Source organism: Pseudoalteromonas sp. 10-33 (assembly GCF_001469195.1).
GTDB lineage: Bacteria > Pseudomonadota > Gammaproteobacteria > Enterobacterales > Alteromonadaceae > Pseudoalteromonas.
Window position 1 is genome coordinate 1 of sequence record NZ_LOFI01000023.1, and the last position, 57,671, is coordinate 57,671.

Genomic DNA, 57,671 nt, shown 5'->3' on the forward strand with positions numbered 1-57,671 from the left:
CAGCCATCGCTCGTGACGCTAACTCCCACTTGTAACTTTCTTTTTCTTCATAAGAAGTCGTCGCGTGCTTTTCCCTTTTTCCAATCGTGTTGATATTACGGCTCCAGCGAGACTGTTCAATTAATCCCACAACGTGCTTTGTATCTGGCGCAAACAGCAATACGCTATGAGCTAACAAGCCTCGTTGTTTTGCTCCTCGTCCGACATGACCCAAATCATCTCGAATGGAGGAATGTTTATAAATTAGTGTGGTCGTGTCTTCTAATGCGAGCAATAAGTTATGACTTTTGGCCTGTTCAACCGTGGCTTTAAAGCCTGACTTTGCAATAGCCGTTGCGTCAATATTCTCGTTGCGAATAAAGCGGTAGGCACCTTCCATATCGGCGGGGGATTGAGTGATGTTCACAAGCGGTTTTCCTGGTTCATTTGCAAGCGTTGATGCTAACTTTACCAGACGCGCTGTTCTTCTTGGATCACCTAAGTCCGATTTACCGAATTGTTGTTTTGCCCAATGAGTATGTTCGTTAATCATAATGTGCCCTCAAACAAGATTTGAAGATCTGATCATGACATTGGGATTTAGTTCAAAAAAATCCCCGCTAATTTCTTAGCAGGGATTTGTGTATAAGAGACAGCTAATAGCGGCTTTTTTATTGAACAACATTCATTCAATTAATTTATGCCCAACCTTCGTAACGCTTACGGCGCGACAAAACAATGGTTAAAATAATTCCCAAAAATAACCCTAAAAATGCAATCGCACCGCCGTAGGTAAGTAGTTGTCGTTTTTCTTTTGAACTAGCGGCTTCTTTTTGCGTGCGCTCTTGCGCGAGTGTTGTTTGCAGGCTTGTAATTTGCGCTGATAATTGCAGGTTTTGATCGGTTAAGGTTTGATTTTGCTTTTGTAGCTGCGGTAGTTCTATTTGAGCAAGGCGTAAATTTTCCTGCATGGTGCTCATTTCGCTGCTTAAGGTTTGGTATTGTTGATGTAACCCAGGCGTAGTAGAAATAAATTTAGTTTCAATCCAACCTTCGCGGTCTTTGTCGTCCTTTATTTTAATAAAGCCGTTTTCTTCGCCAGACAGTACGGTTATTTTTGTTCCCGCGTCTACAGAGCCTAGTAGTCGATAGTTCTTACTCGCCCCTGAACGCATAAATGTATATAAATTGTCGATGATATAAGCGGTATTTGCATCTGATGAACTCGCTGTTGTTGCTTCATCTTGTGCGTAGCTTATAAACGTAGTGGCTGTTAAAAGTAGCCCGAATAAACAATGTTTTAGCATTTATCTACCTTGTTGTTCTTACTGAGTCCGTTATGAACATGGTTTTTTAATTCACATATGAAGCAAGATAGTAGGGATTTAGCCTTTTAAAAGCAAGGCTGATATTGTAACCCTGTCATAATTAAACCACTCAAAAAAGCTAAAAAATTTGCATTGTTAGAGCGCTTTGTTTATTTTGACCACTTATTTATTTTAAAGGTAATCCGCAAACCGAATGGATACTGAGATAGAACTAAAATTTTTGGTATCAGATGCCGTTGTCCCACTGATCCCCTCACTAATTACTCAATTTGCTAAAACGGTTATTAATAAGCCTTCACGTAGTTTGCAAAATGCTTATTACGATACGCCTAGTCGAGAACTTCGAGCACTTGATATTGGCTTTAGAACCCGTTGTTCTGACAATCAGTGCGAACAAACTATTAAGCTTGCTGGCGAAGTGGTAGGTGGCCTCCATCAGCGCCCAGAATATAACTTACCTATTGATTCCAGCCGCCCTAATTTAATGGCGTTTAGTGCTGACATTTGGCCTCATGGCATGCAGGTAGATGCGATTTCACAAAATTTATTTCCTATTTTTAGCACTAATTTTATTCGTCGTACGTGGTTAATTGAAACGCAAGGCGGTGCAAAAATAGAGGTCGTGCTTGATAAGGGCGAGATTGCTGCTTCTGGGCAAGTTGAGATGATCAGCGAGCTAGAAATAGAATTAATCGAAGGCAGCCGCAATGAACTGTTTGCTTTGGCCGATATTTTAGTTAGCCAAAACTGTATTCGACTCGGTTTGTATTCAAAAGCAGCGCGTGGCTATCGTTTAGCCGACGATAACCCACTTAAGCCTAGTAAGTCGATTGGATTTGTTAAGCTTCCTCGCTCTGCAACCCAAGAAAGCGCTTTAAAAGAAGCAATGAACTTTGGTATTCGGTTTGTGCAAAAGCATGAGCAGTGTTACTTCGATAAACCGAGTTTAAAAACCTTAAAAAGGGTGACTGATGGTATTAGTTTAATTCGTCATACCTTTTGGTTGTTTGACGATATAGTCTCTAAAGACAGCACCGAACAATTACGCACCGAGCTTAAGTGGCTTTTGAGCGAGTTAGCATGGGTAGAAAATGCAATTCAGTTAAAAACTTATACGTCAAAACGTCATGCCTTTTATAAAAAAATAAATGCGGCGCCCGCTTTGGCGCAAGTTATTAACGACTTAAAAGAGCTGCAGCCAAGTATTGATGACATTAATGCGCTGTTTCATAGTGCCCGTTACAATCGTTTATTGCTCTCGTTAACAACGTGGTTGATTGACAAGCAATGGCGAAAAGATTGGGGGCAGGTAGAGCTCCAAGCTGCAGAAAATCCAGTGTCTTCTATTGCTGAAAGATTGTTTAATAAAGACTGGAAAAACTTGCACCAGTTATTGCCAAAAGAGCAAACGCTAGGCGTAGCTGACTACCTTAATTTACGAATGCAGCTTGAAAACAGTTTGCTAAGCGGTAATTGCTTAGGATCGATGTTCGATAAAGAAGAGCGTCTTGAGTTTAGATTGCCGTGGTTAGATATTTCGCATGGTGTTTATGAACTCAGTACCCTTGAGTATTTAAAGCAATTATGCGCAGGCCAAGAAGATGAGCAACTAGCCAAAATTCAATCTTGGTTAGAGCAAAAGTCGGAATACTTAGTCAGTGCAATGGAGCAAAGTAGACTTGCTTCGTTTGACATAGCGCCTTATTGGCAAAAATGATGATAAAGCACTTTTGCAATTTAATCCCAATGCAAAAGTGCATTTGCTTCCTAATTATTTTGTTAAGCTTTGACGCTTACTCTGAGCCCCTTTGGTTATTATACAAAAACGAGCAAGGGGTCAGCATTGAGTATCAGCAATTTTCTGATGATACGTTTGTTGTAAAAGGTCAGCTTAATATTGAAGATGTAACAGCAAATGACTTTTTAGATTTATTAAGTGATACGCGTATTGCGTCAAGTTGGCTTGAAAACACGTCTAAAGTACGTTTAATTAAAGCACTTAGCCCTTCAGAAAACCTCGTTTATAGCTCTATCGACTCTCCTTGGCCTGTTGCAAACCGAGATGCTGTTACCTATTCGTGTTATACAAGATTATCTCCGCAGCAAACTAAGCTTTCTATTGAATCGCGTCCAGAAGAATTGCCATTAACTAAGCGTGTAGTAAGAATTAAAACGCTTAACGCACATTGGTTACTGACACAAAAAAGCGAAGATTTAAATATTGAATATCAGGTTTACGCCTTACCTGGAGGAAATATTCCAACCTGGCTATACAATAAGGTGGGACTTAAAAGTACCTTTAAAACGCTGGTGAATTTACGGACAATGCTAGAAACTAAAAGCTACACCGCACGCGAACCGGTTATTAAAGCTGGCGCTTGTAATTTACGCGAAATAACAGCTAAATAAGTCATTACAAAACAGCAAGGGATTACACCTATAAATGACTCAGTTAAGCCATTTATAGGTGATTGCTCAGTATTTTAATATTTGGCTGATTTAGACTCTTTAGGTAGTGAGTTTTTAATAAACTCTCTTAAGTCGTTATTTGAACTTTCTAAGTCAGCATGGCGAAGGTACATCATGTGCCCACTTCTGTAGCCTTTAAAACTCAAACGATCTTTCATTTTTCCACTTGGATCTAATTGCCACATTGTGTACTTGGCATCAAAGTAATTGGTTGCACCATCGAAATAACCCGCCTGTACCATTACATTTAAGTAAGGGTTTTGAGCCATCGCTAAGCGAAGGTTTTCACCGGTATTATTGCCACTTCTATCCCAAGGATGAACGTTACCAAATAAGTTATATTTTATGTCGGTTTTATAGTTTAACTCTTCGCGCAGGTAGTAATTGATTGCAGGTGTAAACGAGTGTAACCATGAAGTCAGCTCTGCCCAGTAGTCAGGTGAATCTCCTGCATCGCGTTTGTCTATGCCTAGGTAGCGAGAGTCTAAACGGCCGACTGTTTGGCCTCTATCACGTAACAGTTCTTTCCAGAAGTATTGCGTAGGGATATCAAGGTTGTTTTGATCGACAAACGTGTCTGAAAGGCCAGCATACGCAGCCATTTTTTTAATGATACGACGCTTTTCGTCTTGCGCTAAAAAGCCACCTTTTGCTAATGCTGGTATTAATTCGTTTAAAGTAAACTGCTCAACTTCAGGAAGGAGTTCGTCTAAATCTTTTGCTTGTAAATCGGCGTTTAGTGCTTTGTGATACCACGCGGTGGCTGCAAAGTATGGCAAACGATTTGCCGCTTTAACTGGGCCTTCGCGTTTAATTCCAATGTCTGTTGGTGACACTAATACAACACCGTTAATATACATCCATTGGCTATTTTGTAACTCATGTGCAAGGCCCGATACGCGTGTTGTGCCATAGCTTTCGCCAATTAAAAATTTTGGAGAGCGCCAACGCTCTGTTCTATTTACAAAGGTATTTAGCCACTCGCCAAGGTATTTAATGTCGGCGTTAACGCCAAAAAACATCTCTTTTTGTTGCGCTTTAGAAAGCATTTCGCCTTTTTCGTTTTCAATAACTCGCGAATAGCCTGTATTCACAGGGTTTACATAAACAATGTCGGCAACATCAAGTACAGAGTATGGGTTGTCTTTAACACCATAGGGTTGAATAGGGTAGCCTTCATCATCAATTTTTAATACACGTGGGCCGGTGTAGGCTAAGTGCATCCAAACTGAGGCTGAGCCAGGGCCACCATTAAAAGAAATGAGCAATGGACGTTTGGTTCTATCATCAACTTTATCGCGTGTGTAATAGGTGTATTGCAGTGTAGCAACGGCATCGCCTTTGTCGTCCCATACGGGTTGAGTGCCTGTTGCAACCGTATAATTAAAGCGTTGACCATTAATTTTAGCTTTGTGTTGGGTGATAACTTTACTATCTACATCAATACGGCGTTGATTATCAGCATTAGCATGGGTACTGAGCATTAATGCAAAAACCGTGATTGGTAAAATACGACTAAGCTTCATGAGGTATCCTTATTATATTTAATAACTCATTAAAGATAAAAATGAGTGAAATAACAAAGGTAATGAGACTAGCTGCCGATATAAGTGGTTAAGTTAATTAAAATTAGCTGGTAAGTAGGTAAAACGATTATTAATGGCTTAAATATTTGTTTAATTATTTAGCTAATAATTAAAATCAGGTATATTTGCTTGTAGGTTTGTTTTTTTATTATATCTGTCGATTTACAAGCTACTTAATGGAATGTGCTTTAATATTTAAAGCGTTAAATAACAATGACTCTGGATGTTTTTTTACTTATTTTTGCTGCGTAAAGCGTAGTACCGGTAAGTTTTATTATTTTGTATTTGCAGCAAATGTTGCAAAAATAATGAGAACAAAGAGAAGGTCTATGCAAAGAGTACTAGTGGTTGAAGACAGCAAAGTTGTGCAGCAGGTTTTACGCCACTTAACCGCCCAATATTTAGATGTTGCCGTTGATTTTGCTTGGTCTTTAGCTGAGTGCAAGGCTCACGTAGAAAAGTATGACTATTCCCTAGCACTTGTTGACTTAACTCTCCCCGATGCCCCAAATGGCGAAGTTGCCAAATATACACTTTCTAAAGCAATTCCTACGGTTGTGCTTACATCGAAAATAGACGAGTACAAACGTCAGCAAATGCTAGAAGATGGTGTGGTAGATTACGTTATAAAAGATAACCGTGATTCTTATCATTATGCGGTTAAATTGGTTTCTCAACTTTTAAGAAACCAAGGTTGTAAGGCATTAATTGCGGACGATTCTATGTTGAGTCGTTCGTTAATGAAGCAAATGCTCGAAAAGCAATTGTTTGATGTAAGCACCGCGAATGACGGGCAGCAAGCGCTTGAAATATTAAAAGCTGATCCAGATATAAAGCTGCTAATGACCGATTACGCCATGCCCACAATGGATGGCTTTGAGCTAGTTAAAGCAGTTCGTAATTTTAGAGGCCGAGACGATTTAGCTGTAATTGGTTTATCTGGAGCGGGCAAGCACGGTTTATCAGCACGCTTTATAAAATATGGCGCAAACGACTTTTTGACTAAACCCTTTATGAATGAAGAATTTCACTGCAGGGTGTTGCAAACAATGGAACAGTTATCACTGATTGCAGATATCAAAGAAAGTGCTTTTAGAGATCATTTAACCGGTTTATACAATCGACGTTATTTTTATCAATATGCTGAAAAGTTATTAAAAAACCAAAATCAAAATAATACGCTAGCGCTACTCGACGTGGACTTTTTTAAAAATATAAACGATACATTTGGTCACGAAGGCGGCGACCAGGCGCTTAAGCAGGTTGGCTCACTTATTCGCTCAACCTTTGCAAAATTTACTGTAGCAAGGGTGGGTGGTGAAGAATTTGCCATTGTTCTACCTGATATCGATTTAGCCAGAGCACGCGAATATTTAGAAGCGTTTAGAAAAAAAATGGCGAGTTACGATTTTTCTATTAGTGACAAGTCTTGCACGATAACAGCGAGTATTGGGCTTGCAGAGTTTCAAAATACCAATTTAAAAGATGCGATGCGTGTTGCCGACAAGGCGTTATACGAAGCAAAAAGCAAAGGCAGAAACTGTATCGGGTAACTGTTTATATTATAGCGCAATTTTGGGGTCGTTTTTATATGTGCACCAATGTAGCGGAGTTGTTAAAAAAACGCACCTAAATGGTGCGTTTTTTTTGTGGCAAGTTCAGCTTTAACGGTTAAGTTATTGTTTTTAAATTAAATTAAATAGTGGCACAAAGGTTGGATTATGTTACCCAACAGGATAACAATAAAGAGTCCGAGGGGGCCACTATGAAAATGATTAGTGCAATCATAAAACCATTTAAATTAGACGATGTGCGTGAAGCGCTCGCTGATTTAGGAATTGAGGGGATGACTGTAGTTGATGTTAAAGGTTTTGGACGTCAACGAGGTCATACAGAGCTATATCGTGGTGCAGAGTACCAAGTCGATTTTATTCCAAAGATCAAACTTGAAATTGCAACTCGTACAGAAAATTGCCAACGCGTAGTTGAAGCTATCACTAAAATTGCATCAACAGGAAAAATTGGTGACGGCAAAATTTTTGTGTACGACTTAGATCAAATTGTTCGTATCCGTACTGGCGAACTTGACGAAGAAGCAATTTAAGAGGGGCTTATGGAAAATACAATTGTAGAACTTAAATTTTCACTCGATACATTTTACTTTTTGATATCGGGTATATTGGTAATGTGGATGGCAGCAGGTTTTGCCATGTTGGAAGCAGGCTTAGTTCGCTCTAAAAACACCACTGAAATTTTAACTAAAAACATCGCGCTTTATTCAATCGCATGTACCATGTTTTTGTTAGTTGGCTACAACATCATGTATGTAGACAACGCTGAGGGCGGAATCATGCCATCACTGGGTGCGTTAATTGGTACGCAAGCTGCTGATGCCGATCACTCTTTAGAGTCTGACTTTTTCTTCCAAGTGGTTTTCGTTGCAACAGCTATGTCAATTGTATCGGGTGCGGTTGCTGAGCGAATGAAGCTATGGGCTTTCTTAGCATTTACTGTTGTTTTAACTGGCTTTATCTACCCAATGGAAGGTTACTGGACATGGGGCGGTGGTTTCTTGTCTGAAATGGGGTTTGTTGATTTTGCAGGTTCTGCCATTGTTCATGGTGCAGGTGCAGCAGCAGCACTAGCAGGTGTTATTTTGTTAGGCGCTCGTAAAGGTAAATACGGTAAAAACGGTGAAGTTTACCCAATTCCAGGTTCTAACTTGCCACTTGCAACTTTAGGCACATTTATTTTGTGGATGGGTTGGTTTGGTTTTAACGGTGGTTCGCAGTTATTACTATCAGATAAAGAAAACGCAACGGCTGTAGGTCAAATCTTACTTAACACTAACGCGGCAGCGGCAATGGGTGCAATTGCAGCACTATTTGTATGTAAAGTATTATGGGGCAAAGCAGATTTAACAATGGTACTTAACGGTGCGTTAGCGGGCTTGGTTGTTATTACTGCAGACCCTCTTTCACCATCTCCATTAATGGCTTGTTTACTTGGTTTATTAGGTGGTTCGTTAGTTGTATTTAGCATTATAGCTCTAGACAAAATTAAGATTGATGATCCAGTAGGTGCTATTTCTGTACACGGTGTGTGTGGTGCATTAGGTATAATGCTAGTTCCGCTTTCAAACGGTGATGCGAGCATTGTTAATCAGTTAATCGGTTTAGTAACTATATTGGCATTTGTTTTTGTAGCATCGTTAATTGTGTGGGCTATATTAAAATACACAATGGGTATACGTGTTACAGAAGAAGAAGAGCTAAACGGTATGGATCAACACGACTGTGGTGTAGAAGCTTACCCTGAGTTTGTATCTGTTCGTAATAACTAAATTTATATAGTGTGTTCATCAAAGCTCTACTTTAGGTAGAGCTTTTTTTGTTTCAGGGAAGGTTAATTTTTCAGGTGTTAGGGTTATGGCCAATATGCTAAGCTCTCCTTTGTAAATAAACCGTTGGAACACATTACACTTACATGGCTGATAATAAAAAAACACCCAGTAGTAAAACCCCTTCTAAGCGTGCAACGAAAGCAAGCAGTTCGCCACGTAAAACTAAACCCAAATCAACAAAAAAAGCGGCAAAAACTGTGGTTAAACGCTCATTTATGAGAAAAACATGGTCAGTTTTTTGGAAGCTGAGCTTGGCGGTTTTTATTGCTATGACCATGTACCTTATTTATTTAGACTCAAAAACAACACGTGTATTTGAGGGCAATAAATGGCAACTACCAGCACAAGTGTATGCGCGTGCAATGCAGTTTTACCCAGGGCAATTTTTATCAAGTCAAGAGGTGGAATTTGAACTTGAACGTCTAAATTATTCATCGGTTAATCGACTTAGCCGCACTGGCCAATACGTAAAAACGGCCGATAGCATTAAAATTTACCGACGAGAGTTTGAATTTTATGATGGGCTGGAGGAGTCTAAGGTTGTTGAACTGCGTTTTGCGGGACAAAAAGTAGCCTCTGTAAAAGATAAATTTGGTAGGCGCTTGAACAATGCTCGATTAGAACCTGTTCAAATAGCCCGCATTGGTAACGATTCGAAGCAAGATAGAGAATTTGTTCCCCTTGATAAGTTTCCTGCTATGTTAAAAGACACTTTGCTAGTGGTGGAAGACCGTAATTTTTATGAGCACCACGGTGTATCTGTTTTTTCTATTTTACGCGCTCTATATACCAATATTAGAGCAGGGCGAACAGTCCAAGGCGGTAGCACGTTAACGCAGCAACTCGCTAAAAATATATATTTAACCCGTGAACGTTCGCTGCTGCGAAAAATCAATGAGGCGTTTATTGCGCTTATTCTTGATTATCGTTACTCAAAAGACCAAATATTAGAGGCCTACTTAAACGAGGTTTATTTAGGTCAATCTTATAACCAAGGCGTGCATGGCATGGGCTTGGCGTCTGAGTTTTATTTTTCAAAACCAGTAGATGAGCTTGAATACGATCAAATAGCGTTGCTAGTAGCGATGGTGAAAGGGCCGTCTTATTACAATCCTCGCCGCTACAAAGAGCGCACTATGGAGCGTCGCGATTTAGTACTTCGCCTCATGGTTGAAAATAAATTAATAAGCACAAAAGAATACCGAGCATCCCTTAAGCGCTCAATAGATATTGCGCCAATGAAAGAAAGTTTACAAAAATCATACCCAGGGTATTTAGAACTGGTGAACCGTGAATTAAATAAATTACTACCCGACCAGCAAATACTAGATGCTGGTGTTAGGGTGTTTACTTACTTTGATTTACAAAAACAAACAGCAATGGAAAACTCGGTTGAGAAAAGCTTACCTTATTTAGAGAAACGCCCTAAAACAGATAAGCTTGAGGTTGCTATGATCTCTGTAAATTCAGATAAAGGTGGCGTATCGGCCCTTGTAGCAGGGCGCGACGTTCGATATTCAGGCTTTAATAGAGTGCTAGATACAAAAAGAAATATAGGGTCTTTAGTTAAGCCTGCAGTTTATTTAACAGCACTACAATCACCAAATTATAATTTAGCCACATTACTTGATGATTCGCCGTTACAGGTAACCAATGAGGAAGGTAATGTATGGCAGCCTGAAAACTTTGATCGTCAGTACCGTGGTGCAATACCGCTTTATCAAGCATTTAGTAATAGTATTAATATACCAGCTGTTAATTTAGGCTTAGATATAGGGGTGGATAAAGTTGCAAATACACTTAAATTACTCGGTGTGGATGATCAAATAGATGAATACCCATCTTTACTCTTAGGAGCTTTAGAGTTATCGAGTTTTGATGTAGCTCAGCTTTACACCACTATTGCAAATGACGGTGAGTATAAGAAGTTGACGTCTATTTCAGCACTAACCGACTCTGTAGGTAACGTGCTATATAAACATCAGGTGAGTGCAGAGCCTCGTGTTGATAAAGCGTCTGTATACATGACTAAGTATGCAATGAAACGCGTAACAAAAGACGGCACAGCCAAGCGTTTAAATTTACACTTTCCGTCTATTCAATTAGCTGGCAAAACAGGCACCAGCAACGATTTGCGCGACAGCTGGTTTGCTGGATTTGATCAAAATACGGTAACTGTTGCATGGCTTGGCCGCGATGATAATAAAAGCACAGGTTTAACTGGCAGCGTAGGGGCGCTTGAGGCTTATATTCGTTATTTAAAACCACTTAACCCACAAGCTATTGCTGATACTCGTCCCCCTTCAATCCGTTGGGCTTTTGTAAACGAACACACAGGTAAACAAGCTCCGCCAGGATGTGGCAAAGTGATCCAACTTCCATTAAGAGTTAGTGAATTTGAGCCAAGGCCTCGCTGTATAAAATGATAACTCAAATAACAAAGCCGCTATTTAGCGGCTTTGTTATTTATAGATATTAAAGCTATAGATATTAAAAGTTAAGACTTAAAAAAGCGCATTGACGTTGTTAAATCATTCGATAAGCGTGAAAGCTGCTCGGCGTCTTGCAGCGTTGATTGTGCTGAGACGAGTGTATGGTCAGCTAAGTTATTTACTTCTTGCGAGTCATTTAGAGCCTGAGTTGTCGCATTGGCTTGTTGTTTAACTCGTTCAGCGATTACCTCGCCTTGATGTTTTATATCACCCATACTACTTTCCGCACTTTGCAGTACCGTATTTGTTTGGTTTGCGGCTTCAACAGATAACTCCATTTTTTCAACGCTTGAACGCATTTTCACTTGTGTATCGTCAGATGCTTTTTGCAAAGAGCTGATAATTTGGTGAATTTCTTGTGTTTGTGTTTGAGTACGTAACGCAAGTGTTCTTACCTCATCTGCGACTACCGCAAAACCTCGTCCGTGTTCACCGGCTCTGGCCGCTTCAATTGCTGCATTTAGCGCTAATAAGTTTGTTTGGTCGGCAATTTCACTGATCCCTTTACTGACTTTGCTTATTTCTTGACTATCTTGGGCTAGTCGGTCGAGTGCTTGTTGGCTTTCGGTAAACTCCATTTTTAAGTCTTGCATATATTGAGCAAGCTCCATGGTATTACTCGACCCTTGTTTTACATGCTCTGCGGCGTTTTGAGCGGTGAGGGTTGCTTGATGAGCCGATTCTTCAATTGTATGTGCAGTTTGCGCCATATCGCTTAATGCATAGCTAATTGCATTTACCCGCGTTTGCTGTTTTATTACGTCGTCGCTGGTTTGGCTACTGGCATGCGAAAGAGACTTAGTGGCATCGCAAAGTGCTTTTGTGCTGGTTTTAACATCTGAAAGTAAATGTGAAAATGCACTAAGTAGGGCGTTGTACTGCTCAGCAATAACACTCATTTCGTCATTACCATGTGAGTTAAGAGTTGCATTTAGATCACCGTTAGCGGCCTTAGTGGCTGCTTTAGAGAATCGACTGATGGTATCAACGACTGCAAAATAAAATCCAACCATTAAATAAAGTGCAAATAATAAACTCATTATAGAGGCAACTAATACGGTGTTTCGGGTCCACTGCTGACCTTTTATTTTATTGCTAATTAACGACTCTAAAGTTGGAATACTTGTGTTGATTAAAGCGCTAATATTTTTTTGAACATTGTCAGTGAGTGCTGAAAATTCACGCTGAGTTAACTCTATGTCGTCGGGTTCAAGTAGTTTTTTATCTATCGCGTTCTTAAATGCTGAGACTGATTTTTGTAGTTCATTTAAAGTGGGAGAAAGCACTTTATTTACCGATTTATCCGCTGACGTTGCAATAGCGAGTGTTTTTAAAAGTTGCTGCTCAAATTGGGGTAACGATTTACTTAGGTTAGAAAGTGCAATAAAGGTATCTGGGGTAAATTGGTTATTGTTCAGTACTGTATTTGCGCTCGCGGCGGTTAGGTTTATTTGAGTGATAAAAGCAGGGACACGGGTTACCAACGCGCGATTTAAATAGGCACTGGCCAGTTCACTATCAAGCGCTAAATTAGATTGAATTGACACAAGCTCAAGAACATCTTCGGCTTCATTGTCATTTATTTTGAAGCCTAGTGCTCTTGCTATATTGATGTTTTTGTCCGTTTCACCCTTTATTTGGTTAGTGAGTATTGCCTGATAGCCTTTTAAGCCTTGCTGTTCCATTTTTGATACATGAATACTTTTGCTCAATAACGACACTAGAAAAAACATGCTCAGTGCAAGTGGGATCAAGAGAATACCAAATGTAATACTTATTTTTGCTTTGTATTTTAGGTTCGCCATTAATCGCGTTGCAGGCGCAGCAAACTGCCGTAATCCAGACATAAGATTCTCTTGTAATTAATAAAGTAGGGTGAAGATAACTAGACCTTGTTATGCTTGATTATCATTCAATTGTATCAATTTACAAATAAAAAAAGCCCTTAAAGGGCTTTTTCAATCTTTAGTATTGATTGCCTGTTTTAAAAAGTAGGTATATAACCCCTGTTTAGGCAACGCTGGTGATTAAAGTTTTGCGAAACAGCGCTCTGCTGCAGCTATAGTTTCTTGGACTTCCTGCTCTGTGTGTGCAGCACATACAAATCCAGCCTCAAATGCTGACGGTGCAAGGTATACACCTTCTTCAAGCATAAGATGGAAAAAGCGTTTAAAACGCTCTAGGTCACACTCAGTCGCTTGTTTGTAAGTGGTTACTTTTTCTTCGTCAGTAAAGAAAAAGCCATACATGCCGCCCGCGTAGTTTGTTGTAAGAGCGATACCCGCTTTTTTAGCGCCTGCTTCAAAGCCTTCGCATATGGCTTTTGAAATCGCTTCCAGCTTATCGTGTAAACCCGGTTCACTTAATAGCTCTAATGATTTTAAACCTGCAGCCATAGCAATTGGATTACCCGACAGTGTGCCTGCTTGATATACTGGGCCAACGGGCGCAATGTAATCCATAATCTCGGTTTTACCGCCAAATGCGCCGACCGGCATGCCGCCGCCAATAACTTTACCTAAACAGGTTAAGTCTGGCTTTATGTTGTAATATGCTTGCGCGCCACCTAATGCTACGCGAAAACCTGTCATTACTTCATCAAAAATAAGTACCGACTTGTATTCATCACATACTGCACGTAGGCCTTCTAAAAAGCCTTCAACAGGTGGAATACAGTTCATGTTACCCGCTACAGGTTCAACGATAATACAGGCAATTTCGTCTGCGTATTTTTCAAAAATTGCTTTTACTTCTTCAATATTATTAAACGATACCGTTAATGTATGTTTAGCAAAATCTTCAGGAATACCTGGTGAATTAGGCACGCCCATAGTTAAAGCACCCGAGCCCGCTTTAACCAAAAGCGAATCGGCATGGCCGTGGTAACAACCTTCAAATTTTAGGATTTTATCGCGGTTTGTAAATCCACGTGCTAGGCGAATTGCGCTCATTGTTGCTTCTGTACCAGAGCTAACCATGCGCACTTTTTCAATTGACGGTACAAGCGCTTTTACTTTCTCAGCCATTAAAATTTCAGCTTCAGTTGGCGCGCCATAGCTTAGGCCGTTTTCAACTGCTTCATGAACCGCTTGTTTTATAGCAGGGTGATTGTGGCCCATGATCATTGGGCCCCACGAACCTACGTAATCAATATAACGATTACCATCGGCATCAAACGTGAATGCACCTTCTGCTTTTGTAATAAATAGTGGTGTGCCACCTACGCCATTAAAAGCGCGCACTGGTGAGTTTACGCCACCAGGAATAGAGGTTTGAGCGCGTTCAAATAAGTCTTGGCTAATTGTCATGAAAAATCCTATAAATTGTCACTTAAAAAAAGGTTAGCTGTCGCGTTTGCGGCTAAACCAAGGCACGTCTACTTCATATTGCTCAACTTTATTTTCTACGCCGAGCGTTAAAGCAAACAATGCCATACGAATTAATACGCCGTTTTGTACTTGGCGAAATATAGCTAAATTGTCGTTGCTGTTTAAGTCGTTATCAAGCTCGTTAGCTTCAGTACGACTATCACGAGGAAGCGGATGCATTAGCACCGAATTAGGCTTACAGTGTGCGTTGTAAATTGACTGGCTAATTCTAAATCCGCCACGGTATTTGTTTGCTTCTTCTTGAGATGGAAAGCGTTCTTCTTGAATACGTGTTTGATACACAATATCGGCCGCTAAGTTGCCTTCCATTTTGTTCACTAGTTCAATTTTATGGCCAGCGTTTTCTACTGCATCTAAAATACTGGTTGGCATTTGCAAGCCATCGGGTGCCACCATTGAAAACTTAACGTTTTTGTAATGACACAATAGTTTTGATAACGAATGAACAGTACGGCCATATTTCAAATCGCCAACCAAAGCGATGTGCATGCCATCAATGTTTTGATCAAAGCGATGTAACTCACGTTCAATCGTTAGTAGGTCGAGCAGTGCTTGAGTAGGGTGTTCATTTGGGCCGTCACCGCCATTGATAACAGGGACGGTACAGCCTTCGGCAAATTCACTAACCGAACCTGCATCTGGGTGGCGCATTGCCACTGCATCTGCATAAGCTGATATAACACGCGCTGTATCGTACAAAGACTCACCTTTAGCAAGGGCTGAACTTTGCATGCCGGTTGTTTCACGCACGCCTCCACCAAGCAGGTTAAACGCAGTACCAAAGCTAACGCGTGTACGTGTGCTAGGTTCAAAAAACAAATTAGCTAAAATAGCGCCTTCAAGTACCGTTGTTTGCTTTTGCTTTTTAGCGTAAGGCTCCATCTTTTTTGCTACTGCAAAAATACGTTCAATGCAGTCTCTGTCTAACTGATTAACAGACAGAATATGTTCACCTTGGAAACTTAACATGGGGTTATTCCTAGTTTTTCAAAAGGGCGCGATAATCCATAAAATGGGGCACGCAATCGCGCATATTAGATTTTAAATAGTATGTAATTAATATGGTATTTGGTTGTACCAAAGCGCTTAAAGGCTCGGTTTAATTACTGCCAGTGCAACTATAATAAGTAGCGCGATAACAGGTAATTCATTAAAAATTCGGTAAAAACGATCTGTTTTAGTATTTCTGTCGTGTTTAAAGTCGGCTAATAATTTAAAACAGTACGCATGATACAAATATAAAATAATGACTAGTACAAGCTTGTAGTGCAGCCACATGCTGTATTTAAACCATTCACGACCATACTCAACAATTGTTAGTACACCAAAAAGGGCCGTTAAAATAGCAAATGGCGTTACAAAATAAAGGAGCCTGCGTTCCATTACTTTTAGCATAGAGTTACATGCACGCTCTTGGCTCATTGCGTGGTAAACAAATAATCGTGGTAAGTAAAAAATGCCTGCAAACCATGCAATCATAAAAAATATATGCAGCGTTTTATAAATCAGTAATGCGCTCATAGTAACCCTTATTATTTATAGTAAGCTGTTACGAATGGTCAAAATATGATGAATTTGATCCCAACGTAATAAGCCCATTATTTGTTGATTATCTAGTAGATTATGCACGTACAGAGCGCCACTTCGCTTGTCTTTTAGCATATCAAAGGCATCAGCTAACGTTGCTTGACTGCTAATACCTTGTAAATTTACATAGTTAAGATTTATTGCTTGATCAGACATTAAGCTTAAATCGTATTCCGCGAGGCGATAACCGTTTTCTTCGTCAAACACAATGAGCGGTGTTTGGCTATCCATAGCGTCGAGCGTATTTTTTATTTGCTCTTTGTCGTTCGAAAAAAGCAATTTAAAGTTTTCATCCATATCATCCATTATCCCCACCTTTTGTAGTGCCTCAGTGGCGGGCGAAACATGATAGGGAAGGCCCTGAAAATCTAGTTGTTGCAAAAATATAGAGCGATTACCAAATACTTGTAATGCGGTTACATACGCCGTTGTTATAACAAGCATGGCCGGTACAATTATTTCAGGCGACGATGTAAGTTCCATCACTGTTGTTAACGCGGCAAGTGGCGCATGTAATGTCGCGGCCATTAATCCTGCCATGCCCAATACACCGTAGGTACCAGCTATATCCGTACCTGGGCTAATAAACTGGGCAAAAAACGCCATCATAGTCCCAACTAAAACACCTAACCCAATAACAGGACCAATTAACCCTCCCGGTATACCTAAACCTATCGCAAATAGCGTGGCTAGTAACTTTGCAATCAAGATAGTGGTAAGTAGCTGAACGTTATCAGGAGACTCCACCGCTATAGCGATTGCACTCATACCTGAGCCCATAGCTTGAGGAACGGCATAAGCAATCAAACTTGCAATACAACCTGCAATGAGTAAACGAGGAAACATACTTAAAGGTTTAAATGTTTTAATAATTAACATTAAGTTTTGATTAAAGCTGTATGCAATAGCGCCCAGTGCCATGCCGCATAAAATTAAATATGGATAGTGCCAGCCGCTCAAAGGAGCAATTGTTATGAGTGCAAGCTCTGACCCTTCGCCAAAGACGAACTGAGTAGCAAGCGCGCCTGTTACTGCAGCAAGCATAATAGGCACAAAAATATGAACTTTATATTCTCTTAACACCACTTCCATAACAAAAATAACGGCGGCAAGAGGTGTATTAAAGGATGCTGCAATACCCGCAGCAACACCACAGCCGCTTAATGTTCGCATGGCATTGTGAGGCAGGTGGAGTTTATCGGCTAAAATACTGGCTCCAGTTGCTCCCATATGAACAGATGGACCTTCACGTCCAACCGAAAAGCCACTGATTAATGCCAGAGCACCCCCAACAAATTGGTTGAGTGTATTGTATAAAGGCATTTGCCCGTAGTGACGTTTAATGCGATGAATTACGAATGGGATACCTAACCGGTAATGTTTGAAACCAGTAAAAGCTGCAAATGAAGCAATTAAAAATGCGGCAATTAAAGGCATTAAAACGCGTTCAAGTGTAGGTAAGGTTGTGAAGTCGTCTGGTGTTTCTAAAAATAAGCTTTGAAAAAAAAGAATTGTTAGGCGGAATAAAATAATAAAAAATGCAGCAATTAACCCAGCAACTACGCCTAATAGGCATAATTGTACAGATGTTTTAGGTTGTGCGAGTCGACGCCTGAGCTGCTCCAGCCACATGCATTATTTCCTCAGTGCATTTTTCAGCTGTATTTTAGCAAAAGCCAACCACTAAGTCCTTGTGATTTTATAAAATTATTAGCTTAAATTAACTATTTAGGGCAAATAGTAAAACTAAGGCTTTTTAGTTAAAATAATTACTCATTTAATATGCCACTCGTTGCATATTAAAGTGCTGCATTTTTTAGTACACATAACTGATATTCAGACATTTTTTAATGTATTTATGGATATAACTTAGAGCAAAGCGTTAATTGACTATACTTGATTAAAACACTCGGGTATTGGATAATCACACCATTACGATATTGAGGGTTTTAAAATGTCAGAAGAATTACCAATTCAGTTTAGCGATGCCGCTGCTGTTCGTGTTAAACAATTAATCGACGAAGAAGAAAACCCGGAACTGAAACTGCGTGTTTACGTAACCGGTGGTGGGTGTTCTGGTTTTCAGTACGGTTTTACTTTTGATGAGAAAGCAAACCCAGGCGATTTAGAAATTGTTAAAAATGGCGTAACTTTAGTGGTTGATCCTATGAGCATTCAATATTTAGTTGATGGTGTGGTTGACTATACTGAGGGCTTAGAAGGCGCGCGCTTTTTTGTATCTAACCCGAACGCAACCACGACGTGTGGGTGTGGCGCAAGCTTCAGTGTGTAAATACAGAACAATATATAAAAAGCCGCATTAGCGGCTTTTTTAATGCCTATAAATTAGTGGGAGCGTACTCTGTTATTTGCATTATTAATACAAAAAACCCTAATACAAATGCCGACAGCGCTAAAATATATAGAAAGCCTTTCTTACCTTGCTTAATAGAAACCCCATTGTGACGCAAGAAAAAGTACCACCCTGCGCATAAAATAATAGGTAATAAAAAAAGAAGCCTGAACATTATGTAACCTTTTCTGCGTTGATTATTGTCTAATATTAAACATAAAACGTTAATATGAAATAAATTTGTTATAAAAATTGTGTGCTAATATTTTAAGAATATTACATTTATTTTTAATGATTTTGATAACTTAGCTGAAATATTCAGTGTTTGTAAATGTTTGCCTAGGTTGATTTTGAGTTGAAAAGACAATTAACTATTTAACCAAAGTGTTAATAGTATATAATGTATCCAAGAATGAGACGGGCAAAATTTCATTCTAATAACAAAAACCTTTTACCACATTTTAAGCGTCATTTTTTAGCTATGTGGGTGGGAGTGAGTAGCAACAAGTGCTTTAAGAAGCGATAGATTGCTATTTAAAACATAAGTTACTGCTTACTTGCCTACAGCTATGATAACGACTGCTGCTTTTGTGGGGTTGTCTAATCGTCTAGTAGGAGATGTAAAATGATGGGGAAAACTGTTTCTTCAGAAGAGAACGCTAAGTTAACAACATGGCTTAAAAGTAAACGCCATGAAAAAGGCCACACAATGAGAAGCCTTGCACAAGTGCTTGGAACACCTCACTCGTTTATCGGCAAAATTGAAAATCAAGAACGCCGTTTAGATGTAGTTGAGTTTGTTCGTTATTGTACTGCGCTAGAAGTTGACCCACATGAAGCACTAAGCCTGCTTAAAGTAGATTAATAGTGTATTGCTTAGTTCATTTAGGGGCATATTAAATGTGCTAAGCAAAATATTAATGCATGGATGCATTAAGCCTAATAATTACTATGGTAGTTTTTCTCAAGCTCATAAAGTTTATGTCTTATCGCATACAAAAATAGTAAAGAGGGAAGCACCATTAAAGCGGTTAATACAAAAAATAACGACCAATTTCCCATTAGCCAATCATCAATTACAACCCCACTGTAACTCGAAAGCAATGTTCTACCTAAGTTCCCCAGCGACGCCAACAACGCATAATGTGTTGCACTAAACGCTCTGTCACATAGCATAGATATAAACGCGACCATAGCAACGAGAGACCATGCTTGTGTGAAGCCATCAATTACTATAGCAAAAGCATATAAACCTAAGTTAGGGCCCACTAGTGCAATAGCAGAAAAGGCTAAATTGGATGCAGCCATGGCTACACCACTAACAAATAATCCTTTAACAATGCCATACTTTTGGTTAAACAAGCTGCCTACAAAGGTAAAGGCAATGGTAAGTACTGCTGTGCCAACTTTTGAAAAAGTAGCTATATCGCTATTGCTAAAACCTATTTCTTTATAAAAAACAATCGACATTCGTCCTAAAAACGCTTCGCCAATTTTAAATAAGAAAATAAAAGCAAGTAGTGCGAGTGCAGTTTTAACCCCATTTTTTGCAAAAAATGTTTTAAAAGGATCAATAATAGTAACAACCAACCAGGCAACGACTTTATTGAGAGGTGTTTGATTAATATTGGCAAGCTTTTCAATGTAAACACGTTCTAGTTCTTCGTGAACGGCTTCTCTATTAGAGGCGGGCTCTTTAGCAAATAGCACTCCTCCCATTAATACCAATATCACAGCAGCTAAAAAGTAGTAAACTTGTGGCCAACCAAGTGAAGGAATATCTGCCATATAAAATGGAATTGCACCTAATAACGCGTAGCCTGTCCACCACCCTGAGGTGGCCATGGCTGCGGCAGCAGTTGCTTTGTGTGATTCACTTTCGCTTAAGGTATCTATTCTGAATGCGTCTATTGCAATGTCTTGTGTAGCAGATGCAATTGCAATTAATAAACACAGTGCTGCAGCAATCGCCAAGTTAGCTTTGAGGTCAAGGCCAGCAAGAAATAATGTGCCTAAAAACATAAAGCTTTGGCAAAACAATATCCAGCTACGGCGTTGGCCTAGCCACTTATATAAAATAGGCAGTTTTGTACGGTCGATTAAGGGCGACCACAAAAAGTTGATGCTGTAAGCGCCAAAAACAATACCAAATAAGCCAATCATGCTTCGGCTCAGGCCTTCATCTTTTAGCCAGGCCGACATTACAGAGCCAATTAATACCCAGGGAAAACCACTGCTAATACCGAAAATAAACACATTAATTAAACGTTTATCTTTAAAATACGAAAAGTATTCGCTGAAAGAGAGAGTATTGCTCATAGGGCCTTCATTGGCGAGTGGGCACAGTTTTACTGCACCTCATTAATTATAATGGTGTTGGTTCAATCATTTTAATATTTAAAATAACCACCGGTGTTTCTGGCACAAAGTCATAACCAATTTTTTCATTATAAACTGTTTTAACAGCCATAATTTTATCTAGGGTTTCGTATCCTTCCATTACAGTTCCAAATACCGCAAATCCCCAGTCTCTTCCTGGGTTTAAATGGTCATTGTTATCCATGTTAAAGAAAAACTGGCGAGTACCGGAATGCGGTTGTCTGTCTTGGTATGCCATGGAAATGCTGTACATATCATTCTTCAGGCCGTTCCCGCTTTCATTAAAAATAGGGTCGTTTTGATGTAAACCTTCCATGTCTTTGTCATATCCACCACCTTGAATAACAAAGTCGCGTTCGTTTTCTTCGTCGCGTTCCACGCGATGAAAAATACTACCCTGATAACTTTTATCTGAAACATAAGTTAAAAAGTTATTGACTGTAATAGGGGCCCGAGAACGGTCTAGCTCAACAATAATGCTGCCTAGCGATGTTACTATTTCAACACGTGGAAACATATTGTCTTTTTGTACAAATCTGCCCTCTTGAGCGGCTAGACTTGCGGCGCTCAAACACAGGGCTAAACAAAGTATAAAAAATCGTTTCATGGTTAACCTTCTAAAAACTGTATTAATTCAGGGTCAGACACAATGCGGGTTATCATTTGTTCAGTCAACTTATTGAGTTGACCTTCTATTTTTGCTCTGTCATGTCCAAGCGGGCCTTCTAGCGCTGCATTACCGCTATACTGTTTAGTAAAATTACTTGTAGCACGAACTACACGAACACTCAGTTCAATTTTAGCTTCACTTTTATGGCTCACTAAGGTTTCAGTAACCACTGCTTGTAAGGCATTTATATCTAGCTCAAATCGAGTAGTTGCTAAATTTGAAATACTTGCACCATTGCGGCTAAGAGCACTATCTAAAGCACTTTTAATTGACTCAGTAATACCTTGGCTGGCAAATGTTTTTGTTTTGCCCGAGTCAACTAGAGTGAGGGTCGATGTATCGCCACGTACATCAATAACACTCGTGCTCAGGCTGCTATTTATAGTGCTTACTTGGCCATTTTGGTAAACTGGGTTAAGTATTACTTGGCTAGGTTGGTTTGCACAGCCTGCTAAAATAAAAAATGCAGCACAGCCAAATATACGGTTTATTACTGTCATTGTTATAACACCCCACTATTTTTAGTTGAACTTAAAACCACAAACTTTTTGTTTGAACCTAATAGCTTACAGTTACCAAACATACGGTTTAACTTGTCATGATAGTCAAGATGGCGATTACCAATAATACGTAGCTCTCCGCCTTCTTTTAATGTGTCCTTAGCTTGTTTAAACATTTGCCAAGCAATGTGATCGGTAACCGCTTGTGCTTGGTGAAAAGGGGGATTACATAGCACCATATCTACACTGTTTTTTTCAAAGCCGGTTAGGCAATCATTTTCGATAAATTCGCAATCATCAAATCGTTCTGCCATGTTTTGCTCTACGTTAAGTCGTGCAGACTCAACCGCCATGTATGACTCATCAACAAACGTTACTGAGGCTTTAGGGCAGCGTGCCAAGGTCATAACACCTACCACGCCATTACCACAACCCAAATCAACAATGTGCTTAGCTTTTGGTGTTTGCGGCAAGTAGTTAAAAAAGAAGCGAGCACCAATATCTAATGAATCACGTGAAAACACATTTGCATGGTTTGTAATAGTAAACTCGGTGCCTTCAAGCTGCCACGAAACAGGATAGTCAGCGGCTTTATAACCGCCTTTTGCACTGCTCAATATGAGGCGTGACTTTTTCACAGCTAAGCTTGTTTTAGTTTCACCAATAAACTGTTCAAAAGCCTTAATTGTCGAGTTATGAATATCTTTAGTTTTACCTGCAGCAATAACGGGTGTGCCTGGTGCAAGAACTTCGCTTAACTCACTTAGTTGAAACTGTAAAAAGCCAACATTACGAGGTATTTTTATTAATACTAAATCAATATCCTCCGGTAACGCTGATAAGCTATCCAATTGCGTAAATTGAGTTGTAGATAGCTTGTTTTCTTGTAGGTTATACGCCGCCGCTTGATGGCTAATATAAGAGTCGTTAACTGAACAAACCGTTAATTGATTAAAACTACAGGCAAGGGCACCAAAGCTATCATTTAAAATAAGCAATGAGCGACAATCAGGATGATGTTCGTTAACATAATTGATAAGGTACTCATCGCCCGAATCCCACGCTTGTAAGCTGCGGTTTTTTTGATCCAAAGGGAAGCGTTCAAGAGTAAAAGTTTTATCGCCTAGCTGGGCTTGGGTCGTCATAGTGGTTTTGTATCAGTAAACTAATGTAGGTAAATTCTAACATGCAACGGCAAAACGCCAACCCCCAACAGTTACCAAATGGCTTTTCTTATCAAACAAAGGCGCTTAGCGCGCAAAAAAGCCTCGATTTATTTTACTATCTACAAAAAAACCTTAACTGGCAGCAGCCAGAAGTCACTGTTTACGCTAAAACAGGGCCGATCCCACGACTACAATGTTTTATTAGCGACCATGAAATTGAATACGGCTATTCAAATAGTAAGTTAATAACTGAACCTTGGCCAAGTATATTAATGGCAATGCGAAAACGATTAGAGGCACATTTAAATCAGCCTTTTAATTCGTTGTTAGTTAATTATTATCGTGATGGCAACGACACCATGGGGTGGCACAGTGATGATGAGATAGAGTTGGGTCAGCAACCCACAATTGTGTGCATATCACTTGGGGCAGAGCGAGTATTAAAGCTTAAAGATAAGGCCAGTAATAAAGTAACGGATCTAAAATTACACAGTGGTAGTTGTTTGGTTATGAGTGGCAATAGTCAGCGAGATTTCCAGCATGCTATTTTAAAGCAAACAACCTTAGCTCATCCACGCATAAGTTTAACCTTTAGGTATATAAAACAAGGTTAGTTGCGTAATTTAGTTAGCCAACGGGCAGGGCAGCTTGCTATGATAAGTTCATAAATTAGCTATAAATAATGGTTTGATATGTCAATGCAGCAACAAATCCAAGAAAAAATCAGCAATGCTATAGCGTGTAAGCATTTAAATGTAATTAACGAAAGTCATATGCACAGCAAAGGCACTGACTCGCACTTTAAGGTTATTGTGGTCAGCGAAGAGTTTTTAGGTAAGCGCCTTTTGCAACGTCATCGTCAAATTAATGAAATTTTAAAAGAAGAGCTTGCAAACGACATACATGCATTGGCTATTCATACTTACACTCCGGACGAATACGCTGAGCATGATAGCGAAGCACCTGCGTCGCCAAACTGTTTAGGTGGGTCTAAATTAGATTGATTAATTGAGGTTTGACAGCTATTTACACCCGTATTTAACTGATCAGATCAGTGTTTTAAGTATTAGCCTTTAAACTAGCGCTAATTTTTTAGTAAAAATATAGGATCATCAATGGTCATTAAGCCAAAAATTCGTGGATTTATTTGTACAAACGCTCACCCAGTAGGCTGTAGCGAACATGTGCAAGAGCAAATTAACTATGTAAAACAACAAGGCGCATTAAAAAATGCGCCAAAAAATGTGTTAGTTATTGGTGCATCTACAGGCTACGGCTTGGCGTCGCGTATTACGGCAGCATTTGGTGGCGGTGCTAAAACATTGGGTATCTTCTTTGAAAAAGAAGGCACCGAGCGTAAAACAGGATCGGCGGGTTGGTATAATACAGCTGCTTTTCAAAATGCAGCAGACGAAGCCGGTTTGTGGTCTAAAAATATCAACGGTGATGCGTTTTCAAACGAAATAAAACAAAAAACAATTGATACAATTAAAGCAGATTTAGGTAAGGTTGATCTGGTTATTTATAGCTTAGCGTCGCCTCGTCGTACCGATCCAAATACAGGTGAAGTTTACTCTTCAACGTTAAAGCCAATTGGCAACGCAGTTACAACAAAAAATCTAAATACGTCAAAGCGTGAAATTGACGAAATTACTGTAGAAGCTGCCACACAAGACGATATCGATAACACGATTAAAGTAATGGGTGGTGAAGATTGGGAAATGTGGATTGACACTTTAAAAGAAGCCGACGTACTTGCTGATAACTTTAAAACGACTGCTTATACTTACATTGGTAAAGAGTTAACGTGGCCAATTTACGGGCACGCGACTATTGGCAAAGCAAAAGAAGACTTAGACCGCGCAACGGTTGCGATTAAAGAATCAACTAAAGCGTTAAACGGTCAAGCGTATGTTTCATCACTTAATGCTGTTGTAACACAAGCAAGTTCTGCTATACCAATTATGCCATTGTATATTTCTGCTTTATTTAAAGTTATGAAAGCGGACGGAACATACGAGGGCACCATTGAGCAAATTCATGGTTTATTTACTGAAAATCTGTACGGTGAAGCGCCGCGTTTTGATGACGGTGGGCACTTATTCCAAAACTACAAAGAACTTGAAGATGATGTTCAAGCACGTATTCAAGCTGTATGGGATAAAGTAGATACCAGCACGATTGATGAGCTGACAGATTACGTTGGTTACCATAATGAATTTTTACGCTTATTTGGTTTTGGCATTGAGTCAGTTGATTACGAGCAAGATGTAGAGCCAGTTAAAGCAATTGCAAATATGATTGATTAACCAATTAAGTGAATAGTCAGGGCTTGTTTGTCTTTCCCTGGCAAATTTTAAGTAACCTGTTTGGTAGTGCTGCAAGGCAGAGCTCATGTTGTGAGGTTATTGCCTACAAATAAGTATTAATGCTAAACAAGTGCTGCCTTGGGATTCAACAAACTTTAATCTTGAAAGCTCAGCATGCCCCAATTAAAAAGTCGCTTCGTGCGACTTTTTTCAATTAAAAAACCTCATTCTTTGCTTAAGCTACCACTTTGGTCTAACTTAAATTTTATTAAATCTAGTTAACAAAACCAAATAAGCGTTTCAGTCGTATAATTTTCATAAATACACTCGCATAGTCACCCACAATGGTGTTAAAATTAAGGCAATATGTGAAGAGTTTTTACCGCGTTGCCTGTTTAATGACCAAAGCGAGTTTTTCTTTTATACATTGAAATAACTTGGGGTAGCTTAAATGGCGACGTGGTTGGTACGATTTTTCAGTTTCTTTCCGTTAATGTAGTGCAAGTGCGTATGATCAACATAAAAAAAGGTCTGGATTTACCATTAGATGGCGCACCTCAGCAAGTTATTCACGACGGTTCACCCGTCAAAAGAGTAGCCTTGCTAGGTGAAGAGTTTATAGGTATGCGTCCAACCATGCATATTCGTATGGATGACCAAGTTAAAAAAGGCCAGGTACTTTTTGAAGATAAAAAGAACCCAGGCGTCCTATTTACCGCACCAGCTTCTGGTGTTGTAAAAGAAATAAATCGTGGTGCTAAACGTGTGCTGCAATCTGTTGTTATTGAAGTAAACGGCAGTGAGCAAATCACCTTTGACTCTTTCTCTGAGGCTGAGCTTACAAGCTTAGACCGTGAAAAAGCTAAAGAAGTACTAATTCAGTCAGGTCAATGGACAGCACTACGTGCTCGCCCATTCAGCAAAGTAGCGGCTGTGGATGCAAATCCTAGCTCTATATTTGTAACCGCTATAGACACTAACCCTCTTGCTGCAGATCCTGCAGTGATTATTGCTGAAAATGCGCAAGCGTTTGAAGCGGGCTTAGCTGTTGTTTCGCGTTTAACCGACGGAAAAGTATTTGTTTGTAAGCAAGCTGGTAGCCAAATTCCTAGCTCATCTATTGCTCAAGTAGAAGTACATGAGTTTGGTGGTGTGCATCCAGCTGGCCTTGTAGGCACTCATATTCACAACCTTGACCCTGTATCTGCTAGCAAGCAAGTTTGGCATATCGGTTACCAAGACGTTATTGCGTATGGTCACCTTTTCCTTACTGGTGAAATTTACACAGATCGTGTTGTTTCTCTTGCAGGTCCGCGCGTTAAAAATCCACGTTTAGTGAAAACACAATTAGGTGCTTCATTAGATGACTTAGTGGCAGGCGAACTAGAAGACGGTGATAACCGTGTTATTTCTGGTTCTGTACTTGCCGGTGCTACGTCGTCTGGTGTTCATGCATTCTTAGGTCGTTACCATGTTCAAGTATCTGTTTTACTTGAAGGTCGCGAAAAGGAATTGTTTGGCTGGATTGCACCAGGTAGTGATAAATTCTCTGTAACGCGTACATTCTTGTCTCACCTTACACCGAGTCGTTTATTTAAAATGACAACGTCTACGGGTGGTTCAAAACGTGCCATGGTTCCACTTGGAAGTTATGAGCGTGTTATGCCACTAGATATTTTGCCTACACTATTATTACGTGACTTACTGTCTCGTGATTTAGACAGTGCAATTTCATTAGGTGCGCTTGAATTAGATGAAGAAGATTTAGCGTTATGCACCTTCGTTTGTCCTGGCAAATACGAGTACGGCGCAGCCCTACGCGATTGCTTAACTACGATCGAGAAGGAAGGCTAAAATGGGTTTAAAAACTTTCTTAGAAGATATCGAGCCGCATTTTGAACCAGGTGGAAAACACGAAAAATGGTACGCACTGTATGAAGCAGCCGCGACTATTTTTTACACACCGGGTTATGTAAATAAAGGCTCAACTCACGTTCGCGATAACATCGACCTAAAGCGTATGATGATTTTAGTGTGGATGGCGACGTTCCCTGCCATGTTTTTTGGTATGTTCAATATTGGTCATCAAGCGGCTATGGCACTTGGTAATGGCTTTGAACTAGCTAACATTTGGCAAGTAGGTTTATTCCAGCTACTAGGCGGTGATTTAACTGCTGATGCCGGTTGGGGCGCAAAAATGTTCTACGGAGCCTGTTTCTTCCTACCTATCTATGCAACAACGTTTGTTGTTGGTGGTTTTTGGGAAGTGTTGTTTGCTTCAGTGCGTAAGCATGAAGTTAATGAAGGTTTCTTCGTAACATCAGTGCTGTTTGCACTAATTTTGCCTGCAACAATTCCTTTATGGCAAGTTGCACTAGGTATTACTTTCGGTGTTGTAATCGCAAAAGAAATATTTGGTGGTACTGGTCGTAACTTCTTAAACCCTGCACTTGCAGGTCGTGCATTTTTATTCTTCGCATACCCAGCGCAAATTTCAGGTGACACCGTATGGACAGCAGTAGATTCATTCTCTGGTGCAACTATGCTAGGTCAAGCATTTGCAGGTACGTTAGGTGGTGACTTAGGTTACGCTAACATGCAAATGTGGTGGAATGCGTTCTACGGCTTTATCCAAGGTTCTATGGGTGAGACGTCAACGCTTGCTGTGCTTATTGGTGGTTTGTTCTTAATCTACGTTCGTATAGCTTCGTGGCGTATTGTACTAGGTGTATTCCTAGGTATGGTGATCACATCATCAATACTAAATACAATTGGCTCAGAAACTAACGCAATGTTTGCTATGCCTTGGTACTGGCACATGGTGCTAGGTGGTTTTGCATTTGGTATGTTTTTTATGGCTACAGACCCTGTATCTGCTGCATTTACTGACAAAGGTAAATTGGCATACGGCGCGCTTATTGGCTTTATGGTTATCATGATCCGTGTTGTTAACCCTGCATACCCAGAAGGCATCATGCTGGCAATCTTGTTTGCTAACTTGTTTGCACCATTATTCGATCACTTTGTAGTGCAAGCTAATATCAAGCGGAGGTTGGCACGTAATGTCTAGTAATAACGAATCAATTGGCAAAACGCTAGCTGTTGTTGTCTCATTATGTTTGGTGTGTGCAGTCATTGTATCGCTAACATCTGTACAACTTCGTCCTTTGCAAAAAGCAAATAAGGCAAAAGATATTCAAAGCAATATTTTAGCTGCTGCAGGCATTAGCAAAGTTGATAACGTTGCTGAAACGTTTGAAGCTAAAATCGAAACACGCTTTATAGATATGCAAAGCGGTGATTTTGCAGACCCTGTAGAAGACTTTGACTTTGAAAAAAGTAAATATGATGCAGAGCTGAGCAAATCTTTAAAAGAGAATGGTATTAAGGACATCGCTGGTATTCAACGTATTACCAAACGTGCGCCTGTTTACATCTCTAAAAAAGACGATGGCTCTACTGACGCAATTATCCTTCCTATCCAAGGCTATGGTTTATGGGGTTTGATGTACGGTTTTATCTCGCTTGAAAGCGATGGCGAAACAATTAAAGACATCATCTTCTACAAGCACAATGAAACACCTGGTTTAGGTGGTGAAATTCAAAACCCACAGTGGACTGCAACGTGGGAAGGTAAAGAGTTACCAATCCAGATCGTTAAAGGAACTGCGGGCGGTGATGAGCATAAAATCGATGGTCTTTCAGGTGCTACATTAACATCTAACGGTGTTGATCACGCGGTTGATTTTTGGACCGGCGAAAACGGCTTTGGCCCTTTCCTTGCTAAAGTACGTAATGGAGCATTGAAATAATGGCTGATACTAAAGAAATGAAGGCGGTCCTGTTTGGGCCAGTTTTCGCTAACAACCCAATTGCACTTCAAGTACTCGGTATTTGTTCTGCGCTGGCTGTAACGTCTAGCTTAAAAAATGCATTAATCATGTCAATAGCTTTGACATTGGTAACCGCGTTTTCAAGCCTTTTTATCTCGACTATTCGTAATCACATCCCATCGTCAGTACGTATTATCGTACAAATGACAATTATTGCGTCATTAGTAATCGTAGTTGACCAAGTACTGCAGGCTTTCTCTTACGCTACGGCAAAAGAGCTATCTGTATTTGTTGGTCTAATTATTACTAACTGTATCGTGATGGGGCGTGCTGAAGCATATGCGATGAAGTCGCCACCATTAATGTCTTTCCTTGATGGTATTGGTAACGGCTTGGGTTACTCTGTAGTACTTCTTACTGTTGGTTTCATTCGTGAGCTATTTGGTAAGGGTTCACTATTCGGTGTTGATATTATTCCATTAGTACAAAATGGTGGTTGGTACCAACCTATGGGTCTATTGATCTTACCACCGAGTGCATTCTTCATCATTGGTTTATTCATTTGGGTACTTCGTACTTATAAGAAAGACCAAGTAGAAGCTAAAGCGTAAGGGGCGATAAGTGGAACATTATATTAGTTTATTTGTAAAAGCCGTTTTTATTGAAAACTTAGCTTTAGCGTTCTTCCTAGGTATGTGTACTTTCTTAGCCGTGTCTAAAAAAGTAACTACATCAATTGGCCTAGGTGTAGCGGTTATTGTTGTTTTAGGTATTTCTGTACCAGTTAACAACTTGGTTTACCATGCGGTATTAGCACCAGGTTCACTTGAGTGGCTTGGCTACCCAGAAGCAGATCTTAGCTTTTTACGTTTCTTAACTTTCATTGGTGTTATTGCAGCACTAGTGCAAATTCTTGAAATGGCATTAGATAAGTTCTTCCCGCCACTTTATAACGCATTAGGTATTTTCCTACCACTAATCACAGTTAACTGTGCAATTTTTGGTGCGGTAGCCTTCATGGTTGAGCGTAACTATAACTTCGGCGAGTCTGTTGTTTATGGTATTGGCGCTGGTGTGGGTTGGGCGCTTGCAATTACATTACTTGCAGGTATCCGTGAGAAAATGAAGTATTCAGACGTACCAGATGGTTTACGTGGTTTAGGTATTACCTTTATCACTGTTGGCTTAATGGGTCTTGGCTTTATGTCATTCTCTGGTATTTCACTGTAATAATAGCGAGGTCAATCATGGATATTTTCTTAGGCGTTGGTGTTTTTATCGCTATCGTTGTAATACTAGTTTTAATCATCATTGGTGCTAAGTCTAAACTAGTTGCAAGCGGTGATATCATCATCGGTATTAATGGCGATGCAGACAAAGCCATTAAAACATCAGCAGGTAGTAAGCTATTAGGTGCACTATCTGAGTCGGGTATTTTCGTATCTTCTGCTTGTGGTGGCGGTGGCTCTTGTGGTCAGTGTCGTGTTCACATAAAAGAAGGTGGCGGCGATATTCTACCAACTGAACTTGATCACATTTCTAAAGGTGAAGCCCGCGAAGGTTGCCGTTTAGCGTGTCAGGTAAATGTTAAAAATGACATGGAAATTGAACTTGAAGAGTCAATTTTCGGTGTTAAAAAATGGGATTGTGAAGTTATCTCTAACGATAACAAAGCAACGTTCATTAAAGAACTGAAGCTACAAATTCCAGATGGCGAATCAGTGCCTTTCCGTGCGGGTGGTTACATCCAAATAGAAGCACCAGCTCACCATGTTAAATACGCAGATTTCGATGTTCCTGAAGAGTATCGTGGCGACTGGAATCATTTTGGTTTCTTTGACCTGGAGTCAAAAGTAGACGAAGAAACAATTCGTGCTTACTCAATGGCTAACTACCCAGAAGAAGAAGGCATCATCATGCTTAACGTGCGTATTGCTACGCCGCCGCCAAGAAACCTAAGCCTACCTTGTGGTAAAATGTCATCGTACATTTGGTCACTTAAAGAAGGTGATAAAGTTACTATTTCAGGTCCATTTGGTGAGTTCTTCGCTAAAGAAACTGACGCTGAAATGGTATTTGTAGGTGGTGGTGCAGGTATGGCACCAATGCGTTCACATATCTTTGATCAACTTAAACGTTTAAATTCTAAGCGTAAGATGAGTTTTTGGTATGGTGCGCGTTCAAAGCGTGAAATGTTCTACGTTGAAGATTTTGACGGCCTAGCTGCTGAAAACGATAACTTTGTTTGGCACACAGCGCTTTCAGATCCACAACCTGAAGATAACTGGGAAGGCTATACTGGCTTTATCCATAACGTGTTATTCGAGAACTATCTTAAAGAGCACGAAGCGCCGGAAGATTGTGAGTTCTACATGTGTGGTCCTCCAATGATGAACGCAGCAGTTATCAATATGCTTAAAGACTTAGGTGTTGAAGACGAAAATATCTTATTAGATGATTTCGGTGGCTAACACGCATATCAAAACAGATTAGTTTTGGTTAAAATATCAGCCTCGTAGCACTGTGTGTTACGAGGCTTTTTTATTCTAATTTATTAATTTTTAACCTATTAAGTAGGGTTGTTATGAACAAAGTAAATACTCCCCAGGGCATAATGGCCTTATTTATAATTACACTGACTTTACTGTTATCTGGATGCGCAGAATCGGTCCCAAAGGAAACCTATTTAGAAGGTAAAACAATGGGGACTACCTATCATATTAAATACTATGACGAGCTAGAGGCGATGTCTGCCCTTCAAATACAAGAACAAATAGATGCTGTATTAGTCGATGTAAACCAGTCTATGTCTACATACATTAAAGACTCGGAGATAAATATATTTAACCGCTTACCAGCAAATCAATTTATGCCAATAAGTGAAGACTTCAGGGCCGTTATAAGCGAATCTATCCGTTTAGGTGAATCTACCAATACACTTGATGTGACAATGGGACCATTAATTGATTTATGGGGATTTGGTCCTGATAAAAAGCCGACCAATCGACCTACCGATGGTGAGCTTCAGGCAATGATTGCAAACATTGGTGTAGATAAGCTTGTTTTAAATGAACAAGGCTTAGCAAAAACAGTTGATGGGCTAGAGTTATCATTTTCTGCAACAGCAAAAGGATACGGCATAGATAAAGTTGCGCAATTATTAGAAAGCCGCGGTATTGCTAACTACATGGTTGAAATTGGTGGTGAGCTTCGTATATCTGGTGAAAAGCCGAATGAACAAGGATGGGTAATAGCAATAGAGCAACCTGATGCAGAGCCTGGAAAGCGTGAAGTGCACCGTATTTTGTTACCAGGCACCATGGGAATTGCAACCTCTGGTGATTACCGCATTTTTTACATTATGGATGGCGAAACTTACACGCACTTGATTGATCCGCTTACGGGAATGCCAATAAAGCACGACCTAGTTTCTGTAACGGTATTACACCCAAGTGCAATGACCGCAGACGGCTTAGCAACTGCATTAACCGTTATGGGGATGGAAAAAGCGCAAGCTTATGCACAAGATAATAATTTGGCTGTGTATTTGATTGCTAAATCGCCTGATGGCTTAGTCACGTATTCAAGTCCTGCATTTGAACCCTACTTGTAAGTGTTTAAAGCTGGTTTATTTCCATAGAGGTTGGGTATATAATATCTACTACTCAAAAATAGTTTGAGCTTAATTTATTGCTGATCAATAGGGGCTAAGCAATGTCACTTTTTTTTCTTACTTTTGGCTTACTAATTTTAATTGTTACAGCAATGGCTGTAGGGATGATCGTGCAAAAAAAATCAATGGCGAGTAGCTGTGGTGGATTAGGTTCGGTGGGTATAGACAAAGCCTGTGATTGCGATGATCCTTGTGATAAGCGTAAAAAACGCCTAGCCAAAGAACAAGCTTGGAAAGAAAACCAAATAATTTAAATATTTTTTTAGAACAAAAAGCGCTTTTATAGCGCTTTTTTTGTGCCTGTTTTTTAGAGGGCTAATACAAGTTCAATTTGAAAAGTTCATTTTATTTAATAAGAAACAGACTGGTTTTGTCATAAATAACATTAAAGAATAATGGTTTACTTAGTTTCATACAGGGGCATTGAGTTGTTCTATGCCCAATAATATAAAGATTTATATAGTTCCTTATAGGTAGATATTTAGTAACTTAAAAGCATGGCTATTAGACTAAGGTCTATAGTTTAGTTTTTTTCATCTATCAGGTTTATTTTTATCGCTTGTGAAATTTGAGTAATAACTCTAAAGTTAACCCATAGACACAGTTAAGGGCTTAATTAGTAGCTCTAGTGTAGTGAAAGCGTGTTTATAGGCAATGGCCAGAATTCGTTAGTGTATTACTAACACAAAGAATCTTTATATTGTGTGTGAAGATGTTGTCAGTGTGAAAGGCAACTCAAGTTAGGTGGTGACTTAATTTGAGTTGTTTTATTTCCCTACAATTGTCACGCAGTGTAAAACCAAAATCTTTATATTGTGTGTGAAGATGTTGTCAGTGTGAAAGGCAACTCAAGTTAGGTGGTGACTTAATTTGAGTTGTTTTATTTCCCTACAATTGTCACGCAGTGTAAAACCAAAATCTTTATATTGTGTGTGAAGATGTTGTCAGTGTGAAAGGCAACTCAAGTTCGGTGGTGACTTAACTTGGGTTGTTTTTATTTCCCTACAACTGCCACGCATTGTAAAACCAGAATCTTTATATTGTGTGTGAAGATATTATTAGTGTGTAAACGGTCTAAATTCAATTTTGTTGAGTTTGGGCCGTTTTTATTTTTATTCTATCAATGTTTATTTCATCATTAAAAAGATGCAAAACGTGTAAATAATAAAGTAAATTAAATCATCTCAGCAATAGAATGCTTATTAGCATTGACTAAACTTTTCTTAATTTCCATTCTTGTATCCTCAGGCTTGTTTTGGCTTAGTTTAAAATTACCGCTCCAATGAATAGGTTTAAAATTTATAAAACATAGCTGCTGGTAAAGCCGTTCACGCGACTGGATTGGTATTTTATTGAGTTGCCATTTTGGCTCAAAACTTTCTTCGAAATGCGATGTTAGTCTCTGCATAATATGATGTTTTTGATTATTACACTCAACTATTTCAACCTTTGCTAGTACCTCTAACGAGCAGTAAAGCCAGCTTGGTAGTGTTTTATTATTACTATACGAGGGTGATAGATAACAGTTGTCACCATTAAAGTGTAATTTTACAGAGCGTTTATCACATTGCGTTAACGGATTATTTTTTGCTACGTGCGCAATAAATACATTACGTGATGGCTCATATAATACAGGTACTTGGCATATATTATTTAAGTCACTTTGCAAGCAGGGCGTTAAAATACTCGCTAGAGGAAATTGCTCAACTAAAGCCTGCAAACGTTCACTATTATGCTCTTGAAAATGCATCGGTGGGTACATTAAAGTCTCCCCTCTAGTTGTGATTTTATATCCGGCCACTGCTCATCGACTATGCTAAATTTTGCTGTGCTTCTAAAGCTACCATGACTTAGTAATCTATCTTTATGGGCCACACCCTCAAAACGAGCGCCTAGACGCGTTATTGCATTACGTGATTTTTTATTATTTTCGTGAGTATTAAATGAAATACGCACTAAACCTAGCTTTTCAAATGCGTAATTAAGTAATAAGTATTTAGCATGTGAATTTATGTAAGTACGCTGCCAATCATTACTAATAAATGTATGACCAATTTCAGCGCTTAAATTATGTGTATCTAACTTAAATAACCGTGTCGTGCCCACTACTTGCTGTGTATTTTTATCAATAATGGCAAAAACAACTTGCTCGTTTTTATTAAATTGCGCCTGAGTTAAAAACCATTCGTTTAGTATTTCAGGGCTTTTAGTGTAATTGCTTAATACCCATTGCCATACATCAGGGTGCTGGCCCGCTTTATATAATCCATTTAGGTGCTTATGGTTTAATGGCTCTAAAATGACCTTGTTTGTTTTATGTGCTTGCAGAGTAAACATTATTGGCTCCATTTTTGCTATTTGTGAGCAACAAATGTACGCTTATTTGGGTTGGTAAAAACAACCAGAATGTAAATTTTACCTATACCAGATTAAGGAAACATATGCAGCCGCTTAATATTGAGTTTAATGAGCAACACAAAGCAAAGTATTTGCAGCTAGCGCAAGCACTTCGTAGCGCAATTATTAAAGGTGATATAGCGGTGGGTACTAAGCTCAGCTCAGCCAGAGAAATGGCAAAAATTTATCAGTTAAACCGCCATACAATAATGAATGCTTTACAGTTATTAGTTGCTGAAGGCTGGATTGAGTCTCATGAGCGTTCAGGATATAAAGTAATACAAACCCTACCAATTCAAAGCAGTGCTGATATAAAACAAGTACCTACTGTAACACCTAAACCTTATAAATTTGCCAAGGAGTTAGCAGTGCCAACTCCTGCGATGAATCTAAATAATTTTAAATATAATTTTGCAGGTGGGCTTCCTGATCTTAATTGTTTCCCATATAGAGAGTTTAAACGCTCTGTAAGTTATGTATTTAATCATTTAGATACCAGCCAATTTCATTATGGTAATGTAGCGGGAGAACTCAATTTAAAGTCGCAAATAGGTTCTTATTTACACAAAGCAAGAAATCTAAAAACAACTGATCTCCTCATATGCAATGGCTCTCAAGAGGCACTATTTTTAATATCAAAGGTATTTATAAATAATGGTGACTATGTTGCGACCGAAACCTTAGGTTACCCTCCTGCACGAAAAGCGTTTTCTGCATGCGGTGCTCAGTTAATCGATATTAAACAAGATGAGTACGGTCTATGTGTAGAGGATTTAAAAGCACAGTTGATGAGTAATAAAATTAAGTTACTTTATTTAACACCGCTTCATCAATACCCCACAACAGTTACGCTTTCTCCCACAAGAAGAATGCAAATTTACCAGCTGTGCTATCAATACGACGTACTTATCATAGAAGACGACTACGATCATGAATTTCACTATCGTTGTCAGCCTTTGCAACCTATGGCTGCAGATGACCCTGCTGGTATTGTTATATACCTTTCTACGTTTTCTAAAATTATGTTCTCGGCGGCAAGAATTGGCTACATTTGTGCCTCTGCACAAGTTATAGAGCAACTCAGTGCATGGAAACAGCTAATGAACCATAAAAACGATGTAGTTATGCAGTTAGCCGTTGCTAATTTTATGCAAGAAGGAGCATTTGAACGTCATTTAAAAAGAATGACAAAGCTATATAAGGAACGCTATGAGCAAATGAGCGCTTCACTTATTAAGTTGCAATCGAATGGCTTGCCAATTGAGTTTAAAAAGCCTGATGGTGGTATGGCTATGTGGGTTAACTTAAACAAACCAGTGCATGGCTTAAAAAACGCTTTGCAAAAGAAAGGTGTTTATATACAAGCAGAGCCCGAGTTTTACTATAAAGAAGCAGCGCGTAGCCTAATTCCAAAACAGCAAAGTTATATACGATTAGGGTTTGCTGGGCAATCAACTCAGAGCATTCAAGCAGGACTTGAGTTAATTGCTAAGCATGTTTATTGAGTTATTTAAGTAAGCTTTCGCCATCATAAAAAAGAGGCTTTAAGGTTCCGCAGTTTATAAATTTGTAGGTGAGTTCGTTTTCAGGAGGAACACGTTTTGATGTGCGAACCTTTTGCATACAAGCATTAACCAAGTCCACAAAAATTAGGTGGTTAAAGCTTGGGGCTTTTTGAATTTTATGTACATAAATACGCTCTGTACCGTTTAACTCAATCATATCGTACTCATGCCATTGTGAAGATTCGCTTAGCTCATCGAGTTCTCTAGCGTACAGTTGCTTATCAAGTTCAATTTGCTTGGCTTCATAAATTAAACTACCACCTTGACGATAATCACCTTCGTATACATCGGCTGTAATTGTTATTTCGTCCCCGCGCATTAAATGTTGAATATTGAACTTTTGCGGTTTTATAGTGATCATATCGGTATTTTTCACAAAGCTTAAAAAGGCAACATTTGAGTTTTTTACTTCGTAAACAACTTGCAGGTCGTGTGGCGATTTATAAGAAGGAAGGTTAATAGCAAAGATAGAAGACCCTCTATTTACAAGTGCCATGGGATGTACTGCATTGTAGCTAGGGTCTAGCGGTGGAAGTTCTACCTTTTCTTCTTCAGCAAACGCTGTTGTACTGAACAAAAGCAACAATAAAGTAAATATTAAACGCATAATAACCCCAATTAATTTATAGGCTTAAATTGTAGTATAAAGTTTATATAACTCATATTTTAATACGCATTATCCGGCCCAAATTATTAAGCTATTTTGCTTCGATTGAGTCTATTAAAGTGCGAGCATTTAAATATATGTTTGAATTATTGGGGTTTGACGAATTAGTAACCCAAACAACATGCCCTTTTTCATCTATAAACAATGTAGTTGGTGTGCCACGTATTCCTAGTTGCGTCGCAATTTCATCTGCTTGTATCGCGGTTTTAAATGTATAGCCCCTATCGGTTAATGCTTTGGCGGGGAAGGCGTTATCATCTTCTTTAAAACTTACAGCTATTACGTTTAAGCCCATGTTGTGTATTTTTTGAAGGACGGGTTGTAACTTTTTACAATAAGGACACCATGTAGCCCAAAAATGTAAAACATAAGGTTGGCCTAATAATTCTTGAGTTTTTATATTTGTACCATCGGCCATGTTTAATGTTAAAAGTGATAGTTTAGGGTGGTTTGAGTCGAGAGCAGGCTGCTCCGCAAATACTGCTAAACTTAAAAGGATAAGTGTTATAGCTGCAAAAATGTGTTTCATAAACGTGTCGCTTTTATTTTGTTAGCAAATAAGAACGACAATATTGGGTTTTTATTTCATTTTAAAAACGTGCTGCTTGTTCAATCACTATGCCATGGCGCTGCGCAAGGCGAAGGTGGTCTTTATCGTAACCGCCACCAATAACAGTTGCCACAGGTATGTTGTGCTCAAGGCATCGTTTTAAAACCAGATGATCACGTTTAGCAATCCCATCCCAGCTTATGTCTAATTTACCTAAGCCATCGTTTTGCCAAATATCTACACCGGCATCGTACAGCACTAAGCTTGGGTTTAGTTCTTTAAGTAGGTAGCTTAAGGTATCGTCAACAATAGCTAAGTATTCTGCATCTTGCATATGATTTGCTAAGCCAATATCCAAATCGCTGGCCGATTTCCTAAACGGGAAGTTTTTTTCACAGTGTATTGAACAGGTATAGGCATAGGGCTGATGTGCAAGCATAGCGGCGGTGCCATCACCTTGATGTACGTCTAAATCAAAAATAAGCACATTGGTTACTTCACCGCTATCAATCAAGGTTTGAGTGGTAAAGGCTAGATCGTTCACCATGCAATATCCTGAGCCAAAATCAAAGTGCGCATGATGCGTGCCCCCTGCTAGGTGACAGGCTATACCGTGTTTTAGCGCTAAACGTGCGGTTTGTAATGTACCTTGCGGTGCAGTAAAAGTGCGCGCCATTAACTGGGATGACCAAGGTAATCCTATGCGGCGCATGGCTTTATCGTCTAAGCGGTTGTTCCATAAATCGTGAATATAGTTATTGCAATGTACTCGCTCTAAAGGCTCGGGAGAGCCTAAAATAGGCTGTGTGAGGTTATTGCCAATTAAGCCTAGTTTTTTAACGTGTGCGTATAAATTTGCAAACTTACTCATTGCAAAACGATGCTTAGGATCAAAACTAAACGAGTAATTTGGATGGTACACTAACGGTAAATGAGGATTTAAGTTCATGTTCACATAGGCTATAAAGTTTGCCTTATGGTAATCAACTCACCTTAAAGAGTCTATTGTGAGTCGTGAATAAGCATCTCTAATTCACGATGAAGTAACTCATCGTCCGCTAAGTTTAGCTCTATCAGTCGTTTTAGGTAGGAAATACTATCAATATCAATATGCTTACACTTTAAACCAATGTGATTGGCTTCTATATGGCAAATAGTTGTCTCCATTTTTATTTCAATTTCGCTATCGGGTAAAATAAAACGCAGTATTGCATCGTTCTCTGTTTGATCATTTAACACATCACATTTGCTGATCAACGCGCCGTGCAATGAAATATCAAGCAGGGTACATGGGTACTCATTTTCTTGAAAAATTATGTGTGCATCGGTTGAAAATAAAATACGAGAAAATTGACGACGTTCTTGCATAACTTTGCCTTATTGTTTTTTATTAATCATAGCGTGTAATTAAATAGATGCTAGCACGAAATTAACGGATGTTTTTCGGTTATAAAAAAACCCTGCGCAAAGGCAGGGTTTTAAGAGTATTTCAGTTAATTTAGCGATTAACCAATCTTTTTGTATTTAATACGTTTTGGTTGAGCTGCTTCTGCACCATAGGTCTTTTTAAGCCACTCTTCGTATTCAGTATAGTTACCATCGAAAAAGTTAATTTGCCCTTCGTCGCGGTAATCTAAAATGTGCGTAGCAATACGGTCAAGGAACCAACGGTCATGCGATATACACATTACACAACCTGGGAATTCTAAAATAGCGTTCTCAAGTGCACGTAATGTTTCAACGTCTAAATCATTGGTTGGCTCATCCAGTAGCACTACGTTGCCACCCGCTTTTAACAGTTTAGCAAGGTGTAAACGGTTACGTTCACCACCCGATAAGTCTTTTACAAACTTTTGCTGATCGTTACCTTTAAAGTTAAAACGGCTAACGTATGCACGGCTTGGGAATTCAAAGTTACCAATTTTTAGTACGTCTTGTCCGTCAGATATTTCTTGGAATACTGTCTTGCTTTCGTCCATATCGTCGCGGAACTGATCAACCGTTGCTAGTTGTACGGTTTCACCAACGTTAACACTACCGCTATCTGGCTGCTCTTCGCCACTTAACATTTTAAATAGTGTCGATTTACCTGCGCCGTTGGCGCCAATAATGCCAACAATAGCGCCTTTTGGCATGGTAAAGCTTAAGTCGTCTATTAATACGCGGTCGCCAAAGCTTTTACGTAAGTTAGTCACTTCTAATACTTGGTCACCTAAACGTGGACCAGGTGGAATAAATAGCTCGTTTGTTTCGTTACGTTTTTGGTAATCAGATTGCTGTAGTTCGCTAAACTGTGCCATACGTGCTTTTGACTTAGCTTGGCGGCCTTTAGGATTTGAACGCACCCATTCAAGTTCTTGAGCAATTGATTTTTGACGTGCTTTTTCAGATTTTTGTTCTTGCTGTAAGCGCGCGTCTTTTTGTTCAAGCCAAGACGAGTAGTTACCTTCCCACGGAATACCTTCACCACGGTCAAGCTCTAGTATCCAGCCAGCTACATTATCAAGGAAGTAGCGGTCATGCGTTACTGCCACTACAGTGCCTTCGTAGTCATGTAAGAAGCGCTCTAGCCATGCAACCGACTCAGCATCCAAGTGGTTAGTTGGTTCATCAAGAATAAGCATGTCTGGCTTTTCTAGTAACAAACGACAAATAGCAACACGGCGGCGTTCACCACCTGACAGGTGCTCAATTTTAGCATCCCACTCAGGTAAACGAAGTGCATCAGCAGCACGTTCTAATACGTTATCGATATTATGGCCATCATGCGCTTGAATAACCGCTTCTAATTCACCTTGCTCTTTAGCCAGTGCATCAAAATCAGCGCCTTCCATTGCGTACTCGTTGTACACTTCGTCAAGGCGATTAAGGGCGTGTTTAACTTCGCCAACAGCTTCTTCAACTATTTCGCGTACTGTTTTACTTTCGTCTAGTACAGGCTCTTGCGGTAAGTAACCAATTTTAGTGCCTGGTTGAGGACGCGCCTCACCTTCAAAGTCTTGGTCAACACCGGCCATAATGCGTAGCAATGACGATTTACCAGAACCATTTAAACCAAGCACACCAATTTTGGCGCCAGGGAAAAAGTGCAACGAAATATCTTTTAAAATTGTGCGCTTAGGCGGCACAACTTTAGATACTCGACTCATCGAGAAAATAAACTTATCAGGTAAAACCATGGAGGAAAGCCTTCAAATAATAATAAAAATTTCAATGTTGTATTGTAGTTGTTGAGAGGTGAAACAGTCAACGAATGGCGGGTGGGAATATCTGTTTATCATTTTGCCTTGTTAAATGTATAGTTTTATTTGGGTGTGCTAACGTATTTAAACCATAGTAAAAATAAGAAAAACTCATGACCATAAAAAAAATAATAACAATACTGCCTTTGCTAATACTATTTACAATAAATTCCAAAGCAAATACAGCAAACTCACCTTGGCCCGAAATAAGAAAACAAAGAATAAACCAGCTCCTGCCAAACGCTTTAAAAGCGGCTAATGTAGACGCTTGGCTTATTGTTTGTAGAGAAAATAATAACGACCCATTGGCCGACCATATTGGCTGTGAAAACGCAGGATCTCCAGCGGCGTACTTATTTTACTTCAATAAAGGGACGTTTCATTCAGTTGCTTACTCACCTTCAAGCGAAGCAAAAGCACTCGACGAGCTAAATATACATGAAAAAGTGATCTCAGTGCCACGCAGTGTGTCTGCGTTAAAATACGCCGCTGAGTTTATAAAAAAGCAGCCTTTTGAGCGCATTGCAATAAATGTCTCTGACCTTAACGCGCAGGCTGATGGCTTATCGCACTCACAATACAAGCAACTAGCGAGCTTATTAGGCGCAAAGCACACAGCAAAACTCGTATCTTCTGAAGAAGTCGTTTATCAATGGCTTTCAATTAAATTACCTGCGGAGGTTGAAATAATGAAAGAGGCTGCAATGCTTTCAGCAACGTGGCAACTAGAGGCTTATAAAACCATTGTTCCAGGTAAAACCACCGATGCCGATGTAGCCAAATTTTTAAAAGCTAAAATGAAAGCACGAGGCGTAACTGACGCGTGGGCTGCCGACCAAAATCCTAATGTAAACTCAGGCCCCGACCGCGGACATTCGCATTCTACAAATAAAGTGATTATGCCGGGTGACGTAATTCAAATTGATTTTGGTGTAAAGCTCTACAATCGCTGGGTAAGTGATATTCAGCGTTTTGCTTATGTACTTAAAGAAGGGGAAACCTCTGCACCGGCCAACATTCAGCAATATTGGATTAACGCCAGAGACAGTGGTTTTGCCGCATTTAATGCCATGAAACCCGGCGTAAAAGGCATAGACGTGGATCAAGCTCAAACCGTATTAATGAATAAATACAACTCAGAGCCTGTGCCATGGAGCACCGGTCACCCAGTAGGATATGTTGCGCACGACACTGGCCCAAATTTAGGGGGTTCTCGCAGTGCGCAAGTAAGGCCTGCAGCACATCGTAAACTAAAAGAAGGAATGGTGTTTGCCTTTGATGGTTTTTTTAGTTGGCCTTTGAATAACACCGAGTTTAAAACCATTTCAGTTGAAGAAATGGCTGTGATTACTAAAAACGGCGCTGAGTATTTAATTCCTCCTCAACAAAATTTAGTATTAGTAGGTAACAACGAGTAGTTTAAAAAGTAAGTATGTTAAATGCAGTGAGTTAAGCCTATTTTTAGGGGGTTAACTCATTGCTTGCTACAGACTTAAGTAATAATGAATAAATTTCATTTAGACATCTATACATCTAGAGGTTGATATTTTTTGCTTTCAGTTCATAATTAGCACGAGTTTTTATGAGTAGGAGTTAAAAATATGCCAATCACTGTAAAGGATGAGCTTCCGGCCATTGCACGTTTACGCCAAGAAAACGTATTTGTAATGCCAAAAAGCCGTGCAAAAACGCAAGAAATCCGCCCAATGCGTTTGGCTATATTAAATTTAATGCCTAATAAAGTAGAAACCGAAGTACAGTTTATTCGTTTGCTTGCCAATTCTCCTTTGCAAGTAAACGTAGAGCTGCTGCGCCTAGACACCCACCGCAGCAGTAATAATTCAGAAGAACACCTCGATACGTTTTATCGCTATTTTTCAGAGGTAAAAAACAACAACTACGATGCGCTTATTGTTACAGGTGCACCACTAGCACATTTAGAGTATGAAGATGTTGCCTACTGGGAAGAGCTAAAAGTCATTATTGATTGGGCAGAGCAACACGTTACCTCTACGTTGTTTTCGTGTTGGGCGGCCCATGCCGCGTTATTCCACAGCTACAACTTAAAGCGCGACTTAAAACCCAACAAGCTGTGTGGCGTATTCACCCACCAATGCCATTTTAAACACGGGGCATTAACTCGCGGTTTTGACGATACCTTTTTAGTACCACACTCACGGTATGGGCACATTGATATAAACAAAATAAACGCATGTGATGATCTTGTTGTATTAGCAGGCTCTGAGCGAGTAGGTGCTTACTTACTTAAAAATAAATCGGGTAGCCAAGTGTTTATAACCGGCCACCCGGAATACGATGCCGACACCCTAAAAGGGGAGTACGAGCGCGATTTACAAAAAAGCCCAGATGCGCCAAAACCTGAAAATTACTTTCCTGATAATGATGCAAGCAAACAACCTTCAAAAACATGGCAAAGCCATGCTTTTTTACTTTTTTCGAACTGGTTAAATTACTACGTGTATCAAACCACACCGTATGATATTAATTTAGTTAGCCAAGATGTGAGGACTAACAACTATGCCGAATAATAAAGCCGCCAACAAACAGGCCCAACTAAGTGAAGCGCTCAAAGAGCGTATTTTAATTTTAGACGGCGCTATGGGCACCATGATCCAAACTCATAAACTCGAAGAAGAAGACTACCGAGGCGAGCGCTTTAAAGACTGGCACGTGCTCATAAAAGGTAATAACGATTTATTAAGCCTCACTAAGCCAGAGTTAATAACAGAAATACACCGCAGCTTTTTAGCTGCCGGTGCAGATATTATCGAAACTAACACTTTTAATTCAACCACCATTTCGATGGAAGATTACGACATGGCAAGCATAAGCCGTGAGGTAAACTTAGAGTCGGCAAAACTCGCACGCTCAATATGTGACAAGTTCACCGCTAAAAACCCTGAAAAACCTCGCTATGTGGCAGGTGTTTTAGGGCCAACATCTAAAACCTGTTCTATTTCGCCAGATGTAAACGACCCAGGTTACCGCAACGTAACGTTTGATAAGCTGGTTAATGCCTATGTTGAGTCTACTCTTGCTTTAATGGAAGGCGGCGCCGATTTAATACTTATCGAAACCATATTCGACACCCTCAATGCAAAAGCCGCCTCATTCGCAGTAGAAGAAGCGTTTGAGCAAGCAGGGCGCACATTACCTGTAATGATCTCGGGCACAATTACCGATGCCTCAGGGCGTACGCTTTCAGGGCAAACAACCGAAGCCTTTTACAACTCTATTCGCCATATTAAGCCTATTTCAATTGGCCTTAACTGCGCCCTAGGGCCAGACTTACTTCGCCAATACGTAGAAGAGCTTTCGCGCGTATGCGAAACATTTACCTCAGTACATCCAAATGCCGGTTTACCTAACGAATTTGGTGAGTACGACCTAGAAGCACCTGAAATGGCAGCCGAGATTATAGATTGGGGCAAATCGGGCTTTATAAATATTGTGGGTGGCTGCTGTGGTACAACGCCTGCGCATATTCGTGCGTTTGCTAAAGGGCTTGAAGGCGTTAAACCTCGCTCATTACCAGAGCTTGATGTACGCATGCGTTTATCAGGCCTTGAAGCCTGTAACTTAAACTAGGAGCCAACATGACACAGCAAATTGCAGTATTTACCAATGTTGGCGAGCGTACCAACGTAACAGGCTCGGCTATGTTTAAACGCTTAATCATGGAAGAAGACTATGAAGCAGCGCTTACCGTTGCCCGCGAACAAGTAGAAAATGGCGCCCAAGTTATTGATATAAACATGGACGAAGCCATGTTGGACTCAAAAGCGGCCATGGTTAAGTTTTTAAACTTAATTGCCTCAGAGCCCGATATATCCAAAGTGCCTATTATGGTCGACTCCTCTAAATGGGAAGTAATAGAAGCTGGCTTAAAGTGTATTCAAGGCAAGGCTATTGTTAACTCAATATCGCTCAAAGAGGGCGAAGAGCCGTTTAAACGCCAAGCTAAAATTATTAAACGCTTTGGTGCAGCTGCTGTTGTTATGGCGTTTGATACCGACGGCCAAGCCGACACCGCAGATAGAAAATACGAAATATGTGCGCGCAGCTACAAAATATTAGTAGAAGATATTGGCTTCCCGCCGGAAGATATTATATTCGACCCTAATATATTTGCCGTAGCCACCGGTATAGAAGAGCATGACAACTACGCCGTAGAGTTTATTGAAGGCACACGCCGCATTAAACAAAACTTACCGTACTGTAAAGTGTCGGGCGGGGTGTCTAATGTATCGTTTTCGTTTAGGGGTAATAACCCCGTACGTGAAGCCATTCACTCGGTGTTTTTATACCACGCAATAAAAGCGGGCATGGATATGGGCATTGTAAACGCAGGGCAGCTTGCTGTTTACGACGATATCCCCGAAGAACTTCGCAAAGCCGTAGAAGACGTAATACTTAACACCGACCCCGGTGCCGGTGAGCGTTTAGTGGAGCTTGCGCCTAAGTTTTCAGGCATGGCACAAGCCGAACGCGTAGAAGATTTAGAGTGGCGCACATGGCCTGTTGAAAAACGCCTAGAACACGCGCTCGTTAAAGGCATAACCACCTTCATAGATGAAGACACAGAAGAATGCCGCGCTGCAGCCGATAAACCTATTCACGTGATTGAAGGGCCACTAATGGATGGCATGAATGTGGTAGGGGATTTATTTGGTGCAGGTAAAATGTTTTTACCGCAAGTTGTTAAATCAGCCCGTGTAATGAAGCGTGCAGTGGCTTACCTAGACCCATTTATTGAAGCCGAAAAAGAAGAAGGTGCCACTAACGGTAAAGTGGTTATGGCCACCGTAAAAGGCGACGTGCACGACATAGGTAAAAACATTGTAGGCGTAGTACTGCAATGTAATAACTACGAAGTAATCGACTTAGGCGTAATGGTACCTGCCGAAAAAATACTACAAACAGCTATCGACGAAAAAGCCGACATAATCGGCCTTTCGGGTTTAATTACCCCATCGCTTGACGAAATGGTACACGTAGCCAAAGAAATGACCCGCAGAGGTTTTGAATTACCACTTATGATTGGCGGCGCAACGACCTCTAAAGCGCATACTGCAGTTAAAATTGAGCCACAGTACGACAAAGGCGTCGTGTATGTAAATAACGCCAGCCGGGCAGTGGGCGTAGTATCAAGCTTGCTATCTAAAGAGCTAAAACCCGCCTTTTTAGAAAAAACAAAAGCCGAGTACGTAAAAGTGCGCGAGCAACAAGCGCGCAAAAAACCACGTTCAAAACCGGTTACCATACAGCGTGCTCGCGATAACGCAGCACAGCTTGATTGGGATAATTACACGCCACCAGTGCCTAAAAAGCTGGGCGTGACCGAGTTTAAAAATGTATCAATCGCCACGTTGCGTAAATATATAGATTGGACCCCATACTTTATGACGTGGTCAATCGCTGGTAAATACCCGCGCATAATGAATGACGAAGTCGTTGGAGAACAAGCACAAAGCTTATTTAAAGACGCTAACGACATGCTCGACGACCTTGAAAATTCAGGTGCTTTGCAACCTTTAGGTGTAATTGGTTTATTCCCTGCAAACCGCGTGGGCGATGACATAGAAATTTACACCGACGAAACCCGCAAAGAGCTGTTAAACACCTCGTGCCATTTACGCCAGCAAACCGAAAAAACCGACTTTGCTAACTATTGTTTAGCCGACTACATTGCGCCAAAAGGCACACCTGATTACTTTGGTGCATTTGCGGTTACCGGCGGTTTAGAAGAAGACGATCTCGCCAATGCGTTTGACGCGCAACAAGACGACTACAATAAAATAATGATTAAAGCGGTTGCCGACAGGCTCGCAGAAGCGTTTGCAGAATACCTGCACGAACAAGTGCGTAAAGAGTATTGGGGTTATGCACCCGATGAAAACCTGGGTAACGATGAGCTAATTCGCGAAAACTACCAAGGCATTCGCCCAGCGCCAGGTTACCCAGCGTGCCCAGAGCACACCGAGAAAAAGAAAATTTGGCAATTGCTCGATACCGAAAAACGCATTGGCATGCAGCTCACCAGCTCATACGCCATGTGGCCAGGGGCTGCGGTTTCGGGCTGGTATTTCTCACACCCTGAGGCAAAATACTACGCCGTAGCCGCTGTGCAAAAGGATCAGGTAGAAGATTACGCCAAGCGAACTAATATGACGCTCGAAGAGGCTGAAAGATGGCTATCGCCTAACTTGGGGTATGAGCCGGAATCATAGCGAAGTGGTTAAATACCGAAGCGGTCAGTTTTTAGCTGCCAGCTATCAGTTAAAACAAAAAACGAGCCTAATTAGGCTCGTTTTTTATTACATAGCACTATCTAATCCCTTTTCAAATTTAGGTAATTACTTGTTTACAATAAGTTTATTAAGTGAAATTATAGGGTAAGTAAATGGAAACCATTTTGAGAGATCCTCAAATGGTATTTGATAAGCTTTTTATACTTTATCAATAAGGGATATTATGACTAAAGAAACTATTCAATCAAATAAAACTAACCATGAATTTAGTTTTTCGACTCTGGGTTTTTTCGTAAAGCTTTTTCTGGTCGGACTCTGCCTTTTTTCACTAATTCTTGCTTCTGGGATGGTTTTTATTGTTCTCAAAAAGGGAAGTGTACATCCCTTAGCGCTAGCTTTGGCTGTTCTTGGTCTTTGTAGTTATGCTTTTTTGCATTTATGGGCTGTATCTAAGAGAAAAGTTAATCAAATAACAATTTTAGCCATTCTCAACTTATTAATAGGTGGCAATATTGCAGGTTGCGTAATAATGTTTTTTATTCGCCAATCTGCAGTTAAAGAAAGAGCTTTAATAAATAAAGAAAAGCTCTAAATACTGGTTTTTTATCCCAACCTCAATTAACGTAATTTGGTTAATTGCCCATTTAAGTTCAAATAATTTAAAGGAATAAAATGAAATTTATACTCTGCATTATGATATGGGTTGCAAGCTCATTATTGGCATACGCTCAGCCTATAGAAACAGTCACTGCACAAAGTGAGCAAAGTGAAAAAATTATGCTATTAACTAAAAAGGTCAATGAGTTAGAAAGTAAGTTATCGAGCTTGTCTTACGACGCAGAAAAGTTAGAAGAGGAATTTAATCGTAGTGCATTGGCTGTATTATTTTTTGCTTTTTTCAGTGCTTGGTGGGCTAAATCTACAGGTCGAAGTGCTTTACTTTGGTTTGTTCTTGGCATTTTCTTTAATTTTATTACCGCTATTGTAATTGTTTGTAAAACCGAACGAGGCATTAAAAAATAGCTATGGCTTAATCCCTCAGCTAATTAAGATACATTTGGGATAACTGCTTAGCTCTTTTAGTATATTAAAAAGGCAATTTTATGAAAACGATTGGCATGCTTGGTGGTATGAGTTGGGAGTCAACCACTAGCTATTACAAAGCGTTAAACCAGGGGGTAAAAGATGCGCTGGGTGGGCTGCATAGTGCCAAAATTTGCATGGTAAGTGTTGATTTTGCAGAAATTGAAACATTGCAGCACCAAGGCGATTGGCCACAAACTGCCGCTCTTTTGACTGAAGCTGCTAAATCGGTAGAGGCTGGTGGGGCTGATTTTTTACTTATTTGCACAAACACCATGCATAAAGTGGCTGACCACATTGCCAGCAGTATCAGCATTCCTATTTTGCATATTGCTGATGCTACCGCAGATCAGTTAAAACACGATAAAATATCGCGAGTAGGCTTACTGGGGACGCAATTTACAATGGAGCAAAACTTTTACAAAGGGCGGTTAACTGATAAGCATAACATTGAAGTGTTAATACCCGAGCCTAATGAGCGAGCGCGTGTTCACAACATAATTTACAATCAGTTATGCCAAGGCATTATTAATGATGAAGCCCGAGCTGAATTTATAAATATTATTGAGCGTATGTTTGAAAAAGGCGCACAGGCCATTGTTTTAGGCTGTACTGAAATTGCTTTATTGGTAGAGCCGCAACATACAACCGTGCCCCTTTACGATACCACGCAAATTCATGCGCAGGCCGCGGTTAAATTAGCACTAACTAAATAACTAGCATTTAGCTTATATATGAAACCGCCATAGGGCGGTTTTTATGTTTAGCGACCTGCCAAAGCTTATTAAAGCCACTTACCGATAAAAATTTCAATAAACCAATCCTAAGTGGTAGGCTAAAAAAGTAGCAAGTATTCAAACCGTTCTCGCGCAACAAGGAATTCCTTTAAAGCGCTTTGCCAAGGAGTTAAATATGATCACGCTTACCGTTAATGGTAATAAACATGAGTTTACAGGCGATCCGTCAACGCCGGTGCTTTGGTATCTTCGAGATGAATTAAATTTAACTGGGCCTAAGTTTGGCTGTGGTATGGCGCAGTGTGGTGCGTGCACCATACATATTGATGGCGTAGCGCAGCGCTCATGTGTATTACCGGTATCGGCTGTGGTAGGGCGCAATATTACCTCTATTGAAGGGTTAAGCGAGCAAGGCGACCACCCCGTACAAAAAGCCTGGGTTGAGCATAAAGTGCCGCAGTGTGGGTTTTGTCAGTGCGGGCAAATAATGCAAGCGGCAAGCTTATTAGCCGCTAATCCCAACCCCACTGATGATGAAATAGTGAGTAATATGTCGGGCAATATTTGCCGTTGTGGCACGTATCCGCGTATTCATAAAGCGATTAAGTCGGCAGCTAAAACTATTGCGGGCGTTGAATATTTTGACCCAAATGAACAAGGGGAAGAAGTATGAAAAACGACAATACGTACTTTGACCTAAACCGCCGCCAATTTTTAAAAACCAGCGCAATAGGCGCATTAGTATTAGGCACTTATTTTGTAGGCAGTGCACCAAGAGCGTTTGCAGGCGTGTTAGAACAACCCTCAGAGCAAGCAAAGCGCGCTAACTTATTTATAGCATTGCGCCCCGATGGCATGGTTGAAATAACCTGCCACCGCTCTGAAATGGGCCAGCAAATTCGTACCGCCATAGCCCAAATTGTGGCAGACGAAATGGAAGCGGCGTGGGACAAAGTAGTTGTTATTCAAGGTAAGGGCGACCCTAAATACGGGGATCAAAATACCGATGGTTCGCGCAGTATTCGCTACAACATGCAGCGCCTGCGCGAAATGGGCGCAAGCGTACGCTACATGATGCAGCATGCTGCCGCTAAATATTGGAAAGTTGAGCCACAAACCTGTACAGCTAATCAGCACGTGGTTACCCACAGCTCGGGTAAAACGCTGGCTTATAAAGATTTAATTGACCTAGCGCTTGGCATTACCCCACCAGAGCCTGACAAGTTAACACTTAAAACACGTAAAGAATGGCGTTATATAAATACCGGTATGGCGCACATCGATTTAACCGATTTAGTAACCGGCAAAGCCACATTTGCTGCTGATGTTCGCGAGCCAAAAGCGCTGGTGGCTATTATTGAGCGCCCACCGGTAGTAGGTGGTGTGGTTAAATCGTTTGATGCTAGCGCCGCTAAAGCAATTAATGGCGTAGTTGATGTTATTGAAATGCCTGTACCAAAAGGTGCGCCGCAATTTCAGCCAAAAGGCGGCATTGCTATTGTTGCTAAAAATACCTGGGCTGCATGGCAGGCGCGTAAAGCACTAAAAGTGGTGTGGGATGATGGTAAAAACGGCGATTATAATTCAGAAAACTTTAAAAAGTCGTTATTACAAACAGTGAGTGAGCCGCAAGCGCATGTGCGCGAAAAAGGCGATACCACCAGCGTATTGGCTAAATCGAGCAATAAATTAGTTGCCGACTATTACGCGCCGCACTTAACTCAAGCACCTATGGAGCCACCGTGCGCCACGGCAATGTACAATAAAGACAGTGTAGATATTTGGGCTGCAACGCAAAACCCGCAAGCCGATATGAAAACTGTGGCCGCACTACTGGGTATGGACGAGAGTAAAATTAACGTGCATGTCACCATGTTAGGTGGCGGATTTGGGCGTAAATCAAAACCTGATTTTTCGGCAGAGGCCGCCTACATTTCAATGAAAACTGGTAAACCTATTCGCGTTCAATGGACGCGAGAGGATGATATTCAACACAGTTTTTATCATGCGGTATCGGCTCAACATATTGAAGCTTCACTCAATGAAAAAGGTAATATTGAGGCTTACTTGCATCGCACGGCGTTTTCGCCAATTATGTCTACCTTTCAAGAAGGGGCATCTGCACCTGGTGGCTTTGAGCTAGACCTAGGTTTTACTGATAATCCAATTTTAACACCCAATATGAAACTGGAACGAGGTGAAGCACCAGCAAAAGCCCGAATAGGCTGGATGCGCTCGGTCACAAATATTTTTCATGCGTTTGCCGTGCAGTCATTTATAAATGAGGCTGCCCACAAGGCGGGTAAAGACTCAAAAGATTATTTATTGGAAACCATTGGGCCAGCGCGTACTATCGATTTCGCAAGCCAGAACGCAAACTATAATAACTACGGTGGCGATAAAGCGGTTTATCCACTTGAAATAAGCCGTTTGCGTCATGTTATTGAAAAAGCAGCGAGTATGGCAAATTGGGGGAGAACACTGGCAAAAGGGCGCGGGTTAGGTATTGCAGCGCATCGCAGCTTTTTAACCTATGTGGCTACTGTGGTAGAGGTAGAAGTCTCGGATGCAGGCGATTTAAACGTGATAAAATCGTGGGTGGCTATTGATGCGGGTACGGTTGTAAATACCGATACCGTTAAAAACCAAACGCAAGGTGGCTCTATTTACGGTATTACCACTGCAATTAGCGATGGTATTACTTTTGATAAAGGCCGAGTACAGCAAAGTAACTTTCATGATTACCGCGTACCGCGTATGAGCGACTCACCACTAGAGATAGAAGTAGAAATAATACAAAGCGATGCACCACCAGCAGGCGTAGGCGAGCCCGCAACGCCGGTTTATGCTCCTGCATTGTGTAACGCTATTTTTGCAGCTTGTGGTAAGCGCATTAGGCAACTGCCTATAGGTAACCAATTAAAAGCGTAAATAACGTCCTTTTTAGCCGTTAAACAAAAAAACCGCCAAATGGCGGTTTTTTTAGAAGTTAGCGATTAGTGAGTTTTTTCAAACTCATCTACTTCACGCTCTGCTTCTTCTTTAGATTTACCATACTGCTGCTGGATTTTACCCACTAGCTCTGTACGGCTACCTTCAATTTTGTCTAAATCGTCGTCAGTAAGATCGCCCCATTTTTGTTGCGCCTTACCTTTAAGTTCGTTCCAATTACCTTTCATACGATCGCTGTTCATAAGTTTCTCCTTACTTAGATTTAATTAACGTTCAGTATAAAAGGAGCAAGGCGTGTACCAATAAGTTAAATTTATATTTTGTATTTATAATCAAGGGGTTATGTTTTTATTGGCGAAGTAGTAATTAAAATGGCGCGCATGTCCTTAAAAAATGTACAGAGCGGTCTGTAATTATTTCTGATTATGATGCCATTTATAACCACACGGCTTTAGCGGCGCGTTTATTTTTGGTTTTTGTTACAATGCGTGCAAAGCAATTTTGGGTAAATAGCAGTGCTGCCGGTTCAAAACATATATCAACAACTCGTAACTACATTACAAAGAAATCCTATAACGTTATTACAAGCACCGCCTGGTGCGGGTAAATCAACATGGTTGCCGCTACAACTTATGCGCGGCGACGGCCATTTTAAACGTATTGTAATGCTGGAGCCGCGCCGCTTAGCTGCACGTAATATTGCCAATTACCTAGCGCAGTGCCAAAACGAAAATGTGGGGCAAAGCGTTGGCCTTCGTGTACGCGGTGAGAGTAAAGTAAGTAACAATACGCGCCTTGAAATAGTTACTGAGGGCATGCTTACTCGCATGCTACAAAACGATCCAGAACTTAGCGACATTGATTTACTGATATTTGATGAGTTTCATGAACGCTCAATTGCAGCCGATACCTCACTGGCTTTTGCTTTAGAGACCCAAAGTGCACTGCGTGACGACTTAACCATACTCCTTATGTCGGCCACCCTTGATACTGAGCGCTATACGCAATTTTTTGACTGTCCGGTTATACAATCAAGTGGGCGTAGCCACCCAATAGACGAAGTATATATACCCATAAAAGATGAAAGCCGCTGGCTTGATGCTATTCCCTCTTTAATAAAACAAGCACTAAACGAGCAAAGCGGCAGTGCGCTGGTGTTCTTGCCTGGTCAATTTGAAATATTACGTGTACAGCAGGCCCTTAATGATTTGCCAAGTAATTGCCTAGTTGCCACGTTATTTGGCGAGCAAGATAAAGCCAATCAGCAAGCGGCGATTGCTCCTGCGCCTGAAGGAATGCGCAAAATAGTGCTTACCACCAATGTAGCCGAAACCAGCTTAACCATTGAAGGCATTCGCATTGTTATTGATAGCGGTAAACGCCGCGCGGCCAGTTATAACTTAAAAACAGGCGTAACGGAGCTTACAACACAAAGTATATCGCGCTCCTCTGCCGTGCAGCGAGCAGGGCGAGCAGGGCGAATAGAACCAGGTGTAGTTTATAGGCTTGGTTCAAAGCAAACCTTTGAGCGACGCAATAGCCACGATAACCCCGAAATACTCACCTCAGACATAAGTCAACTTATGCTTGAAGCAAAGCAGTGGGGCGCAAATATTAGCGAACTCACCTTGCTTGATACGCCAACAACGCAGCAATGCACACAAGCAATGAGCTTATTAACTATGCTTGAAGCCATCGATGGCAAAGGCAAGCTAACCAAGTTGGGCAGCAACATGCTGGGTTTTGGGGCGGATATTCGCTTAGCGCATATGCTTTTAAAAGCGCAGGCGCTTGAGACAGAACTTCCCGGTGTTTATCGCTTAGCACTTTATTTAGTGGCGCTGCTTGAGAGCCGAATAAACACCGCCAACGAGCTAAGTTTAGCGCTACATAGCCAGCAGCAGAGGCCACACCCAGTATTCAAGCAGCAGTTAAAATACTGGCAAAGCCGCTTAAAAGTAACCGACAGTAACAGCGAACTGAACACTGAGTATTTAGGTTTGCTAGTGGCATTAGCTTACCCCGACCGCATTGCAAAAAAACGCGGCAATGGCTACTTACTTGCTAATGGTGCGGGCGCTGATTTAAACACCGATTACTGGCATAACGATGACTACCTTGCTATTGCTACTATGGGCGGCCATAAAGGCGCACGTATATTTGCAGCTACAGCGCTTAGCCCATTTGAGCTACAAGATTACTTACCGCATTTGTTTACTTCGCTCACCCGCTGTGAATTTGATGAAAAAACCGCGCGCTTTATTCATCAAGACGAAGTAAAGCTCGGCGCTATTACGCTTACAAGCCAGCCGAGCAAGCAAAAGCTAGATAAAAGCGAGCGCGCCAAAGCGTGGCTTAATTTATTTACTAAGCATGGTTTTGCATTATTTAATGAACAGCCCGATGCACAGCAATTATTAATACGCATGAGTTTAGCTAGTCAGTTTATGCCTGATAAATTCCCAACTATTAGCGAGCAACACCTTATAGAAATGGCTAATGATTGGTTGGGCGTGTATTTACAAGATATAAAAACACTCGACCAGCTTAAAAAGTTTAACTACTTTGAAGCGCTGCAAAATTGTTTTGACTGGCCACAGCAAACAGCGTTAAAGGCGTTATTACCACTTAGATTAACGGTACCGAGTGGCTCAAATATAAAAATTAATTACCAGCTAGATGGCCCCGCAAAGTTAAGCGTGCGCATGCAAGAAGTGTATGGCCTAACAAGTACGCCAATGCTTGCAAATGGCAAGCTGTCACTGCTGATGGAATTACTCTCGCCAGGTAAGCGCTCATTACAACTTACTCAAGATCTTGCGCACTTTTGGGCTAGTAGTTATCGCGATGTGCAAAAAGAAATGAAGGGGCGTTACCCTAAACATTTTTGGCCTGACGATCCAGCCAACAGCGTTGCAACCAATAGAGTAAAAAGCAAAATGTAGGTGTTAGTTACGTAACGTTATTTGTTTGATTATTGAACTTTCTAATGTAATGTACCTATAAAATACTTTTAGCTACAGGGAATAGTCAATGAGGTTACTTTTAACATTAGGTTTGGTATTAGTTGCTACTTTTTCAGCCCGAGCCGAAGAGCCATTTGATTTAAAAGCATTTGCACAGCATTACTACAACACAATGGTTGCAACACAGGCACCCAACGCCGGTACTAAAGAGCTTAAAGCTTACCTTAGCTTATTAACAGACGATGTTGGTAATCAGCACATACCGTATCAAGTAGATGACTCTCGCACTGCCGATGGGAAAGAATTAATGCGCAAAGGCATGAGCTTTTACTTAGGCGCGCATACCCTGTATGAAAGTGAGCTACTTAATACTTTTATATTTAACGATAGCGGTTTTGCGATTCGTTATAAAAACCACGCTAAAGGCATTCACCCACAAAACAAACAGCCAATAGAGTACACCTCAATAATGATGGAAGTAATAGAGGTTGAAAACGGTAAAGTGGCGATGATCCGTAAATATCATGAATAAAACCATGTGTTTACTTTTTACTATTTAGCGCCTTTGAAAGTAGGGGTATTGATAAATTTATACTACGCTTTAGTTATAAACTAGTACGTTATAGCTTTAGGTGTAGTAAATGCATGATTTAAAAATCAATATTCTTATTATTGATGACGACGAACTGCTGTTACGTGCGTTAATACGCACGCTTAACCGTTTATGCCCCAGTGCTAACGTGCACACAGTTCAAGTTGCTACTCAATTTAAACAGCAAATAAATAACAATGCTTTACCTGATATTATTTTTTGTGATTCGATGATGCAACTTCCCACGGGGAAAAACGTTTTAGAACAAGCTAAAGAGCTCTGCCCATCTGCGCTTAGGTGTTTATTAACAGGTGATATGAGTGGGAATTACCAGCTACAATTAAATAATATAATCCATTTTCATCTAGTTAAGCCTTTTGCTCAGTCCCATTTAGAGAGTGTAATAAATAGTGCTGTCGTTTTAAAAACACTTCCTATTAGTAGTGAGCATCGCGTTATTTTGGGTAAACTCTCTGAGCTGCCATTTTTAGGTGAGGTAACGCAAAACCTACTCAATGAGCTCAATAAAAGCGAGCCTAATATTTCTATTTTAGAAAAAGATGTTAGGCACGATCCTTTACTGGCTGGGAAGGTTTTACAAATTGCTAATTCGGCTTTTATGGGGTTTGATAGTACGACCTCGAGTGTAAAAGAAGCTATTATAAGGATTGGCTTAATAAACCTCAGAGCAATTGTGGTTTTTTCAGAGTTATCTCATCAGCTACTTAGTAAAAATAAACAAAAAGTAATTAATCACCTAATAGACAAGGGTTATAAAAAAGCAGAATTATCGCAGTCGTTAGCAAAATATATAAAGCTAGATCGCCAAACTCAATTACTCGCATGTGCAGTAGGGTTATTAAGTGTTATAGGCGAGTTAATTATAACGAGTGACTCTCATGGCGACTTAGATAGCGAAGTTGTACCTAAGTTTGTGTTAAGTGCTTATTTACTGGCCCTTTGGGGGTTTGATCAAAAAATAGTTGATGCGCAATTGATTGATGAATTACCCTCAAAAAAAAGCATATCCTTAGCCGTGATCCACATTATTGTTGAACATATATTTTGCAATAAAGCGTTGAACTTTAATCTTGAAGAGTTTGATTTTATAGATGACTTAGCGCTATTTCCCGATATAGAACAATGGTGGTTAAGTAATAAATAAGGATAAAACATGAAAGGCATAATTTTTAGAGGCTTAGAGGCACTTGTTATTGAAAAGTGCGGTATGGCTGCATGGGATGATTTACTTGAAAAAAACGCCCCAGATGGTCGCGTTTATATTTCGGCGCAAAGTTATCCCGATGAAGAAATACTTGGTTTAGCCCAAGATGTTGCAGCAGCGTTATCTATGACCATGCCCGAAGTGTTAAAAGCATTTGGTGAGTATTTGTTTGGCCACTTAAACAGAAGCCATCCAACGGTTGCGAAAGGCTTTAATAGTTTTGCAGAATTAATTATGGGGATTGATAAGGTCATTCATGTTGAAGTCGCTAAGTTATACCACGAACCAAATTTGCCAGAGATAGAAT

At 40.3% G+C, this 57,671-nt stretch carries 54 protein-coding genes (1 of these 54 running past the window's edge); 33 read left to right on the plus strand and 21 right to left on the minus strand.

All coding sequences use genetic code 11. The features are described 5' to 3' along the window. A partial coding sequence (locus tag ATS76_RS10905) for an IS4/Tn5 family transposase DNA-binding protein (RefSeq protein WP_201023502.1) occupies window positions 1-532 on the minus strand: 532 nt, incomplete at its 3' end. A gap of 145 nt (window positions 533-677) precedes the next feature. Then, window positions 678-1,286, minus strand: a complete 609-nt coding sequence (locus ATS76_RS10910) for a TIGR04211 family SH3 domain-containing protein (protein ID WP_058552168.1) — start codon at window positions 1,284-1,286, stop codon at window positions 678-680. Window positions 1,287-1,500: 214 nt separating this feature from the next. On the opposite strand from ATS76_RS10910, the gene ATS76_RS10915 reads away from it, so the two are divergent. Continuing rightward, entirely contained in the window at window positions 1,501-3,024 is a 1,524-nt protein-coding gene (locus tag ATS76_RS10915; protein WP_058552169.1) for a CYTH and CHAD domain-containing protein, read from the plus strand. After that, entirely contained in the window at window positions 3,024-3,716 is a 693-nt protein-coding gene (locus tag ATS76_RS10920; protein WP_058552170.1) for an START domain-containing protein, read from the plus strand. Before ATS76_RS10915 ends, ATS76_RS10920 begins: the two co-directional genes overlap by 1 nt. Before the next feature lie 74 nt (window positions 3,717-3,790). Here the strand turns inward: ATS76_RS10920 and ATS76_RS10925 are convergent, their stop codons facing one another. Next, window positions 3,791-5,302 carry a S10 family peptidase gene (locus tag ATS76_RS10925; RefSeq protein WP_058552171.1) on the minus strand — a complete coding sequence of 504 codons (1,512 nt, stop codon included), beginning with the start codon at window positions 5,300-5,302 and terminating at the stop codon, window positions 3,791-3,793. Window positions 5,303-5,691: 389 nt separating this feature from the next. Here ATS76_RS10925 and ATS76_RS10930 point away from each other — a divergent pair, with 389 nt between their 5' ends. The 4 genes from ATS76_RS10930 (at window position 5,692) to mrcB (ending at window position 11,191) form a co-directional block, all read left to right on the plus strand. Then, complete coding sequence (locus ATS76_RS10930; protein ID WP_058552386.1) at window positions 5,692-6,915, plus strand: response regulator; 1,224 nt, start codon at window positions 5,692-5,694, stop codon at window positions 6,913-6,915. Between the two features lie 212 nt (window positions 6,916-7,127). Beyond that, window positions 7,128-7,466 (plus strand): P-II family nitrogen regulator, encoded by a 339-nt coding sequence (locus ATS76_RS10935; protein ID WP_004587162.1) that lies wholly within the window; start codon window positions 7,128-7,130, stop codon window positions 7,464-7,466. 9 nt (window positions 7,467-7,475) lie between these two features. Beyond that, window positions 7,476-8,705 (plus strand): ammonium transporter, encoded by a 1,230-nt coding sequence (locus tag ATS76_RS10940; protein WP_058552172.1) that lies wholly within the window; start codon window positions 7,476-7,478, stop codon window positions 8,703-8,705. A 143-nt stretch (window positions 8,706-8,848) separates the two neighbouring features. Then, window positions 8,849-11,191, plus strand: coding sequence for a penicillin-binding protein 1B (gene mrcB, locus ATS76_RS10945; protein WP_058552173.1), 2,343 nt, complete (start codon window positions 8,849-8,851; stop codon window positions 11,189-11,191). Window positions 11,192-11,262: 71 nt separating this feature from the next. On the opposite strand, the gene ATS76_RS10950 is transcribed toward mrcB, so the two are convergent. The 5 genes from ATS76_RS10950 to ATS76_RS10970 all read right to left on the minus strand — a co-directional run bounded on the left by ATS76_RS10950 (window position 11,263) and on the right by ATS76_RS10970 (window position 17,865). Continuing rightward, window positions 11,263-13,104 carry a methyl-accepting chemotaxis protein gene (locus ATS76_RS10950; RefSeq protein WP_058552174.1) on the minus strand — a complete coding sequence of 614 codons (1,842 nt, stop codon included), beginning with the start codon at window positions 13,102-13,104 and terminating at the stop codon, window positions 11,263-11,265. 180 nt (window positions 13,105-13,284) lie between these two features. Continuing rightward, complete coding sequence (hemL, locus tag ATS76_RS10955) at window positions 13,285-14,565, minus strand: glutamate-1-semialdehyde 2,1-aminomutase (RefSeq protein WP_058552175.1); 1,281 nt, start codon at window positions 14,563-14,565, stop codon at window positions 13,285-13,287. Between the two features lie 33 nt (window positions 14,566-14,598). Next, entirely contained in the window at window positions 14,599-15,615 is a 1,017-nt protein-coding gene (locus ATS76_RS10960) for an aspartate carbamoyltransferase (protein WP_006791507.1), read from the minus strand. A gap of 117 nt (window positions 15,616-15,732) precedes the next feature. Further along, window positions 15,733-16,167, minus strand: a complete 435-nt coding sequence (locus tag ATS76_RS10965) for a CopD family protein (RefSeq protein ID WP_058404986.1) — start codon at window positions 16,165-16,167, stop codon at window positions 15,733-15,735. A 15-nt stretch (window positions 16,168-16,182) separates the two neighbouring features. Beyond that, on the minus strand, window positions 16,183-17,865 hold the full coding sequence (locus ATS76_RS10970; protein ID WP_058404987.1) for a chloride channel protein: 1,683 nt from the start codon (window positions 17,863-17,865) through the stop codon (window positions 16,183-16,185). Between the two features lie 322 nt (window positions 17,866-18,187). Here ATS76_RS10970 and erpA point away from each other — a divergent pair, with 322 nt between their 5' ends. Further along, window positions 18,188-18,526, plus strand: coding sequence for an iron-sulfur cluster insertion protein ErpA (gene erpA / locus ATS76_RS10975; RefSeq protein WP_006791504.1), 339 nt, complete (start codon window positions 18,188-18,190; stop codon window positions 18,524-18,526). 46 nt (window positions 18,527-18,572) lie between these two features. On the opposite strand, the gene ATS76_RS10980 is transcribed toward erpA, so the two are convergent. Continuing rightward, on the minus strand, window positions 18,573-18,761 hold the full coding sequence (locus tag ATS76_RS10980; RefSeq protein ID WP_058552176.1) for a hypothetical protein: 189 nt from the start codon (window positions 18,759-18,761) through the stop codon (window positions 18,573-18,575). Between the two features lie 450 nt (window positions 18,762-19,211). Here ATS76_RS10980 and ATS76_RS10985 point away from each other — a divergent pair, with 450 nt between their 5' ends. Then, window positions 19,212-19,451, plus strand: coding sequence for a helix-turn-helix domain-containing protein (locus ATS76_RS10985; RefSeq protein ID WP_006791502.1), 240 nt, complete (start codon window positions 19,212-19,214; stop codon window positions 19,449-19,451). Window positions 19,452-19,525: 74 nt separating this feature from the next. Here the strand turns inward: ATS76_RS10985 and ATS76_RS10990 are convergent, their stop codons facing one another. Genes ATS76_RS10990 through ATS76_RS11005 form a run of 4 tightly spaced genes read right to left on the minus strand, consistent with a single transcriptional unit; the run spans window position 19,526 to window position 23,280 of the window. Then, window positions 19,526-20,905, minus strand: a complete 1,380-nt coding sequence (locus tag ATS76_RS10990; RefSeq protein ID WP_058552177.1) for an AmpG family muropeptide MFS transporter — start codon at window positions 20,903-20,905, stop codon at window positions 19,526-19,528. Window positions 20,906-20,951: 46 nt separating this feature from the next. Further along, window positions 20,952-21,572: a peptidylprolyl isomerase gene (locus ATS76_RS10995; RefSeq protein ID WP_058552178.1), complete on the minus strand. Its 621-nt coding sequence runs from the start codon at window positions 21,570-21,572 to the stop codon at window positions 20,952-20,954. A 2-nt stretch (window positions 21,573-21,574) separates the two neighbouring features. Next, complete coding sequence (locus ATS76_RS11000) at window positions 21,575-22,135, minus strand: YajG family lipoprotein (protein ID WP_058552179.1); 561 nt, start codon at window positions 22,133-22,135, stop codon at window positions 21,575-21,577. Between the two features lie 2 nt (window positions 22,136-22,137). Further along, window positions 22,138-23,280 carry a methyltransferase gene (locus tag ATS76_RS11005; RefSeq protein WP_058404991.1) on the minus strand — a complete coding sequence of 381 codons (1,143 nt, stop codon included), beginning with the start codon at window positions 23,278-23,280 and terminating at the stop codon, window positions 22,138-22,140. Between the two features lie 41 nt (window positions 23,281-23,321). Here ATS76_RS11005 and ATS76_RS11010 point away from each other — a divergent pair, with 41 nt between their 5' ends. The 11 genes from ATS76_RS11010 to nqrM all read left to right on the plus strand — a co-directional run bounded on the left by ATS76_RS11010 (window position 23,322) and on the right by nqrM (window position 33,370). Further along, on the plus strand, window positions 23,322-23,915 hold the full coding sequence (locus ATS76_RS11010; protein WP_058552180.1) for an alpha-ketoglutarate-dependent dioxygenase AlkB family protein: 594 nt from the start codon (window positions 23,322-23,324) through the stop codon (window positions 23,913-23,915). Window positions 23,916-23,993: 78 nt separating this feature from the next. Beyond that, window positions 23,994-24,305, plus strand: a complete 312-nt coding sequence (locus ATS76_RS11015) for a BolA family protein (protein WP_058552181.1) — start codon at window positions 23,994-23,996, stop codon at window positions 24,303-24,305. A gap of 111 nt (window positions 24,306-24,416) precedes the next feature. Beyond that, a complete protein-coding gene (fabV, locus tag ATS76_RS11020; RefSeq protein WP_058552182.1) occupies window positions 24,417-25,610 on the plus strand; it encodes an enoyl-ACP reductase FabV in 1,194 nt (397 codons plus the stop codon). Window positions 25,611-26,120: 510 nt separating this feature from the next. Further along, the gene (locus ATS76_RS11025) at window positions 26,121-27,464 is read left to right on the plus strand and encodes a Na(+)-translocating NADH-quinone reductase subunit A (protein ID WP_058552183.1); all 1,344 of its coding nucleotides are present in this window, start codon (window positions 26,121-26,123) and stop codon (window positions 27,462-27,464) included. A 1-nt stretch (window position 27,465) separates the two neighbouring features. Next, the gene (locus ATS76_RS11030) at window positions 27,466-28,680 is read left to right on the plus strand and encodes an NADH:ubiquinone reductase (Na(+)-transporting) subunit B (RefSeq protein ID WP_006791493.1); all 1,215 of its coding nucleotides are present in this window, start codon (window positions 27,466-27,468) and stop codon (window positions 28,678-28,680) included. After that, complete coding sequence (locus tag ATS76_RS11035) at window positions 28,673-29,422, plus strand: Na(+)-translocating NADH-quinone reductase subunit C (RefSeq protein ID WP_010556997.1); 750 nt, start codon at window positions 28,673-28,675, stop codon at window positions 29,420-29,422. Before ATS76_RS11030 ends, ATS76_RS11035 begins: the two co-directional genes overlap by 8 nt. Further along, complete coding sequence (locus tag ATS76_RS11040; protein ID WP_006791491.1) at window positions 29,422-30,054, plus strand: NADH:ubiquinone reductase (Na(+)-transporting) subunit D; 633 nt, start codon at window positions 29,422-29,424, stop codon at window positions 30,052-30,054. The genes ATS76_RS11035 and ATS76_RS11040 overlap by 1 nt, the downstream gene beginning before the upstream one ends. A 10-nt stretch (window positions 30,055-30,064) precedes the next feature. Further along, on the plus strand, window positions 30,065-30,673 hold the full coding sequence (gene nqrE / locus ATS76_RS11045) for an NADH:ubiquinone reductase (Na(+)-transporting) subunit E (RefSeq protein ID WP_006791490.1): 609 nt from the start codon (window positions 30,065-30,067) through the stop codon (window positions 30,671-30,673). Window positions 30,674-30,690: 17 nt separating this feature from the next. Then, complete coding sequence (gene nqrF / locus ATS76_RS11050) at window positions 30,691-31,914, plus strand: NADH:ubiquinone reductase (Na(+)-transporting) subunit F (RefSeq protein WP_058552184.1); 1,224 nt, start codon at window positions 30,691-30,693, stop codon at window positions 31,912-31,914. A 113-nt stretch (window positions 31,915-32,027) separates the two neighbouring features. Further along, window positions 32,028-33,056 carry an FAD:protein FMN transferase gene (locus ATS76_RS11055; protein ID WP_058552185.1) on the plus strand — a complete coding sequence of 343 codons (1,029 nt, stop codon included), beginning with the start codon at window positions 32,028-32,030 and terminating at the stop codon, window positions 33,054-33,056. Window positions 33,057-33,157: 101 nt separating this feature from the next. Next, window positions 33,158-33,370 (plus strand): (Na+)-NQR maturation NqrM, encoded by a 213-nt coding sequence (gene nqrM, locus ATS76_RS11060; protein WP_058404997.1) that lies wholly within the window; start codon window positions 33,158-33,160, stop codon window positions 33,368-33,370. A gap of 920 nt (window positions 33,371-34,290) precedes the next feature. On the opposite strand, the gene ATS76_RS11065 is transcribed toward nqrM, so the two are convergent. Together ATS76_RS11065 and ATS76_RS11070 are read right to left on the minus strand one after the other, a co-directional pair. Continuing rightward, window positions 34,291-34,878 carry an FMN-binding negative transcriptional regulator gene (locus ATS76_RS11065; RefSeq protein ID WP_058552186.1) on the minus strand — a complete coding sequence of 196 codons (588 nt, stop codon included), beginning with the start codon at window positions 34,876-34,878 and terminating at the stop codon, window positions 34,291-34,293. Beyond that, window positions 34,878-35,453 carry a GNAT family N-acetyltransferase gene (locus tag ATS76_RS11070; RefSeq protein ID WP_058552187.1) on the minus strand — a complete coding sequence of 192 codons (576 nt, stop codon included), beginning with the start codon at window positions 35,451-35,453 and terminating at the stop codon, window positions 34,878-34,880. The genes ATS76_RS11065 and ATS76_RS11070 overlap by 1 nt, the downstream gene beginning before the upstream one ends. A gap of 104 nt (window positions 35,454-35,557) precedes the next feature. On the opposite strand from ATS76_RS11070, the gene pdxR reads away from it, so the two are divergent. Continuing rightward, window positions 35,558-37,018 carry a MocR-like pyridoxine biosynthesis transcription factor PdxR gene (gene pdxR, locus ATS76_RS11075; protein WP_058552188.1) on the plus strand — a complete coding sequence of 487 codons (1,461 nt, stop codon included), beginning with the start codon at window positions 35,558-35,560 and terminating at the stop codon, window positions 37,016-37,018. A gap of 1 nt (window position 37,019) precedes the next feature. On the opposite strand, the gene ATS76_RS11080 is transcribed toward pdxR, so the two are convergent. From ATS76_RS11080 to ettA, 5 genes are all read right to left on the minus strand, one after another. After that, the gene (locus tag ATS76_RS11080; protein ID WP_058552189.1) at window positions 37,020-37,685 is read right to left on the minus strand and encodes a hypothetical protein; all 666 of its coding nucleotides are present in this window, start codon (window positions 37,683-37,685) and stop codon (window positions 37,020-37,022) included. Window positions 37,686-37,776: 91 nt separating this feature from the next. Beyond that, window positions 37,777-38,274, minus strand: coding sequence for a TlpA disulfide reductase family protein (locus tag ATS76_RS11085; RefSeq protein WP_058552190.1), 498 nt, complete (start codon window positions 38,272-38,274; stop codon window positions 37,777-37,779). A 61-nt stretch (window positions 38,275-38,335) separates the two neighbouring features. Then, window positions 38,336-39,244, minus strand: a complete 909-nt coding sequence (locus tag ATS76_RS11090) for a histone deacetylase family protein (protein ID WP_058552191.1) — start codon at window positions 39,242-39,244, stop codon at window positions 38,336-38,338. A 53-nt stretch (window positions 39,245-39,297) separates the two neighbouring features. Further along, the gene (locus ATS76_RS11095) at window positions 39,298-39,663 is read right to left on the minus strand and encodes a PilZ domain-containing protein (protein WP_058552192.1); all 366 of its coding nucleotides are present in this window, start codon (window positions 39,661-39,663) and stop codon (window positions 39,298-39,300) included. Between the two features lie 137 nt (window positions 39,664-39,800). Continuing rightward, complete coding sequence (gene ettA / locus ATS76_RS11100) at window positions 39,801-41,474, minus strand: energy-dependent translational throttle protein EttA (RefSeq protein WP_006791482.1); 1,674 nt, start codon at window positions 41,472-41,474, stop codon at window positions 39,801-39,803. A gap of 176 nt (window positions 41,475-41,650) precedes the next feature. On the opposite strand from ettA, the gene ATS76_RS11105 reads away from it, so the two are divergent. The 9 genes from ATS76_RS11105 to ATS76_RS11150 all read left to right on the plus strand — a co-directional run bounded on the left by ATS76_RS11105 (window position 41,651) and on the right by ATS76_RS11150 (window position 52,560). Beyond that, window positions 41,651-42,955 (plus strand): M24 family metallopeptidase, encoded by a 1,305-nt coding sequence (locus ATS76_RS11105; protein ID WP_058552193.1) that lies wholly within the window; start codon window positions 41,651-41,653, stop codon window positions 42,953-42,955. 183 nt (window positions 42,956-43,138) lie between these two features. Beyond that, window positions 43,139-44,086 (plus strand): homoserine O-acetyltransferase MetA, encoded by a 948-nt coding sequence (metA, locus tag ATS76_RS11110; RefSeq protein ID WP_058552194.1) that lies wholly within the window; start codon window positions 43,139-43,141, stop codon window positions 44,084-44,086. After that, on the plus strand, window positions 44,076-45,146 hold the full coding sequence (locus ATS76_RS11115) for a homocysteine S-methyltransferase family protein (protein WP_058552195.1): 1,071 nt from the start codon (window positions 44,076-44,078) through the stop codon (window positions 45,144-45,146). The genes metA and ATS76_RS11115 overlap by 11 nt, the downstream gene beginning before the upstream one ends. Window positions 45,147-45,154: 8 nt before the next feature. Next, a complete protein-coding gene (gene metH / locus ATS76_RS11120) occupies window positions 45,155-47,788 on the plus strand; it encodes a methionine synthase (protein ID WP_058552196.1) in 2,634 nt (877 codons plus the stop codon). 244 nt (window positions 47,789-48,032) lie between these two features. Beyond that, entirely contained in the window at window positions 48,033-48,401 is a 369-nt protein-coding gene (locus tag ATS76_RS11130; protein WP_058552198.1) for a hypothetical protein, read from the plus strand. Window positions 48,402-48,481: 80 nt separating this feature from the next. Beyond that, window positions 48,482-48,832, plus strand: coding sequence for a hypothetical protein (locus ATS76_RS11135; protein WP_058552199.1), 351 nt, complete (start codon window positions 48,482-48,484; stop codon window positions 48,830-48,832). An 80-nt stretch (window positions 48,833-48,912) separates the two neighbouring features. After that, window positions 48,913-49,608 (plus strand): aspartate/glutamate racemase family protein, encoded by a 696-nt coding sequence (locus tag ATS76_RS11140; RefSeq protein WP_058552200.1) that lies wholly within the window; start codon window positions 48,913-48,915, stop codon window positions 49,606-49,608. 196 nt (window positions 49,609-49,804) lie between these two features. Then, window positions 49,805-50,302: a (2Fe-2S)-binding protein gene (locus tag ATS76_RS11145; protein WP_006791476.1), complete on the plus strand. Its 498-nt coding sequence runs from the start codon at window positions 49,805-49,807 to the stop codon at window positions 50,300-50,302. Next, window positions 50,299-52,560 (plus strand): xanthine dehydrogenase family protein molybdopterin-binding subunit, encoded by a 2,262-nt coding sequence (locus ATS76_RS11150; RefSeq protein ID WP_058552201.1) that lies wholly within the window; start codon window positions 50,299-50,301, stop codon window positions 52,558-52,560. Before ATS76_RS11145 ends, ATS76_RS11150 begins: the two co-directional genes overlap by 4 nt. A 65-nt stretch (window positions 52,561-52,625) precedes the next feature. Here the strand turns inward: ATS76_RS11150 and ATS76_RS11155 are convergent, their stop codons facing one another. Beyond that, window positions 52,626-52,823, minus strand: a complete 198-nt coding sequence (locus ATS76_RS11155; RefSeq protein ID WP_002958133.1) for a CsbD family protein — start codon at window positions 52,821-52,823, stop codon at window positions 52,626-52,628. Between the two features lie 273 nt (window positions 52,824-53,096). Here ATS76_RS11155 and hrpB point away from each other — a divergent pair, with 273 nt between their 5' ends. The 4 genes from hrpB to ATS76_RS11175 all read left to right on the plus strand — a co-directional run. Beyond that, the gene (gene hrpB / locus ATS76_RS11160; protein WP_058552202.1) at window positions 53,097-55,526 is read left to right on the plus strand and encodes an ATP-dependent helicase HrpB; all 2,430 of its coding nucleotides are present in this window, start codon (window positions 53,097-53,099) and stop codon (window positions 55,524-55,526) included. Between the two features lie 88 nt (window positions 55,527-55,614). Beyond that, window positions 55,615-56,079: a hypothetical protein gene (locus tag ATS76_RS11165; protein WP_058552203.1), complete on the plus strand. Its 465-nt coding sequence runs from the start codon at window positions 55,615-55,617 to the stop codon at window positions 56,077-56,079. 109 nt (window positions 56,080-56,188) lie between these two features. Continuing rightward, window positions 56,189-57,304, plus strand: coding sequence for an HDOD domain-containing protein (locus ATS76_RS11170; RefSeq protein WP_058552204.1), 1,116 nt, complete (start codon window positions 56,189-56,191; stop codon window positions 57,302-57,304). A gap of 9 nt (window positions 57,305-57,313) precedes the next feature. Beyond that, window positions 57,314-57,671, plus strand: the 5' portion of a protein-coding gene (locus ATS76_RS11175) for a heme NO-binding domain-containing protein (protein ID WP_058552205.1). 194 nt of this gene lie beyond the right edge of the window; only the first 358 of its 552 coding nucleotides appear in the window; the start codon lies at window positions 57,314-57,316; its stop codon lies beyond the right edge, outside the window.

Bases quoted from the DNA above. Each gene is read 5' to 3' on its own strand.
- ATS76_RS11040 (WP_006791491.1), top strand. From the start codon at position 29,422: ATGGCTGATACTAAAGAAATGAAGGCGGTCCTGTTTGGGCCAGTTTTC.
- ATS76_RS10990 (WP_058552177.1), bottom strand. From the start codon at position 20,905: ATGAGCAATACTCTCTCTTTCAGCGAATACTTTTCGTATTTTAAAGAT.
- ATS76_RS10950 (WP_058552174.1), bottom strand. From the start codon at position 13,104: ATGTCTGGATTACGGCAGTTTGCTGCGCCTGCAACGCGATTAATGGCG.
- metH (WP_058552196.1), top strand. From the start codon at position 45,155: ATGACACAGCAAATTGCAGTATTTACCAATGTTGGCGAGCGTACCAAC.
- ATS76_RS10970 (WP_058404987.1), bottom strand. From the start codon at position 17,865: ATGTGGCTGGAGCAGCTCAGGCGTCGACTCGCACAACCTAAAACATCT.
- ATS76_RS11115 (WP_058552195.1), top strand. From the start codon at position 44,076: ATGCCGAATAATAAAGCCGCCAACAAACAGGCCCAACTAAGTGAAGCG.
- pdxR (WP_058552188.1), top strand. From the start codon at position 35,558: ATGCAGCCGCTTAATATTGAGTTTAATGAGCAACACAAAGCAAAGTAT.
- ATS76_RS10930 (WP_058552386.1), top strand. From the start codon at position 5,692: ATGCAAAGAGTACTAGTGGTTGAAGACAGCAAAGTTGTGCAGCAGGTT.
- ATS76_RS10995 (WP_058552178.1), bottom strand. From the start codon at position 21,572: ATGAAACGATTTTTTATACTTTGTTTAGCCCTGTGTTTGAGCGCCGCA.
- ATS76_RS10985 (WP_006791502.1), top strand. From the start codon at position 19,212: ATGATGGGGAAAACTGTTTCTTCAGAAGAGAACGCTAAGTTAACAACA.
- ATS76_RS11070 (WP_058552187.1), bottom strand. From the start codon at position 35,453: ATGTTTACTCTGCAAGCACATAAAACAAACAAGGTCATTTTAGAGCCA.
- ATS76_RS11055 (WP_058552185.1), top strand. From the start codon at position 32,028: ATGAACAAAGTAAATACTCCCCAGGGCATAATGGCCTTATTTATAATT.
- mrcB (WP_058552173.1), top strand. From the start codon at position 8,849: ATGGCTGATAATAAAAAAACACCCAGTAGTAAAACCCCTTCTAAGCGT.
- ATS76_RS10925 (WP_058552171.1), bottom strand. From the start codon at position 5,302: ATGAAGCTTAGTCGTATTTTACCAATCACGGTTTTTGCATTAATGCTC.
- ATS76_RS11170 (WP_058552204.1), top strand. From the start codon at position 56,189: ATGCATGATTTAAAAATCAATATTCTTATTATTGATGACGACGAACTG.
- ATS76_RS11065 (WP_058552186.1), bottom strand. From the start codon at position 34,878: ATGTACCCACCGATGCATTTTCAAGAGCATAATAGTGAACGTTTGCAG.
- fabV (WP_058552182.1), top strand. From the start codon at position 24,417: ATGGTCATTAAGCCAAAAATTCGTGGATTTATTTGTACAAACGCTCAC.
- ATS76_RS10910 (WP_058552168.1), bottom strand. From the start codon at position 1,286: ATGCTAAAACATTGTTTATTCGGGCTACTTTTAACAGCCACTACGTTT.
- ATS76_RS11105 (WP_058552193.1), top strand. From the start codon at position 41,651: ATGACCATAAAAAAAATAATAACAATACTGCCTTTGCTAATACTATTT.
- ettA (WP_006791482.1), bottom strand. From the start codon at position 41,474: ATGGTTTTACCTGATAAGTTTATTTTCTCGATGAGTCGAGTATCTAAA.
- ATS76_RS11130 (WP_058552198.1), top strand. From the start codon at position 48,033: ATGACTAAAGAAACTATTCAATCAAATAAAACTAACCATGAATTTAGT.
- ATS76_RS11080 (WP_058552189.1), bottom strand. From the start codon at position 37,685: ATGCGTTTAATATTTACTTTATTGTTGCTTTTGTTCAGTACAACAGCG.
- ATS76_RS11155 (WP_002958133.1), bottom strand. From the start codon at position 52,823: ATGAACAGCGATCGTATGAAAGGTAATTGGAACGAACTTAAAGGTAAG.
- ATS76_RS11005 (WP_058404991.1), bottom strand. From the start codon at position 23,280: ATGACGACCCAAGCCCAGCTAGGCGATAAAACTTTTACTCTTGAACGC.
- ATS76_RS11090 (WP_058552191.1), bottom strand. From the start codon at position 39,244: ATGAACTTAAATCCTCATTTACCGTTAGTGTACCATCCAAATTACTCG.
- nqrM (WP_058404997.1), top strand. From the start codon at position 33,158: ATGTCACTTTTTTTTCTTACTTTTGGCTTACTAATTTTAATTGTTACA.
- ATS76_RS10960 (WP_006791507.1), bottom strand. From the start codon at position 15,615: ATGTTAAGTTTCCAAGGTGAACATATTCTGTCTGTTAATCAGTTAGAC.
- ATS76_RS11035 (WP_010556997.1), top strand. From the start codon at position 28,673: ATGTCTAGTAATAACGAATCAATTGGCAAAACGCTAGCTGTTGTTGTC.
- ATS76_RS10980 (WP_058552176.1), bottom strand. From the start codon at position 18,761: ATGTTCAGGCTTCTTTTTTTATTACCTATTATTTTATGCGCAGGGTGG.
- metA (WP_058552194.1), top strand. From the start codon at position 43,139: ATGCCAATCACTGTAAAGGATGAGCTTCCGGCCATTGCACGTTTACGC.
- ATS76_RS10935 (WP_004587162.1), top strand. From the start codon at position 7,128: ATGAAAATGATTAGTGCAATCATAAAACCATTTAAATTAGACGATGTG.
- ATS76_RS11015 (WP_058552181.1), top strand. From the start codon at position 23,994: ATGTCAATGCAGCAACAAATCCAAGAAAAAATCAGCAATGCTATAGCG.
- ATS76_RS10920 (WP_058552170.1), top strand. From the start codon at position 3,024: ATGATAAAGCACTTTTGCAATTTAATCCCAATGCAAAAGTGCATTTGC.
- ATS76_RS11000 (WP_058552179.1), bottom strand. From the start codon at position 22,135: ATGACAGTAATAAACCGTATATTTGGCTGTGCTGCATTTTTTATTTTA.
- ATS76_RS11140 (WP_058552200.1), top strand. From the start codon at position 48,913: ATGAAAACGATTGGCATGCTTGGTGGTATGAGTTGGGAGTCAACCACT.
- hemL (WP_058552175.1), bottom strand. From the start codon at position 14,565: ATGACAATTAGCCAAGACTTATTTGAACGCGCTCAAACCTCTATTCCT.
- ATS76_RS11010 (WP_058552180.1), top strand. From the start codon at position 23,322: ATGCAACGGCAAAACGCCAACCCCCAACAGTTACCAAATGGCTTTTCT.
- nqrF (WP_058552184.1), top strand. From the start codon at position 30,691: ATGGATATTTTCTTAGGCGTTGGTGTTTTTATCGCTATCGTTGTAATA.
- erpA (WP_006791504.1), top strand. From the start codon at position 18,188: ATGTCAGAAGAATTACCAATTCAGTTTAGCGATGCCGCTGCTGTTCGT.
- ATS76_RS11165 (WP_058552203.1), top strand. From the start codon at position 55,615: ATGAGGTTACTTTTAACATTAGGTTTGGTATTAGTTGCTACTTTTTCA.
- ATS76_RS11135 (WP_058552199.1), top strand. From the start codon at position 48,482: ATGAAATTTATACTCTGCATTATGATATGGGTTGCAAGCTCATTATTG.
- ATS76_RS11025 (WP_058552183.1), top strand. From the start codon at position 26,121: ATGATCAACATAAAAAAAGGTCTGGATTTACCATTAGATGGCGCACCT.
- ATS76_RS10965 (WP_058404986.1), bottom strand. From the start codon at position 16,167: ATGAGCGCATTACTGATTTATAAAACGCTGCATATATTTTTTATGATT.
- ATS76_RS11150 (WP_058552201.1), top strand. From the start codon at position 50,299: ATGAAAAACGACAATACGTACTTTGACCTAAACCGCCGCCAATTTTTA.
- ATS76_RS11085 (WP_058552190.1), bottom strand. From the start codon at position 38,274: ATGAAACACATTTTTGCAGCTATAACACTTATCCTTTTAAGTTTAGCA.
- ATS76_RS11030 (WP_006791493.1), top strand. From the start codon at position 27,466: ATGGGTTTAAAAACTTTCTTAGAAGATATCGAGCCGCATTTTGAACCA.
- ATS76_RS11145 (WP_006791476.1), top strand. From the start codon at position 49,805: ATGATCACGCTTACCGTTAATGGTAATAAACATGAGTTTACAGGCGAT.
- ATS76_RS10940 (WP_058552172.1), top strand. From the start codon at position 7,476: ATGGAAAATACAATTGTAGAACTTAAATTTTCACTCGATACATTTTAC.
- ATS76_RS10915 (WP_058552169.1), top strand. From the start codon at position 1,501: ATGGATACTGAGATAGAACTAAAATTTTTGGTATCAGATGCCGTTGTC.
- ATS76_RS11095 (WP_058552192.1), bottom strand. From the start codon at position 39,663: ATGCAAGAACGTCGTCAATTTTCTCGTATTTTATTTTCAACCGATGCA.